Raw genomic sequence first — 40,989 nt, 5'->3', positions numbered from 1 at the left:
CCCCGACGCCCGCGCCGGTTCAGCCCGCGCCGGCCGCTGTCGAGAAGCCTGCCGCTCCGGTGGCTGCCGCTCCGGCTCCGACCCCGCAGGCAGAAGCACCGGCCCCGCGTCCCGCGGCTCAGGCTCCGGCTGCAGCGCCCCCGGCGGCTCCTCGCCCCGCGGCTCCCGCCGCTGCCGCTCCCCCGGCATCGCGTCCGGCCGCTCCCGCCCCGGGACGTTCCGGTGGGCCCCAGCAGGGTGGACGGCCCGGACAGCCGATGGGAGGCCGCCCCCAGGGGCAGCGTCCGAACCGTCCGGGTGCCGGCATGGTTCTGCGCACGCTCTCCAGCGAGGAAATGGATGCCCGCACCCGCGTGCTGGCAGAAGCCCGTGTCCGCGAAGCCGAGGAGCGTAAGCGCGCGGCCGAGGAAGCGGTGCGCCGCGCGGCCGAGGAAGCTCGCCGTGAGGAAGAGCGCAAGGCCGCCGAAATCCGCAAGCGCGAAGAAGAAGAGCGTCATCGCCGCGAGGAAGAAACCCGCCGTCATGGCGAGGCCGAGGCACGACGCCATCTTGGCGAAGCCACACCTGCGCCCCGCGAAGGAGCCGCACCGGCCCGGCCGAGCGGCTATGGCGACCGGCGCGAAGGCTCCGGCGATCGTTTCGGTGACCGGCGCCCGCCGCGCGAAGGCGGTTCCGGCTTCGGTGACAGGCGTCCCCGTGAAGGCGGCGCAGGGCCGGCCGGTGAACGCCGCGGTCCGCCGCGTGAAGGCGGTTCGGGCTTTGGCGAGCGCCGTGGTCCGCCGCGTGAGGGTGGTGGCTTCGGCGAACGCCGTGGTCCGCCGCGCGAGGGCGGCACCGGTTTCGGTGAACGTCGTGGTCCGCCGCGCGAAGGCGGTGGCGGCTTCGGTGACCGCCGTCCCGGCGGCTTCGGTGCCAATCGCGGCGCCACGGCCTTCACCCCTTCGGAGCCGGCCATCACGCCGCCCGCCGGCCGCAATGTCGGTGGACCGGTTCGTGCTCGCGCCGTTGCGGATGACGATGACGGCAACCGTGGCGTTCGTCGCGGCCCCAGCGGCGCCGGGCGTGGCAATGCCGCCGCGCCGCGTCGCGAGGCGACCCCGCGCACGACCGAACAGAAGGGCCGCGGCCGCCTGACCGTCACCAGTGCGACCGGGGACGAGGACGAGCGTACGCGCTCCGTCGCCTCCTTCCGCCGCCGCACCCAGCGCATGACCGGCCATCGCCATGTCGAGGCCAAGGAAAAGATCATGCGCGAGGTGGTGATTCCGGAAGCGATCACCATTCAGGAACTCGCCAACCGCATGTCGGAACGCGCGGTCGACGTCATTCGCCTGCTGATGAAGCAGGGCGAAATGAAGAAGATCAACGACGTCATCGACGCGGATACGGCGCAGCTGATCGTTGAAGAGCTTGGCCACACCGCCAAGCGCGTCTCGGAAGCGGACGTCGAGGAAGGCCTGTTCGACGAGGCCGACATCGACGATCATCTGGAGCCGCGCCCGCCGGTCGTGACCATCATGGGCCATGTCGACCACGGCAAGACCTCGCTGCTGGATGCCATCCGCTCGGCCAATGTCGTCTCCGGCGAAGCCGGCGGCATCACCCAGCATATCGGCGCCTATCAGGTGACGTCGCCGCTCGGCGGCAAGGTGACCTTCATCGACACGCCCGGCCACGCCGCCTTCACCGCCATGCGCGCCCGCGGCGCCAAGGTGACGGATATCGTGGTGCTGGTGGTGGCAGCCGATGACGGCGTCATGCCGCAGACGGTGGAAGCCATCAATCACGCGGCTGCCGCCAAGGTGCCGATGATCGTGGCGGTCAACAAGATCGACAAGCCCGATGCCAAGCCCGAGCGCGTGCGCACCGAGCTTCTCCAGCACAACGTCCAGGTCGAAAGCATGGGCGGCGAGACCCTCGAAGTCGAGGTTTCCGCCAAGCAGCGCACCAATCTCGACAAGCTGCTGGAAGCCATCCAGCTGCAGGCCGAGATCCTCAACCTGCAGGCCAATCCCGATCGTGCGGCCGAAGGCACCGTGATCGAAGCCAAGCTCGATCGCGGCCGGGGTCCGGTGGCGACCGTGCTGGTCCAGCGCGGCACGCTCAAGGTCGGCGACATCGTCGTCGCCGGCGCCGAATGGGGCCGCGTGCGCGCCCTGGTCAGCGATATCGGCGCCACCATGCCGGCCGCCGGCCCGTCGGTGCCGGTCGAGGTGCTCGGCTTCAACGGCACGCCGGAAGCGGGTGACCGCGTCGCGGTGGTCGAGAACGAGGCTCGTGCCCGCGAGATCACCGAATATCGCGAGCGCCAGAAGCGCGAGAACGCCGCCGTGCGCCTGTCGACCGGCCGTGGCTCGCTCGCCGACATGATGGCGGCCGTCAAGGCCGGCACCGGTGCCCGCGAATTGCCGCTGGTCGTCAAGGCCGACGTGCAGGGTTCGGTGGAAGCCATCATCGGTGCCCTCGACAAGGTGGGCAATGACGAAGTGAAGGCACGTGTCATCCATTCGGGTGTCGGCGGCATCACCGAGTCGGACATCACCTTGGCCGAGGCCTCGGGCGCTGCCGTTATCGGCTTCAACGTGCGTGCGCATAAGGAAGCCCGCGAGGCGGCCGAGCGTACCGGTACCGAGATCCGCTACTACAACATCATCTACAACCTCGTGGATGACGTGAAGGGCGTGCTCTCCGGCCTGCTGGCACCGACCCTGCGCGAGGAATTCCTCGGCAACGCCCAGATCCTTGAAGTGTTCAACATTTCGAAGGTCGGCAAGGTCGCCGGCTGCCGCGTTACCGACGGCCATGTCGAGCGTGGTGCCAATGTCCGCCTCATCCGCGACAACGTCGTCATCCACGAAGGCAAGCTGTCCACGCTCAAGCGCTTCAAGGACGAGGTCAAGGAAGTCCAGGTCGGCCAGGAATGCGGCATGGCCTTCGAGAACTACCAGGACATGCGCTCGGGCGACGTCATCGAGTGCTATCGCGTCGAGGAAATCAAGCGTACGCTCTGATCGGTCTCGGCAGAAAATCAAGCAATGGCCGGGTTTCGCCCGGCCATTGCTGTTTTATGGAGCGCGGACATCCTGTCCGCTCTTGTTTCGGACAGCGCTCCAGCCCATGAAAAGAAAAGAGCGGACAGGATGTCCGCGCTCCCAGAAGAACACCATGCCCCGTCTTACCCCCTCCTCCTCCAAGGCCCCTTCGCAGCGTCAGCTCCGCGTCGCGGAACTGATCCGCCATGCCATTGCGGACATCCTGCAGCGCGGCGAAATCATGGATCCCGTGCTCGAAGGCAAGGTCATCACCGTGCCCGAGGTCAGGATGTCGCCCGATCTCAAGGTCGCCACCGTCTATGTGATGCCGCTGGGCGGCGGGGACGGCGAGGCCGTGATCAAGGCGCTGGCCTCCCATGCCAAATATCTGCGCGGCCTGATCGCCCGCCGGGTGACCATGAAATACGCCCCCAATTTCCGCTTCCTCATCGATACGACCTTCGACTACGCCTCCAAGGTCGATACGCTCCTGCGCCAGCCGGACGTCAGCCGCGATCTCGAGCAAAAGCTGCCGGGCCAGGAGGAGGACGAGGAATGAGCGCTCCCCGTTCTACCCGTGTCGAGGTCAATGGCTGGATCATCCTCGACAAGCCCGTCGGCATGACCTCGACCCAGGGCGTCTCGGTGGTCAAGCGCGTGTTCAACGCCAAGAAGGCGGGCCATGCCGGCACGCTGGATCCCCTGGCCTCCGGCATCCTGCCCATCGCGCTGGGCGAAGCGACCAAGACGGTCCCCTATGTCATGGACGGCCGCAAGGTCTATCGCTTCACCGTGGCCTGGGGCGTGGAGACCAATACCGACGACACCGAGGGCGGCCCGGTGGCAACCTCCGACGCCAGGCCTGAAAGGGCCGAGGTCGAGGCTCTGCTGCCGCGCTATACCGGCGTGATCAGCCAGGTCCCTCCGCGTTTTTCCGCCATCAAGATCGATGGCGAGCGCGCCTATGACCTGGCGCGTGACGGCGAGGAGGTCGAGCTCGAGGCCCGCAACATCGAGGTGCACGCCCTGCGCATCGTGGAATACTCCCGCGAGGCCACCACCTTCGAGGCGGAGTGCGGCAAGGGCACCTATGTCCGGGCACTCGCCCGCGACATGGGCCGGGATCTCGGCTGCTACGGCCATGTCACCGCCCTGCGCCGGGCAGTGGTCGGCACCTTCGACGAGCAGGACGCGGTGACGCCGGACGAACTGCGCGCCATGAAGGAAGGTGCCACCGATCTGCCGCCGCTGGCGGAAGCCTTGCTGCCGGTCGAAACCGCCCTCGAGGCCTTGCCGACCCTGGTGGTTTCCCAGAATGACGCCGGCCGCCTCGCCCGCGGCCAGGGCGTGATCCTGCGCGGACGCGACGCGCCGGTCTTCGAAGGCGTGGCGGCGGTGATGTCCGGCGGCACGCTGGTCGCCCTCGCCGAACTCGATAGCGGCGAATTGCTGCCCAAGCGCATCTTCAGACTATAGGGCGTCGTGCCAAAAGGCAGACACCGTTTTTTGGCAAAGACGACGATGCGACAGTCCCTACGGCATCGGACCTGGCCCCTGAACCGAGTCCGATGCCTTCATGTCTCGCAGGCCGATGCATTTACGATAGACAGCGGACATTCAGACTTCCTGAAACCACTCCGCTCTTCGCAGGGGCAGGATCGATGGACCATGAATGCGCCGGGTTGCCACGGTCTGGAACACATTGATACCGCCGCGCTGGAAACTGATGCAGCACATCGACAAATAGAGCAGCCATGGCCTCGTGCGTTCCCAGCCGACCATGGCGCTGGCCCTCTCCCGGTTCGCCCAGAGATTGTCGACCCAGCGCTTGAGGGTCAGGTAAAAATGCATGCGCATCGGCTCGATGTCGTGGATTTCGAAGCCATGCCGCTCCAGATTGGTCGCGGTCATGCCGATATGGTCCATCTCGCCCCCCGGGAAAATATAGCGACGGATGACCCTCATATAGGCCGTTTCCCGGCCGAACTTGGACATGTCGAACAAGGCACGCCGCACGCTGGCCTGATGGAGATAGCGGCCGTCGGGGGTCATCAGGTCACGCATGTGGATGAAATGGCGGTCGTGATTCTTCAGCCCCACATGCTCGAACATCTCGATCTGCGCGACCGCATCGAACTGCCCCGATGGCTCGATGTTGCGATAATCGCGCAATTCCACCTTGACCTTGTCTCCCAGCCCCTCCCGTTCGATTTTCGCCTGGCAGAATTCCAGCTGGCGCTGCGCCAGCGTCACGCCATAGGCCGTGACGCCGTAGTGCCTGGCGGCGTGGCAGACCAGCCCGCCCCAGCCGCAACCGATGTCGAGCAATCGGTCACCGGGTTTCAGCTGAAGCTTCTGGCAGATACGGTCGAGCTTGGTCCGCTGCGCATCTTCGAGCGAGGCTTCCGGGCTGGGGAAATAGGCCGCTGAATAGACCATCTCGGGATCGAGGAACAATTGATAGAACTCGTTCGAGACGTCGTAGTGGAACTGGATCAGTTCCTTGTCGTCCCGCCCCTTGGCATAGTGCATCGGGACGGAGCCATCGAAGCTGGGCAGCGGGGCTGCCTTGGCCATGCGGCCGAACAGGAAGGGCGTGGCAAACCCCAACAACTTCATTTTGGGGAATGACCGCCCCGTGGCGAGTGCCTTGCTGTGATTCCAGCGTGCCGCTGCCTGGAGGGGACTTCCGCCGACGATATCGACTTCCTGTTCGGCGTATAGCTCGAACAGCGTCATCAGCCTCGGGCGCGTCAACATCCGGCGTATCGCCTCGGGCGAGCGCAACACGAAGCGGATATCGTCTCTGGCATGAGGTCCGAGCGGCAGAACTTCGCCGTTCCACAATTCGAGGCTGAGATCCGCCCCAAGCTTGTCGGCGACCTCCCCGACGAGCCTACGCGTAACTGCAAGACGCTTTTCTTCCAGATTCATGGGCGCCGCTTCATGGGTTCGGAGGCCTGGCTGCGCTCACCCCACCCAGCGTGAAGGCAATGCAGCAACGCGTCCCGAATCGATTGGCTCGGGCAAACGTCTCTCCATCCCTCTTTTGACAGGTTTGATATTACCTGCAACCCAGAGGTGCATTATCTCGCCATCGCAAGGAACCGGAACGATGTGCGGCTGAGGCGCACGGCCATAGCGTTAGGGCGACAGCCCTCAGGGGGCCTTGGCATCGATGCCCGGCAGGCGGGCAATCGCGCCGACGAGAAATTCGATCAACAGCCTGACACGCGCAATGCCGGCGCGTTCGGGCACGATGAGCATGTTCAAAGGTGTCGGCAGCGGCGCATAGTCAGGCAGGATCGGCTCCAGCCGCCCTTGCTCCAGGAGATCGTCGACCAGCCAGACATGGGTCGGGCCGAAACCGCGGCCGGCAGCAAACGCTTCGCGCGCCGCAAGTCCGTGGTCGACCTGCAGGCGACCGCCGAAGGGCACGGCATGGCGGCTTCCGTCCGGCCCCTCGAGAACGAGCGTCTCGCTGCCCGCGATGTTCGACATGCGTATGCCCTCGAGGCCCGCCAGGTCCTCCGGAGTCTCGGGCCGGCCGTGCCGGGCCAGAAAGTCCGGCGCTGCCACGAGGACCCGCCGGCTTCGGCCCAGCGACCGCCTCTTCATCGAACTCTCGCTCAGCGGTCCGAGCCGCAGCGCCAGGTCGACACCTTCTCGGACGAGATCGATTCGCTCGTCCGTGAGACTGAATTCAACCCTGATGTCGGGATGACGATCCTGGAAGGCGAAGAGCAGGCGGGCAATATGCCGAACCCCGAGAGCCGCCGTGCAGGACAGGCGCACCGTGCCGGCATGCTCGCCATGCCCCTGTCGTGCCTCGTCGCTGGCCTGCTCGACGAGACGCAGGATCTGGACGGCATGGGCATAGTAACGGCTGCCCTCCTCGGTGAGAGAGACACGCCGGGTCGTGCGGCTGAGAAGAGCCACGCCCAGCGCATCCTCGAGCTCGCTCAGGTGCCGCGTGACACTGGACTGGCCGATATTCAGTTCGCGCGCGACCGCCGAGAAGTTTCCACGCTCGGCGACACGGACAAAGCTGCGCATGCGCTCCAGAGTGACGTCTGATTTATCCATAATCCGGCACAATATTATGCATTCTCTCGATGTAGCGGATTATAGGAACCTTCCCTAGCTTTGAGGAATGATTTCTCATTCCTGGAAACACCCATGAAAGTCCTGCTCGTCTTCGCACACCCCGAACCCCGCTCGCTCAACGGAAGGCTCCGCGACGTCGCCATCGCCGAACTCGAGGCCCAGGGCCACGAAGTTCGCCTCTCCGACCTCTATGCCGACAACTGGAAATCCGAGGTCGACCAGGCCGATTTTCCGGCTCAGGAAGCCGAAGCCAGGCTGATGCCGGTGCAAGCCTCCAAGAAAGCCTTCGAGGCCGGCACGTTGACCGACGACGTCAAGGCCGAGATCGAGAAATTGCTCTGGGCCGATGTCCTCATCCTGCAATTTCCCCTCTGGTGGTTCACCATGCCGGCCATCCTCAAGGGCTGGGTCGACCGCGTCTTCGCCTATGGTTTCGCCTATGGCGTGGGTGAGCACAGCGAGCAGCGCTGGGGGGACCGGTATGGCGAGGGAAGCCTGGCCGGCAAGCGCGCGATGCTGATCGTGACGGCCGGAGGCTGGGAAGAGCATTACACGCCGCGCGGCATCAATGGCCCGATCGACGACCTCCTGTTCCCGATCCATCACGGCATTCTCTATTATCCCGGCTATGACGTGCTGCCGCCCTTCGTGGCCTATCGCGCCGATGGCCTCAAGGAAGCGGGTTTCGAGCCCCTGGCCGAACGCCTGCGCGACAGGATGCGAACGCTGCAATCGACATCGCCCATCCCCTACCGGCGCCAGAATGCCGGCGACTATCTGATCCCGACCATGCAGCTGCGGGCCGGGCTCGAGACGCCAGGCGAAACCGGCTTCTCGCTGCATCGGCGCGCGGCCGTCGATTGAGCCTGCCGGATCCGGATAGCCGTTACAGCCTGGTTTCGCCTTCGGCCTCACGCAATGCCTGATCCTCGGTCTGGATCGTGACATGGCCGATGCCGAACTCATGCCCGACCAGCTCACGCGCCGCCGCCAGCACCTCGCGCGCCCTCGCCATGTCGGCCAGCACCAGATGGCCGCTCATGGCATCGAGCCCCGAGGTGATCGTCCACACATGCAAATCATGCACGGCGACCACGCCGGGAATTTCGGCCAGCTTCTTCTCGAGCAGCGCGAGATCGACCTCGGGCGGCGTGCCTTCCATCAGGATGTGCACCGCCTGCTTCAGCAGGATCCAGGTGCGTGGCACGATGAACAGGCCGATCCCCGCGCCGATGATGGGGTCGACCAGCGTCCAGCCCGTCAGCATCACCACGAGGGCGGCCAGGATGACGCCGAGGGAGCCGAGCATGTCCGACAGCACCTCGAAATAGGCACCCTTGACGTTGATGCTCTCCGAGGAACCGCCGGACAGGAGCTTCATGCTGATCAGGTTGACCACCAGCCCTGTCGCGGCAACGGCCAGCATCGGGCCGCCAAGGATCTCGGGCGGATTGCGGAAGCGCTCATAGGCCTCATAGAGAATGTAGACGGTCAGCAGCAGCAGCACGACGGCATTGGTCAGCGCCGACAAGACCTCCGTCCGGACATAGCCATAGGTCTTCTGCGGCGTGGCGGGCCGTTCGGCGAAACGGATGGCGATCAGGGCCAGGGCCAGGCCGCCGGCATCGGTCAGCATATGCGCGGCATCCGCCAGCAAAGCGAGGCTGCCGGTCCACAAGCCACCGACCACCTCGGCCACCATGAAGGCCGCGGTCAAGGCAAGGGCAGCCAGCAAACTGCCCTTGTGGCGGCCAGCGGTCGTCTCTCCGCGCGAGACCGCCCCGTGCGCGTGCCCGTGTCCCATCCTAACCCCTCGCCACTGCCGCAACTCCAATGCCGCGGCACAGGAGGGACCCTAACTCCTCTAGCCGCTAGAGAAGCAAGGCCCAAAGGCGATGGACAATGCGAATGTCCGGCAAGCCGCCGACACGGCTCAATGTTGGCGGGTCTTGGGCTTGGCAACAGCAGGGACAGCCTTTTCCTCCGGCTCCCCCTTCTCATTCAGCTCGTGCACGTCATAGAAACGGGAGGTCAGCGTCGATTTTGCCTCCTCGCCGACAATGAACTTCTTGGCCATCTCCCAGTGGCGAAGATCGCTGCCTTCCGGACAGCCTTCGCGCAGCCAGATCTCGTAGGCCTTCATTCGAATACGCTGTTCGGTCGTGTGTGGCATTGCTGCGCTCCCTCGTCGCGTTGTACGGGGCGGCACGGGTCGGGCACCGGGCAAAGTCATGGCACGACATTCGCCCAAACCGCGATCGGCCGGCCGCCACGATGAAAACGTGCGGGCGGGCGCCTGGTTCCCCAAGCGGGCAGGATTGGTGTGCCGGTCTCCTGCACTCCCTCACGAGGTGGAGATGATCGGCATCCGAGGATAGAGCCGGTCATCGGCGGACCCGCGTTGCAGGCGTCTCAGACCTCCCCGCCATTGGCGAGAAAACGCTCCGCGCTCAGAACGATCTTGCTGTCTTGCCCACCCACCAGCTTCTCGTCCTTGTCGGGATAGGGCAGATCCGTCAGCACGGCGCGGATGGCGGCAAGGCGGGTGCGCAGCTTGTCATTGGCCTTGATGATGGTCCAGGGCGTGTCGACGGTATCGGTCGCCGCCAGCATGCGGTCATAGGCCTGGGAATAGTCGTCCCATTTGCCCACCGCCTGGTGGTCGATCGGCGAGAGCTTCCACTGCTTGAGGGGGTCCGCATAGCGCGCATGCAGGCGCTTGAGCTGCATGGCCTGGCCGATGGTGAGGAAGAGCTTGAACAGCCGGATGCCGTCACGCACCAGCATCGCCTCGAATTGCGGCGCCTCGTGCAGGAACTTGTCGGTCTGTTCCGGCGTACAGAACCCCATCACCGGCTCGACGCCACCGCGATTGTACCAGGAGCGGTCGAAGATCGCGATCTCGCCCTTGGTCGGCAATTGGCCGACATAGCGCTGGAAATACCACTGTCCCTGCTCGGTGGGCGTGGGTTTCGACAATGCGACCACGCGCGCATCTCGAGGACTCAGATGCTGGGTAAAGCGATGGATGGCACCGCCCTTGCCGGCCGTGTCCCGCCCCTCGAACACCACCACCACGCGCTCGCCCTGCTCCTTGACCCAGGTCTGCGCCTTGAGGAGCTCGATCTGCAAGGCGCGAAGATCCCGTTCATAGGTCTTGGACTTCAGCTTTTCCTTGTGCGGGTAGTTGCCCGACCGGAAAGCTGCCTCGTCGATCTCCGGAGGCAGGTCGAGATCATCGAGACGAAACCCGGCAATCGCCTTCTTGAGCGCTTCATCCGTCTGCTTGCCCGCCTTCTTTGTCATGGAACCTCTCCAAATCCGCGCGATCGTCGTGAAACTGTCATCGCTCTGTCTACATTGCCAGCATGAACGATTTCCACAACGCCTGGAGCAAAGCGCATTCTGGTAGAAACGCCCTTTGCCCTGGCTCTCTGGTTGGACGCGTCCTTGCGATTCGAGACCAATCCGTCAAATCGCAAAACGCTTTGGATGGAAAGCCGCAATGTCGATGGTGATGGAACGCTCCTGGCTCTTGACGAAATTGGCCTGGAGCGGTGTAGCTGGTCCGGTGAGTTCGAACAGAAACATCCTGAACCGCATCTGGGGTCGCCGTTGGCTCGTGCTCTCGATCGCGGTTCTGCTGGCCGCTCTCGTGCTGTGGGACGGCGCCAATCCCTGGCATGGATTGCTCATCTTCGCCATGATCGTCGCCGCGACGGGCACCATTCCCTCAACCGGCGGGCATGACGGCAGCATCCAGCCCACTCTTCCCAAGGGTGGCGGCAAGCCTTCCTTCGACGATCTGGTGATGGCCATTCCGGATCCGGTCATCGTGCTCGATTCGGAGCTTGCCGTTCGTTATTTCAACCGCCGCGCCCGCGACATCGTGCCGAATCTGCGCATTTCGGAAGCCCTGACCTATGCACTGCGCGTGCCGGAACTGATCGATGCCATCCGCTCGGCCCTCGACACCGGGGCCAGCCGGCAGATCGAATATTCCGAACGCGTACCGATCGATCGCGTCATCGAGGCGCAGATCTCCACCATTGCCGGCGAGAACGGCCGCACGGCCTTCGTGGTGATCGTGCTGCGCGACGTCACCCAGCGCCACCGTGTCGAACAGATGCGGGTCGATTTCGTCGCCAATGCCAGCCACGAACTGCGCACGCCACTCGCCTCCCTGCTCGGCTTCGTCGAAACCCTGCAGGGACCGGCCCGCAACGACGCGGCTGCACGCGAAAAATTTCTCGACATCATGCGGTCCCAGGCCAATCGCATGTCCCGGCTGATCGACGATCTCCTGTCGCTCTCGCGCATCGAGCTCAATGCCCATGTCCAGCCCGACAAGCCGGTCGAGCTCGGTGCGGTGGTCGGCCATGTCGCCGATACGCTCGGGCCCCTCGCCCAGGACCGCAGCGTCACGCTCAGCGTCGACAAGCGCGTCCCGATGCTGGAAGTGCGGGGCGAGCGGGACGAGTTGATCCGTGTCTTCGAGAATCTGGTGGAAAATGCCATCAAATATGGCGCGTCCGGCGGCAAGGTCGAGGTTACCCTCGATTCGCAACCCAAGCCGCAGGGCAAGGGCCGCGAGGCGGTGGTGACGGTGCGCGATTACGGCCCGGGCATCGAGGCGGAGCATGTACCGCGCCTCACCGAACGCTTCTACCGGGTGGATGCTGCGAAATCCCGCGAGAAGGGCGGCACGGGCCTCGGGCTCGCCATCGTCAAGCACATCGTGGCGCGCCACCGCGGCCGCCTGGGCATTGAGAGCGTACCGGGTGAAAGCACGGTTTTCTCGGTCCGGATCGACCAGATCGACTGACACAGCGAGGCATTTTCAGGAACTGCCGGCTCCTTCGGCGATTTTCACCAAATCTTTGATTTGGCCTCGAAAATCGCCGGGCACGCGAACAAGGACAGGCCGGTATCCCCGAATCCGGCATGACGATCGAGGCTGCAGCCATCGTCATAGGGTTTCGACGGGTTTTAACAATCGCGTCACCACCGTTGCGACGCGGTTGACAGAATACCATCAACCAATTGAATTATAACGGTTTTATTTGTCATAAAACGATAGCCTAACTGTCATAGAACCGTTGCTGCCGGCTTGTTAGGAGTCGCGCCGTAGACAGGGTTGCCGACCGGTAAACGATCGTAGCGCCTGTCCAGAGAACAACGGAGATAGACCGTGAAGCTTTCCTTCCTCGCGCTCGCCGCTTCGGTAGCCCTGTCCAGCACGATCGCCGCGACCGCCGCCTTCGCTGCCGACATCACCGGCGCCGGTGGCACCTTCCCCGCCCCGGTCTACAATGCCTGGGGTAGCGATTTCAAAGCCAAGACCGGCACCGCGCTGAACTACCAGGCGATCGGTTCGGGCGGCGGCCAGACCCAGATCACCAACCGCACTGTCGATTTCGGCGCTTCCGATGCTCCGATGGCCACCGACAAGCTGACCGCTGCCAAGCTGCTGCAGTTCCCGACCGTCATCGGCGCCATCGTGCCGATCGTGAACATCGAGGGTGTGTCCGCCGACCAGCTCACGCTGACCGGCGCGATCATCGCCGACATCTACCAGGGCAAGATCACCAAGTGGAACGATCCGAAGATCGCCGAGCTCAACAAGGATGTGAAGCTCCCCGATCTCGACATCGCCCCGGTCTACCGCGCCGACGGCTCGGGCACGACCTATGTCTTCACGTCCTATCTTTCGGCCGTGAGCCCCGACTGGAAGAGCAATATCGGCGCCGCCACCTCGGTGCAGTGGTCGACCGGTTCGGGTGCCAAGGGCAATGACGGCGTCGCCGGCGCCGTGAAGAACACCCAGGGCGCCATCGGCTATGTCGAATATGTCTATGCCGCCAACAACAGCCTGACCACCACGCAGCTGCAGAACAAGGACGGCAAGGTCGTCAAGCCGACCGTTCCTGCGTTCCAGGCCGCAGCCGCCAAGGCCGATTGGAAGGGTGCCAAGGACTTCGCCGTCTCGATGATCGACGTCGGCGGAGAAACCTCCTGGCCGATCGTTTCCACCACTTTCATCCTGCTGCCGAAGGATCCCAAGGACGCCAAGCAGTCGGCCGAAGTCATGAAGTTCTTCGACTGGGCCTACAAGGATGGCGGCGCGACGGCCGAGAAGCTGCACTACATCCCGCTGCCCAAGGAGGTGATCGATACCGTTCGCACCGCCTGGAAGAGCGAAGTGAAGGCTGCCGACGGCAAGGCCGTCTACGAATAAGCTGAAACCCCGACCCGGCGCAGTTCTGCGCCGGGTCGTCGTCCCTGATCGAATCACAGGCTGGAACATCGCCATGAGCGCCGTAGCCGACTCCTCGCTGGACGCATCCAACTCGGCCGCAAAGGTCGCGCAGGGTTCTCCCTCGCCCGGGGCCAAGACGGTTCCGGGCGCCAACCTGGATCCCATCTTCAAGGCCGCCCTCTATGGCTGCGGCTCCCTCGTGCTGATCCTGCTCTGCTCGATCGTCGTGCTGCTCTTCTATGGCGGCTGGCCGGCGCTGGCCCATTTCGGGCCGAGCTTCTACTGGTCCACCGCCTGGAACCCCGTCACCGAGAAATTCGGCGCCGGCGTCATGATCTACGGCACGCTGTTCACCGGCATTCTCGCTTTGATCATTGCCTTGCCGATGTCCTTCGGCATCGCCTTCTTCCTCACGGAGATCGCGCCCCAGAGCGTGCGGCGGCCGATCGGCATCGCCATCCAGCTCCTGGCGGCCGTGCCGTCGATCATCTTCGGCATGTGGGGGTCGCTGATCGTGGCGCCGATCCTGGCCCAGACGATCTACCCGCCGATCATCTCCGTCCTCTCGCACGTGCCGGTGCTCGGCTATCTGTTCAAGGGCCCCACCAACGGCGCCGGCATGCTCACGGCCGGCATCATCCTGGCCCTGATGATCATTCCCTTCATCACCGCGATGTTCGTCGAGATCCTCGAATCGGTGCCCGCCATGCTGAAGGAATCGGCCTATGGCGTCGGTGCCACCACCTATGAAGTCTTCCGCAACGTCTCGGTGCCCTATGGCCGCACGGCGCTGGTCGGCGCCGTCATGCTCGGCTTCGGCCGCGCTTTGGGCGAGACGATGGCGGTGACCTTCGTGATCGGCAACGCCAACCGAATATCGGCCTCGCTGTTCTCCTCGGGCGCGACCATCGCCTCCACCATCGCCAACGAATTCCCGGACGCGCCGGCCGGCTCGCTGCGCAGCCAGTCGCTGCTGGAGCTGGGCTTCGTGCTCTTCGTGATTTCCTTCATCGTGCTTGCGATCTCCCGCATGCTCGTGCGCACCAACGCCAAGTAAGGGAGAGCATCATGGCCCATCTCGCCCAAAGCAGCGCCCGTCTCGCCCGCCGCCGCGCCCTCGACTATGCCTACAAGGTCGTCTCGATCAGCTTTGCCGCGATCTCCCTGCTGGCGCTGGCCTGGATCCTGTTCACGCTGCTGCGCGAGGGTCTGCCCTCGCTGACCATGGACCTCTTCACCAAGGACATGGCCGATGGCGGCCTGCGCAATGCCATCGTCGGCTCTCTCGTCATGGTACTGCTCGCCCTCCTGATCGGTGCGCCGATCGGCATCATGGCCGGCACCTTCCTGGCCGAGGCCGGCCGCGGCAGCAAATTCGCCGATGCGGTGCGCTTCATCAACGACATCCTGCTCTCGGCGCCGTCCATCCTGATCGGCCTGTTCGTCTACCAGATGATCGTGGTGGCGACGGGCGGGTTCTCCGGCTGGGCCGGTGTGGTGGCGCTGGCCATCATCATCCTGCCGGTGGTCGTGCGCACCACCGAGGACATGCTGGCGCTGGTGCCGATCAGCCTGCGTGAAGCCGCCTTTGCCCTGGGATCGCCGATGTGGAAGGTCATCACCTTCGTGACCTGGCGCTCGGCTCGCACCGGTATCGTTACCGGCATCCTGCTGGCCCTGGCCCGCGCCGCCGGCGAGACCGCACCGCTGCTGCTCACGGCCTTCGGCAATTCCAACTGGTCGCTCAATCTCGGCAATGCCTTTGCCAGCTTGCCGGCTGCCATCTACCAGCTCGCGCCCTACCCCGATCCCAAGGCCGTCTCGGTGGCCTGGAGCGGCGCCCTCCTCATCACCGCCGGCGTGTTGGCGCTCAATATCCTGACCCGCTTCGTGCTCGCTCCCAAGAAATGAGTGCTCCCATGTCCGCTACCCCCCAAGCCTCCATCGCGGTTGCCGAACGCCCCCTCGCCGATCCAGCCGCCGCCGTGAAGCTCAAGGTCGAGAATCTCGACTTCTATTATGGCGAGAAGCATGCGCTCAAGGCCATCAATCTCGACATGATCGACCGGCAGGTCACCGCCATGATCGGTCCCTCCGGCTGCGGCAAGTCGACTCTGCTGCGCGTGCTCAACCGCATGTACGACCTCTATCCGGGGCAGACCGCCAAGGGCCGCGTGCTGCTCGACGGCCAGAACGTCATCGGCAAGGAGATCGACCCGGCGGTGCTGCGCGCCCGCATCGGCATGGTGTTCCAGAAGCCCACGCCCTTCCCGATGTCGATCTACGACAACATCGCCTTCGGCGTGCGGCTGCATGAATCCATCTCCAAGGCGGAGATGGACCAGCGTGTCGAATGGTGCCTGACCAAGGCCGCCTTGTGGAACGAGGTCAAGGACCGCCTGCACGCTTCAGCCCTAGGCATGTCCGGCGGCCAGCAGCAGCGCCTGTGCATCGCCCGTACCATCGCGGTGAAGCCCGAAGTCGTCCTGCTGGACGAGCCGACCTCCGCGCTCGATCCGATCTCGACCGCCAAGATCGAGGAATTGATCGACGAATTGAAGCGAGACTTCACCATCGTGATCGTCACGCACAATATGCAGCAAGCGGCGCGCTGCGCGGATGTGACGGCCTTCTTCTATCTGGGCGACCTCATCGAAGTCGGCCAGACCAACAAGATGTTCACCACCCCGAACGACAGCCGTACGCAGGATTACATCACCGGCCGCTTCGGCTGATCCCTCGGCCAGCGTCGAATTCATTTGGAGGCGGCATGTCCGACCATATCGTTACATCCTTCGACCAGGAACTGCGCGAGCTGCGCAACATGATCGCCGAAATGGGTGGCTATGCCGAGAAGAGCGTAGCCGACAGCGTCGAAGCCCTGCTCAAGCGCGACACCCAGCGCGCCAAGGCGGTGATCGATCTCGACGCCGCGATCGACAAGTTGCAGCGCCAGGTCGAGGACAGGGCCATCCTGATCATCGCCAAGCGCCAGCCGCTGGCTCTCGACCTGCGCGAGATCGTCTCGGCCCTGCGGGTGGCCAATGACCTCGAGCGGATCGGCGACCTCGGCAAGAATGTCGCCAAGCGCGTGGTGGCCATCCACAGTCACGCCCAGCCGGCCCAGCTCTTCGGCGGTTTCGACCACATGGCCGACCTGGTACTCGAGCAGCTCAAGCAGGTGCTCGACGCCTTCGCCCAACGCAATGTCGAGGAAGCCCTCTCGGTCTGGCGCTCGGACGGCGAGATCGATGCGATGTATACCTCGCTGTTCCGCGAATTGCTGACCTACATGATGGAAGATCCGCGCAATATCGGCTTCTGCACCCATCTGCTGTTCTGCGCCAAGAACATCGAGCGCATCGGTGACCACGCCACCAACATCGCCGAGACGGTCCACTATCTCGTGACCGGTGAATCGCCGGCCGGAGAGCGGCCCAAGGCGGACAACAGCACCGATCTCGTCGACCTTCCTGTGCCGGCTAAATAACAAGGGATAGGCCATGCCTCCCAAGGTTCTGATCGTCGAGGACGAAGAAGCGCTGACCCTGCTGCTGCGCTACAATCTCGAAGCCGAAGGCTATGAGGTGGATAGCGTCGCACGCGGAGACGACGCCGAGATCCGCCTGCGCGAAAGCGTGCCGGACCTGGTTCTGCTCGACTGGATGTTGCCGGGCCTGTCCGGCATCGAATTGTGCCGGCGCATTCGCATGCGGCCGGAAACCGAGCGCCTGCCGGTAATCATGCTCACGGCGCGCGGCGAGGAAACCGAGCGCGTGCGGGGTCTGGCCACCGGCGCCGACGACTATGTCGTCAAGCCCTTCTCCGTGCCCGAGCTCTCGGCGCGCGTGCGTGCCCTGCTGCGCCGGGCCAAGCCCGATCACGTCGCCTCCCTTCTCAAGGCCGGCGACATCTCCCTCGACCGCGAGACCAAGCGCGTCCATCGCGGCAATCGCGAGATCCGCCTCGGCCCGACCGAATTTCGCCTGCTCGAATTCCTGATGCAGGCACCGGGACGCGTCTTCGCGCGCGAGCAGTTGCTCGACAGCGTCTGGGGCCGCGACGTCTATATCGACGAGCGCACGGTCGACGTGCATGTCGGCCGCCTGCGCAAGGCGATGAACCGCACGCGCGAGATCGATCCGATCCGCACCGTGCGCGGTGCCGGCTATTCCTTCGACGAGACCTTCGCCAAGCAATCCTGAGCGCGTTTCGCGGGCATTGCCCGCTCGCTCCGCTTCGCCAAGGCTGCGTTGCGCCCTCACCACGCTCCTACGGGGAGAGGGTTAGGGGGTGCGCGACGTAGAGAGCAAGAGCGGGCGACGATATCCGCCCTCCTCCCTCGCTGCGCAGTCACGCCGCCAAATCCGCCAGGCGTGCCTGCAGATAGCGGCGGATGGCCGGATCGCTCTCCAGGCCGATCGCCCGCAAATAGGCATTGCGGGCCTCCTCCGGTCTGGCGGCCCGCACCAGCAAGTCCGCACGCGCGGCCCAATAGGGCTGGTAATCGACGATGCGTCCGTCACCGGCGACCTCGTCAAGTGCAGCCAGACCAGCCTGCGGCCCCATGAGGCGGGCGAGCGCCACGGCCCGGTTGATGGCGGCCACTGGAGAAGCTGTCAGTAGAACCAGGGCTTCATACAATGTGACGATCGCGGCCCAGTCCGTCGTCGCGCAGATGCGTCGATGGGCATGGGCCGATTGCAGCGCGGCTTCCAGCTGATAGCGGCCGATCTGGCGGACCTGGCCGGCCCGGGCAAGCAAGGCCTCGGCCTCCTCGATCAGCCCCGCATCCCAGAGCGCGGTGTCCTGCTGCTCCAGCGGAATATAATCGCCATCCTGGCCGCGGCGCGCCGCCCGCCGCGCTTCGGCGTGCAGCATCAGGGCCAGCAGTCCGAGCACTTCGGGCTCGCCGGGCAGGAGCGAGGCCAGCAGCCGGCCGAGCCAGATCCCCTCCGTCGACAGATTGCGCTCGCGGGCATGAGCCCCTTCCGGATCGGCCCAGCCTTCGGCATAGACGGCATAAACGGCCTCCAGCACCGCGTCGAGACGGCCGGGCAACTCGTCGGGCTCCGGGATGCGGAAAGGGATGCCGGCTTGCTTGATCTTGGCCTTGGCCCGTACCAGTCTCTGGCTCATCGCCACGGGCGAGACCAGGAAGGCGCTGGCGATCGCGCCGGCATCGAACCCCAATATCACCTGCAGGATCAGGGGAGCACGTACGGTGGCATCGAGGGAGGGATGGGCGCAGGCGAACATCAGGCGCAGGCGCTCATCGGGCACGGCATGCCGCTCGCCCTGCTCCGAGGCGAGGGCCTCGACATGGCGGCTGACCTCGTCCGCCTTTTCGCCGCGCAGCCTGGCGCGGCGGGCCGCATCGATCTGGCGGCGCCGGGCCGCGGTCAGCAGCCAGGCTTCGGGATTGGCGGGCACGCCGCCCGCCGGCCAATGTTCCATGGCCGCAGCAAAGGCGTCGGCCAGGGCATCCTCGGCCCCCGCAATGTCGCCGGAGCGCGCCGCGAGAAGAGCGACGAGCCGGCCATAGCTGCGTCGCGCCACGATTTCGGCAAGCTCGGCCGCGGGGGCTGAAGACACCGGCTCGGGCCGTTCGCTCAATAGTCCTTCGGGTCCCATATCGGCCGGACCTCGATGGTCCCGATGGCGGCGCTCGGGCAGCGCGCCGCCCAGCCGATCGCGGCATCCAGGTCCGGCACGTCGATGATATAGAAGCCGCCGAGCTGCTCGCGTGTGTCGGCGAAGGGCCCGTTGAGCACCTGGGTCTTGCCGTCGGCGATGCGCACGGTGGTGGCCGAAGCCGTCGGGCGCAGGCGACTCCAGGGGCCGAGGGCACCGGCCGACTGGAGCGCCTGCGTATAGGCCTGATAGGCCGCCAGGATCTGCTGCTTGTTGGCGGGATCCGCCTTCAGCATGGCTTCTTCGCTGCTGTAGATCAGAATTGCGAACTGCATGGGTTCCTCCTGTCTCCGCCGGCGCATGATGCGCCGGCATGACAATGACGCGCCATCCCGTTCGCTTTCGACAGCGACAGGAAAATTATGCGCTCGCCTTGGTGAGCTGCTCGATCTCGGCCGAACCAAGATTGAGCTCGGTCGCCTTGATCAGGTCGGAGAGCTGCTCGACGCTGGTGGCGCTGGCGATCGGAGCGACGATACCGGGCCTTGCAATCAGCCAGGCAATGGCGACTTGGGCGGGCGTGGCGTTCTTGGCCTCGGCCACCGCGTCCAGGGCGGCGAGGATGCGCAGGCCACGCTCGTTGAGGTAGGTGCCCATGTCGCCGCCACGCGCATTGCTCTTGGCGAAATCGGCTTCGCTGCGATATTTGCCGGACAGGAAGCCCTTGGCCAGCGAGAAATAGCTGGTCACGCCAATCTCGTTCTTGAGACAGAAAGCCTCGAGCTCGCGCTCATAACCGGAGCGATCATAGAGATTATATTGCGTCTGCAGGTTCTCGAAACGCGGCCACATCTCCTTGGTGCTGATCGCCAGCGCCTTGAACATGGTATTGGCGCTATGATTGGAATTACCGATCACCCGCACCTTGCCGTCCTTGACCAGCTCGGCATAGATGCCCAGCGTTTCCTCGAGTTCGACCTCCGGATCCTCCCAATGGGAGAGATAGAGGTCGATATAGTCGGTCTGCAGGCGCTTGAGCGAGTCCTCCACCGCCTGGACGATGTAGTCGCGCGACAGGCCCTTCTTGCCCGGCCCCATTTCCGAGCCGACCTTGGTGGTGAGCACGATGTCGGCGCGATTGCCGCGAGCCTTCATCCACTTGCCGATGATGACCTCGGATTCGCCGCCCTGATTGCCGGGAACCCAGGATGAATAGACATCGGCAGTGTCGATCAGGTTGAAACCACCCCCGACGAAAGCATCGAGGACGGCGAAGGAGGCTTTCTCATCCGCGCTCCAGCCAAAGACATTGCCACCCAGGCCAAGCGGAGCAACCGACAGATCCGACCGTCCAATCGCACGTTTTTCCATGAATGCTCTCCATATTCATGACAACAAATGGACCCGTCCGGCACTTGGCCGTGCCGGTTCGGGCTCAAGGGCCGCAGGGAGTTCAAATCGAATAGGTCAGCTCTTGTTCCCCGCCCCCTGCCTGACGCATCTCTTCCACCGACATGTTGTCGAGCAGGTTGGAAGAGAGGTCCCGCACACGCCGCATCAAAAGGCGTACGGTGCAACCTGGAACATCCGGGCAGTCGAGGCAAGGCTGATAAGCGGTGTGGCTGGCGCAGGCGATCGGCGCGAGCGGGCCGTCGAGAACCCGGATGGCATTGCCGACGCTGATCTGGCTGGCTTCGCGCGCCAGCATGTAGCCGCCGCCCTTGCCTTTCTTGGAGCGTACGATGCCGGCCACGCGCAACTCGCCCAGGATCGCATCGAGAAACTTCTTGGGAATGCGGTTGGCTTCGGCGATTTCCTGGCTTTGCGCCGTCTCGCCGGCCGGCAGGCTGGCGAGGTGCGCCAGCGCCTTGAGACCATATTTGCCCTTGTTCGTCAGCATTGCCCGATTCGCTCCACGCAGGACAAAGTCCATCCTGTCTATCACGAATATAGGGATTATGGACCGAATCGATAAGGCCCCGGACTAGTGTGTCGATCTCCAGACCGACACACCAATTCTGCTTCAACCGCGCAAAGGCCGCCTATACCGGGATTGCCGATGGCCTCAGGTCACCGCCAGCCGGCCCGGCGGCTCGGGTGACAGGTCCTCGTAGAGCGTCTGGGCCTCGCTCGCCGGGCCGCGTCGATCGCCCAAGGCGAGAACGCGATAGACCCGGACGGTACGCTCCAGGGCGATGGTGAGCACATCGCCCACCTTGACGGCCTTGGCCGGGCTATCCGTGCGCGTGCCGTTGAGGCGGACATGACCGTCCGTCACCAGTTTCGCGGCCAAGGAGCGTGTCTTCACCACGCGTGCGTGCCAGAGCCATTTGTCGATCCGAAGACGATCCTGGCTTCCGGCCTGGCTCATAAGTCGGTTCCCTAGAGCAAAACGCGTTCAGACGCGTCTTTGCGATTCGGGGTGACTCCGTCAAATCGCAAAACGCTGTGGATCAGGTCTTGTCCGGCTTGCCGCCCTGCATCTGCTCCTTGAGGGCGAGCAGCTTGGCGAAAGGCGAATTGGGATCCGGCGCGCGATTGGATTCGCGTCCTCCCTGCGGCTTGGAGTCGCTCGACCAGTTGCGCGGGCGGTCGCCGCCCCGCTCCTGCCGATCGGGCCGCGGGCCACGATCGGGACGCGGTCCGCGGTCGGGACGGGCATCCCCCCGGGGCCGCCCGCCTTCGCTACCCTGCTTGCGCTCGCCGAAGCCCCTGTCCTCCCGCGGCCGGCCATTGCCGCGATCATCGCGGCGCGGCCGGTCGAAGCGGTTGGGCCGGTCACCTTGCCGGGCCTCCGTACCTTCGGCAGGAGCTGCGCCTTCCGCTGGCGCCGGACGACCACGGCGGAAGCCGCCGCCTGCCTCCGGCTTGCGCTCGGCGCCGGGCTGGCGGTTGCCATGCTGGGGACGGCCATGGTGATGCGGACGCTGGTGCCGCTCGAAGCGTGCCGGTCGCCAGACCTCGATCTCAGGTACTTCCTCGACCGCCGCCTCGGCGGCGGGCGTCTCGGAGGAGGTTTCGGCCGTGGTCGCAGCCTCTGCACCTTCGATGCCTTCGCTTGCCTCAGCGGGCTCCTCAGGAGCCGCAGTCTCGGCTCCGGCCGTTTCCTCGACCGGGGCTTCGGAGACCTGAGCCTGCTCGGCTTGAACTTGCTCGATTTGGACCTGCTCGCCTTGGATCTGCTCGGCTTGAGCTTCCTTGCCTTGGGCTTCCTCGGCCAGGGCCTCCGCGATCTGCACTTCCTCGGTCGGAGCCTCGGCGCTGGGCGTGTCGTCGGCCGGCGCGTCGCTCACCGCCTCTCCGGCAGCCTCGGCGACTTCCTGGAAGCTGTGCTCATGCGGCGGCGAGCCGATCGCCTCCATGGCATCGATCTCGGCGGGCGTCGGAGCGGCTTCCTGGCTCGATTCGGCAGCCTCAGCACCGTCCGCAGCCTCAGCCGCGGCAGCCTCGACGGGCGCGGCAGGCTCGGTCGGCGCCGGCAGCCGGATTTCCTGGGTGATCGCCGGGCCCTTGCGCTTGTCGGAGCGATAGCCCAGGCCCCGCAGGATCGAGGCGAAATCCTCGCCCGAGCAGCCGACCAGCGAGGTCATCTGCACGGTGGCGACGAAACCATCCCCATCGGCGGTACCGGCCGGCGGCTGGCCCACCGTGGTGCCGGGGCGATAGGCGATCGCCGGGCGAATGAGGTCGGCGAGGCGCTCGAGAATGTCGACGCGCACCGCCCGCTCGCCGCAGACGCGATAGCCGACCAGGCGATAGAGCCCCTTGTCGATGGTCTTGTCGGCCGGCATGGAGGTCCGGCCCGAGGCCGCCAGATGCGGGATCTCGTCGAGCCCCTTCTGGTCGAGGCCGCCATGGGTGAGAGCCCACAACTGCGCGGCGAGCGCGCGGGGCGCCGGCTTCATCAGCATCGGCAGATAGATGTGATAGGCGCCGAAGCGCACGCCATGCTTGCGCAGCGAAGCGCGCTGATTCTGATCGAGTTGCTTGAGGTCCTCGGCCACCTTGGAGCGATCGAGCACGCCCAGTGCCTCGACGAGCTGGAAGGCGATGCCCTTGGCCAAGCCTTGCAGGTCCTCGGCCTTGTCGAGCAGCAGCAGCGGCCCGAGTAAGCGGGTGATGTGGTTGCCGATCCAGATATCGAGCCGCGTCTGCACGGAATCGCGGGCCGGGCCCGTCAGCTGCTCATCCGCCAGCAAACGGATGCGCGGCGTCAGCGGCTTCTCCCCGCCGATGAGCTTGGCCACGGGCTCGCCGATCCAGCGCACCGTGCCATCCGCCGCCAGGGCGAATTCGGTATCGGGCGCCTGCGCGAATTTCTGGCTGCGCGCGTCGATCTCGCCTGCCAGAGCCTTGGCCGCCGCGGCCCGCAAGGCGCGGCCGCTCTCACCGTCGCCGGCACTCGGGTCGGGCGCGAACTGGAAACCCTGCAGCGTTCCGACATGTTGTCCCTCGACAATCACATCGCCGGTTTTGGTAATTTCAGTCTCAAGCATGGCGTTTTCTCTAAGGCGCCGCATCAGCACGCTGGTGCGACGGTCGACAAAGCGTTGGGCAAGCCGTTCATGCAATGCGTCGGAGAGCTTGTCCTCCACACTGCGTGTCACACCTTGCCAATGAGCGGGGTCTTTCAGCCAGTCAAGCCGATTTGCCGCAAAAGTCCAGGTTCGGATATGGGCGATACGCGTCGAGAGCGTATCGATGTCGCCGTCGGTCCGATCCGACATGGCAACTTGACGGGCGAACCAGTCGTCCGGGACCTTACCCTCCCGCATCAAAAATCCATAGAGATTCGTGATGATGTCGGCATGGGAATGAGGGGAAATCTTGCGATAGTCGGGCAAGCCGGCCACTTCCCACAGCCGCGCCACCGCCTGGCTGCCCTTGGCGAGGCGCCTCACCTCCTCGTCACGGGCGAGGATGGACAGGGCCCGGATGTCGTCGGCGTCGGGAGCCCGGGTCAGTCCTTGCTCCTCGGGCGTTGCCGACAGCGAGGCCTGCAGCGCTTCCAGCGAAGAGAAATTGAGGGCGGGATTGCGCCATTGCAGCACTTTAACGCTGTCGAAGGAATGCCCCTCGATGGCCTCCACCAGTTCAGGCTCGAACGGATCGCAGCGCCCGGTCGAGCCGAAGGTGCCGTCGCGGACATGGCGCCCGGCGCGGCCGGCGATCTGGCCGAACTCGGCGGGCGTCAGGCGGCGGAACTGGTAGCCGTCGAATTTGCGGTCGCCGGCAAAGGCGACATGGTCAACGTCGAGATTGAGGCCCATGCCGATGGCGTCGGTGGCGACCAGGAAGTCGACATCGCCGTTCTGATACATCGCCACCTGGGCATTGCGGGTGCGCGGCGACAGGGCACCCAGCACCACGGCGGCGCCGCCGCGCTGGCGGCGGATCAGTTCGGCGATGGCATAGACCTCGTCGGCCGAGAAGGCCACGATGGCGGTGCGCCGTGGCAGGCGCGTCAGCTTTCGGTCGCCGGCGAACAGGAGATGGGACAGGCGCGGCCGCGTCACCACATTCACGCCCGGGATCAGCTTCTCGACGATCGGCTTCATCGTCGCCGAGCCGAGCAGCAGCGTCTCATGCGTGCCGCGCCGGTTGAGCAGCCGGTCGGTGAAGACATGCCCGCGCTCGAGATCGGCGGCGATCTGGATCTCGTCGAGCGCCACGAACGGCACTTCGAGGTCCCGCGGCATGGCCTCCGCCGTCGCCACCCAATAGCGGGCCTTGTCGGGCTTGATCTTCTCCTCGCCGGTCACGAGCGCCACGAACTCGGCGCCCACACGCTCCACCAGCTTGTTGTAGACCTCGCGCGCCAGCAGCCGCAGCGGCAGGCCGATGATACCGGCGCCATGGCCGAGCAGGCGCTCGATGGCCAGATAGGTCTTGCCGGTATTGGTCGGCCCCAGCACCGCTGTAACACCGCGGGCGCGCACGGATGGGGGCAGGATGGGAGGCAGCATCAAGGTCGGCGGTCTTTCGGGCGTCATTTCGCAGAGCAAAGCGCGTTTCGGCGGCAACGCTTCCTGGCTCTAACTCGTTGTTTCCAAGCCAATCCAATCGATTGGCCAGAGCGTCTTTGAGATTTGGCCTGCTTTGGTCAAATCTCAAGACGCCTTGAGGGAAGCCGGAGCACCCCGTTTTCAGGATTCGCCAGACACCCAATGCCCCGCGACGTCAAGGAAATACGGCTTTTGTGCGCATTTCCTGCATTCTGGTACCAGACACATATCATTCTGTCTCGCCATGAAACGCAAATATGGGCGTGAATGGCCGAAATTTAACCCCCCGAACGAGACTGGAACGGAAGGCGCCCGAATCGCTGCCCGGGCGAAATTCCCGCTTCACTCGTCTGTCGTCGGCAGGCATGCACGATTGGTGCGCCATGTCTGAACAGGGTTAAGGACGGGCCTGGCCAATGCCGGCAATGCGAGGAACTCGTTCCCATTTTGGGTCGAGCTTTCGGCATTTCGTGGTGGGTCGTTAATGTTGGGAACGGCCTTTGAACGAAGCGGGAGCGAATCACCGACCGTCCCGCCGGGCCGCGTTCCGCAATCCCCGAAAGCCTCGCGCCGAGCAATGCAGCTTCGCACCTGCCTCCCTTCGTCCATGGAGAAAGCGTTGCAGCCACTTCCTTCCGGCCGGCATGGATTAATTCCCGGAATGGGCCACCCGGCCTGGTTTTCGGCAGCGCAGCTTAAGGCCTGGTACGGGCATGGAACAAAGGGCGCCCGAATCACCGACTTCGTCCGGCAAAAAACGGGCCGGTCGTGAGACCGGCCCGCGAACCACGTCGTCTTTAGGTGACGAAGCGCGCTCCTACCAGCGATGCCAACGGCGATGGCCCCATCCCCAGCCCCGATGGTGATAGTAGCGGGGGCGATAATAGGGACGGTAATAGGGCCGATAATAATGACGCCGGTAGTAGGGGCGATAATAGGGGCGGTAGTAATGGCGCCTGTAATAGGGACGGTAATGGTAGCGGTAATAGGGACGCCAATGGCGGCGATGGCGGATAGTCTGGACCAAGCCGTTATTCAGCGCCTGACCGTCGGCTCTGGTTTGGCCGGCGGGGGCGATGGGCATGGCCGATGAACTCTGGGCGGTCGCAAAGAAACCAATCGCAGCAAAGCAAGCTGCGAAGATCAACCCGATAGGCGTTCTCATCCTGCACTCTCCTTGACCGTTTTACGGCTCGGTAATAACGCCAGGCACCGTAAAGACGCGTCGAAACAATGAGGGTTTCTGGGTATCGAATTTAGCAGGCAGCGGCTGAACCGTAGCTGAACGACACAGGTGCATGTCCCGCAGTGGAACAACTTGAGCCTATTGCAGCCAACACTTTAGGAAAGCGAACAGCACTGGAACGAAAAGCGAGCGAATCAGCTTTCCTCGTCATGATGGTCGATGCCGATACGGCGCAGGCGGTCCTTCACCCCGGCCAGCTCGCTCGACATGTCCTGCACGCGGCGGCGAACCTCGTCGGCGATGCGGGCCGCCGTCGCCGGATATTCCTCCAACGTGCGCCTGAACATCTGGCGCGACACGCGCAGCACCACGCTGGCCTCCCGCGCGATCGCCGTGGTGGGACGGCGGGTTTCCGACAGCAGGGCCATTTCGCCGATCAGGGTGCCGGGTCCGACGATGGCAGTGGCGACGTCGTCGTCGATCAGCGTGATCGCGCCCGAGGCGACGACGAAGCCATATTCGGAGATGTCGTCCTTGCGAAACAGCGTGTCGCCGGCACGCAGCCGTCTGGTCTCGGACGAGAAGGCGAGCAGGCGCAGGGCATCACGGTCCATGGAGCGGAACAGCGCCACTCTTTCCAGCAATGCCATATCGTCTTCGAGCGCCATCTGCGGCCTTGGGTTCGGAAGGAAACGTCCTACGCGCAAACAATAATTCACACCATCATTGCGAGCGTAACGAAGCAATCCAGGCAAAGGGCTGGGACCCTGCCCCCTTGATTGCTTCACTGCGTTCGCAATGACGAGATTCCAGCCACACGATCACGTGCAGTGACGATCTCACGGCACGAGCTTGTAGCCGCCGCCCTCGGTCACCAGCAAGGCCGCGTTGGAGGGATCTTTCTCGATCTTCTGCCGCAGGCGGTAGATATGGGTTTCGAGCGTATGGGTGGTCACGCCCGAATTATAGCCCCAGACCTCCTGCAGCAGCACATCGCGCTGCACCGCCTTCTGGCCAGAACGATAGAGATAGCGCAGGATCGAGGTTTCCTTCTCGGTCAGCCGGACCTTGGAACCCTTGTCGGTCAACAGGAGCTTGGAGGCCGGCTTGAAGGTGAAGGGGCCGATGTTGAACACGGCATCCTCGCTCGTCTCGTGCTGGCGCAGATGGGCGCGCACACGCGCCAGCAGCACGGCAAAGCGAAAGGGCTTGACGACATAGTCGTTCGCGCCGGCTTCGAGGCCAAGAATGGTATCGGCATCGGAATCATGGCCGGTCAGCATGATGATCGGTGACTTGAAGCCGTTCTTGCGCAGCAGCTTGACCGCTTCCCGCCCATCCATATCAGGCAGGCCGACATCCATGATCACCAGATCGAGATGGTCTGTCTTGGCGATCTGGACCGCGCGGCTGGCGGATTCGGCCTGATCGATCTCGAATTCGTCATAAAGCGCCAATTGCTCGGCCAGCGCCTGGCGCAGTTCATTATCATCGTCGACGATCAGAATTTTGCGGCTGCCGGACATGACATTCCCCAGAAGGCGAAAGCGATCGATCAGGAGGAATCTGCCAGGGCGCTCGGCGTGCGCGGCAGGAAACCCGGTATGCTTTCGCGCTTTGAATACCAAAGCAGAGCGCGTTTTAGCGAAAACGCCCTTTTGCTCCGGCTCTTTGTCTTGACGCGTCTTTACGATTCTTGGTGATTCCGACAAATCGCAAAACGCTTTAGCGCTCTATCGCATTATGACGGCGTGCGCCATGATTTGTGAATCGCATGACGGCACTTTCGACAGGGATTTGCGGTGAAAAATTTGGAAGTCGGCCCTTGAAGCACAAGATCGATCTCATTCGCGTGCAGGCATCCCCGCTTTCGCGCAGCCGTGGCCGCCTGACGGTGGGCGGGGTTTCCTATCCCTGCGTGCTGGGCCGCAGCGGCATTGCCGTCACCAAACGGGAGGGAGATGGCGTCACCCCCCGGGCCGTGCTGCCGCTCCGCGGTCTGTTCCAGCGGCTGGACCGCGCCCCCCGCATTCCCAGCCAATTGCCCTTCCGCGCCATTCGCCCGCAGGATGCCTGGTGCGACGACGCCTGCGACCGACGCTACAACACGCTGATCCAGCGCCCCCTCGACCAGAACGCCGAGGAAAGGCTGGCCCGCGGAGACCGGCTCTACGACGTCATCGTGCCGCTCGGCTGGAACGATGCACCGATCGTCAGGGGGCGGGGCAGCGCCATTTTCTGGCATGTTTCCCGTGAGAACAACGCGCCGACCGCCGGCTGCGTCGCCGTGGCACCGGAGGTGTTCCGCAAGGTGCTGCCGAGACTGTCGCGCCGTGCCGTGATGGTCATCGACTGACGGAGGCGTCCGCTCCGCGACGTCGGCAGGATATTTCATAGCAAGGATTATTGATGAAACAGATCATTTTCGCAGCAGCCGGCTGTGCGATTGCCGCCCTGGCTTTCGCCGATGCGACGGCGGCCATGAGCATGCAGGATACCGCTGCCGGCACCTATGTCCGCCGGGAAAACGGCGAAGCCACGCTCATCGTCAAGCGCACCGGCGAGCATTGGCGGGTAAGTGCCGCCGTCGGCGGCGTTCCGAACGGCGCGGCAACGGTTGCCGATTGCGGCTTCATTGCCGAAGGCTCGATCACGGGCCACGCCTTCGAAGGCAAGGTCACCCGCGTCAACATCGTGGCCGGCCTCGATGAACAGGGTGATGCGGCCAAGCCCGGTCTCGGCTTCTCCTTCTCCATCGACAAGGGCGCGATCACGGTTCGTGGCGCCGATGCCGCTGCCATCTGCGGCGGCGAGGGCAGCCTGATAGACGGCACCTACCCGCGCAGAAGCCGCTGACGCCTGAACTTTCCCGCTCGCCTTGCCCCCGACTCCGCTGCCGCTCCTCCTTCGCCCTTTCCTTGGAACATCCGCAATGAAACGCCTGGCTTTCAGCATCGCTGCCCTGACCGTGCTCCACACCCTGCCCGCCCACGCTATCGACTGCAAGAAGGCCTCGACCTCGATCGAACGCCGCATCTGCGCCGACAAATCGTTGCGGCAGGCGGATGCCGCCATGGGCGTGGCCTATGCCAGGATCCTCAAGGCCAGCCAGGATCCCGAGATCCGCGCCATGCTGATCGAAAGCCAGAAACACTGGCTGGCACGGCGGGATCTTCGTCTCGATCAGGAGGACGGAGCGGAAGGTGCCGAAGATAGCGGCGAGGAAGCACCCAAAAACAATCTCCTCAAGGCAATCCAGGCGCGCACCGCGGATTTGGCCGAATTCTCCAAGACCGATGCCAAGCTGCCGCGGCTGATCGAGATCGCCCTCAAGCAACGCCGGTTCAACGCCCAATTCACCGGAGGCCCCTTCGCGGGCTACAGCGCGGATTGCGACTTTCTGCCGAGTGGCAGTGATCAGATCTATACCTGCCTGGGAACGCGCACCTACCAGAACGAGGACCGGGTCTGCTCCGTGACGACGGACTTCGCCACCAACGCGCTCTACATCACCCAGACCGTGGCCGAGGTCTCCGATGGCAAGCTCAAGACGATCGCGACCTGCGGCGACGAGAACGGCAGCAGCCCCTGCCCCGACGGCCAGCCTTCTGCCGACCGGCACTGGACCCTCCAGCCGGCTGCAACCGCCAATGCCAGCGGCACGAACACACCGTCGCCCAAGATCAGCGCCGATCTCGGCGAGGATGAGGACAGCCCCTGGTTGCGCGCCTGCCTGACCGACAAGAGCTATCCTCTTGCCGATCCCGCCAGCGACGGCAGCAAGAAATAGCGGTCCCACACCTCCCAACGGAGCATTATCGCAATAAGATCAACGGACTATGTCGGGCCTGTCATTCCCGGCGCCGCTGCAAGCGGCGGAAAGGGAATCCAGGGGCTAAAGGGATATATGCGTGGCCCCTGGATCCCCTTCCCGGAGCCAAAGGCACCGCCGGGGATGACATGCGCGATTTCTCGAAAAGCCCGGAAAAGGGCTCAGCGCGTCCCGAAGATGGCGCTGCCCACACGCACATGGGTGGCGCCAACCTCGATGGCCGTCTCGAAATCGCTCGACATGCCCATGGACAGCATCGAAAGCCCGTTGCGGGCAGCGATCTTGGCGAGCAGGGCGAAATGCGGTCCGGGCGACTGCTCGAACGGGGGGATGCACATCAGCCCGTCGATGACGAGACCATAGTCATCCCGGCAGGCCGCAATGAAGGCATCGGCCTCCTGGGGCGCGACACCGGCCTTCTGGGCTTCCTCGCCGGTATTGACCTGCACCAGCAGGCGCGGCGCCTTGCCTTGCCTGGCGATTTCCTTGGCGAGCGCCTGGGCCACGGAAGAGCGATCGACCGTGTGGATCACATCGAACAGGGCCACCGCTTCCTTGGCCTTGTTGGACTGCAGCGGACCAATGAGGTGAAGCTCGATATCGGGATAGACAGCCTTGAGAGCAGGCCATTTGCCCTGCGCCTCCTGCACGCGATTCTCGCCGAAGACCCGCTGGCCCGCGGCAAGCACCGGCTCGATCGCTTCCGGCCCGAACGTCTTGGAAACGGCGATCAGGGTCACCGCGCCTGCAGGGCGCAGCGCGTCGGCCTCAGCGCGGGCGATGGCAAGGCGAACCTCCGCAAGGCGGGCCGGAGCGTCGGACATGGCATGATTTCCAGAAAGTGGCGAAAGGACGAAACAGGCCTCCGACATAATAGGACGGACGGGCTATTGCTACCGGAACCTAGCCGGACCATGCTAAAAGCCCCGCATGGACAAGGGTTGCCTAGAGCAAAGCGCGTTTGGACGAAAACGCTATTTTGCTCTAGCTCTTTGATTCGACGCGTCTTTGCGATTCTTGGTGAAACGACCAAATCACAAAACGCTTTGCGGAGGGCAGGCCGATGATGCAATTCAAGGTGGCCAAATCGATCTTGGCAAGAAGCACCCTGGCAGCGCTCCTGATCTGCGGACTTGGACGGGCAGCCTTCTCCCTCGACATCGGCCCGACCACGATTTCCGTGCCGGTCTTCGGCATTCCCCTCGACATTCCGATCCAGGCTTCCCTCGACAGCAAGAGCGAGGCGGACGGCGTCCAGCTCGATCTCGCCGTTACCGGCGACCTGAAATCGCTGCAGGACAATGCCCTGGCGATCGCGCGCAAATTGCCGTTTCCCGCGGATGCCTGTGCCCGCAAGGGCCCCAATCTCGTGGTCAACAGCATCGATAGCGCCCATATTCGGGCCGAAGGCGATACGGCGGTGATCGACGTTGCCGGCAAGGTGACGGCCTGGGGCTGCGCCAAGGTGCTGGGACAGAAGATCAAGACCAAGATCGCCACCGACCGGATTGCCATCACCATCCCGGTCGAGCTCTACATCCCGACGCCGCGCCAGGTCGCCTTGCGGGTGAAGGGAGAAGCCTCGATCAAGACGGGCGATCCGCAAATCACCGAAATCGCGACCGCCCTACTCGGCAATCTCAACCAGCGCTTCACCGTTGCCGTGGCCAAGGCCCTCGACGAGGACAAGGCCCGGGCCTCCGTGCCGGCGATACCGGGCCTCGACGTCAAGATCGAGCGGGCCGTCTTTGCCCAGGATCAGGACAAGCTGCTGGTCAAGGCCAAGGCCGACGGTCACGCTACGTCAGCCGCTTTCGAGAGCCTGATCGGGCTGACGGGCAAGAAAGCGCCGTAATACGATTGTTGCGCCTCCCGTTTGAACGGTAGCAGGCGTGTCCGCCTCTCTTACCCCCTTCCATACCAGCATGGCTTGGTGGCAGATCGCCTGAAAGCCGTTGCCCGAGCGCTTCCGGCACGCCCTAATCGAGGGAATCGACTTTCTTCGCCGGGCAGGCTTGGCGCATGCCGGCTTGCCATCCCCTGTTACAGGCTCGAATGTGGCGTTGCCGCCACTCGAGCGGCATGGCCCGCCATTCTTCAGGCGCGGCCAGACAATTGGATCAGGAGGAAATTTTCGATGAAGCGATTAATGGCCGCTCTTGTACTGGCCGCGGGTGCATTTCTGGCCTCGCCCGCCCAGGCGGCTCCCGAAAAGATCATTCTCGACACGGATTTCTCGACGATCGGCGATGACGGCCAAGTGCTGATCATGGCGGCCCAGTTGCAGAAGGACAAGGCGATAGACCTTCTGGGCGTCACCGTGGTCACCGGCAATGATTGGCTGAAGCAAGAAGTCGCCGATGCCCTGCGCGCCATCGAACGCCTCGGCATCGAGGACAGGGTCGGCGTCTATGCCGGCGCGAACCTGCCCCTCGTTCACGATCCCAGGAGCTTCGAGCACGAGCGTGCGCTGTTCGGCTTCGGGGAGAGCTACAAGACCTCGTTCCATCGCCCGCAGCCCAAGGAGGCCGACCTGATCGCCCCGCCGGACGGCTTCGCCAAGAAGGCGAAGCCGCGCAAGGAGGATGCTGTCGACTTCATCGTGGAGACGATCAAGGCCAATCCGCACGAAGTCTCACTGCTGGTGATCGGGCCGGCCACCAACATCGCCCTGGCGATCCGCAAGAATCCGGAAATCGTGCCGCTGATCAAGCGTATCGTCTACATGGCCGGCGCGGTCGACGTGAAGGGCAATACCACGCCCGCCGCCGAAATGAATGTCTGGATCGATCCGGAGGCCGCCCGTATCGTCATGCGCGAGCCGATCGAACAGGCCCTCATTCCCCTTGATGTCACCGACATCACCCAGATCGGCAAGCCCGAATTCGACCGCCTCACCGCCGGCGAAGGCCCGGTTCAGAAGCTCTTCCGGGACAGCTGGATGGCCAAGAAGTTCGCCAAGGACGACAAGGCCAAGGCCAGCGTGTTCGATACGCTCGCCCTCGCCTATCTGGTCGATCCGAGCTACGCGACCAAGGTCGACGATCTCTATATCGACGTCGATGTGGCGTTCGGGCCGGGCTATGGCCGCACGCTCGGCTATTGGCAGAAGCAGCCGACGGACCTCCTGCAGAAGGTGAAGGTGGTCAAGCAGTTCGACAACAAGCGCTTCTTCGACTTCTACGTCGATCTCCTGACCCGTCCGGTGCCGGTCAAGCTCGCCGAGTAGGCAGGGTCTGTCCGACGTTCGGCCGTCGACGTCGGCTCAACCCTTGTCATTGCCGGGCTCGACCCGGCTATCCAGCTCTCGTTTCCAGCGCGGAAATCCGTCGGCGCTGGATGCCCGGGTCAAGCCTGGGCATGACAAAACCGTGCCTGTGCCGACCCTGTCGGGTGATTTCCCGCAGATTCTTCAGGCCTTCGAAAGGAGACGAGGCTAGCTTTGCACCGCCGCGCCCGCTAAAAGCGGCGTTTCAAAATCAACTTTCAGTTGACATTCAACCTCCGAGTTCCCTTCCCCATGACCACCGAGCGCTATAACGCCCGCGACGCCGAGCCCAGATGGCAGAAGACCTGGGCCGACCAGGCGATCTTCGAAACCAGGAATGAGGATCCGCGTCCGCGCTACTACGTGCTCGAGATGTTCCCCTATCCCTCCGGGCGCATCCATATGGGTCATGTGCGCAACTACACCATGGGCGATGTGGTGGCGCGCTATCGCCGGGCCAAGGGCTTCAACGTGCTGCACCCGATGGGTTGGGACGCCTTCGGCATGCCGGCCGAGAATGCTGCGATGCAGAACAAGACGCATCCGGCCAAATGGACCTATGCCAATATCGACACCATGCGCGGCCAGCTCAAATCGATGGGCCTGTCGCTGGACTGGAGCCGCGAGATCGCGACCTGCGATCCTTCCTATTATCGCCACCAGCAGGCGATGTTCCTGGATTTCCTGCAGGCAGGCCTGGTGGAGCGCAAGATCTCCAAGGTCAATTGGGATCCTGTCGACCACACCGTGCTGGCCAATGAGCAGGTGATCGACGGCCGCGGCTGGCGCTCGGGCGCCCTGGTCGAGCAGCGCGAGCTGACCCAGTGGTTCTTCAAGATCACCGATTACTCGCAGGACCTGCTCTCGGCCCTGGACACGCTGGATCGCTGGCCGGAGAAGGTCCGGCTGATGCAGAAGAACTGGATCGGCAAGTCGGAAGGCTTGCAGGTGCGCTTCGAGCTCGACGCGGCCACCGCGCCTGCGGGCGAGAACGAACTGCTGATCTACACCACGCGCCCCGACACGCTGTTCGGCGCCAAGTTCATGGCGATCGCGGCCGATCATCCGCTCGCCAAGGCCGCTGCGGCGAACAATCCGGAACTGGCTGCGTTCATCGAGGAGATCCAGCGCACGGGCACCTCGGCAGCCGTGATCGAAACGGCCGAGAAGAAGGGCTTCGACACCGGCATCCGCGCCGTGCATCCCTTCGATCCGGACTGGAAGCTGCCGGTCTACGTCGCCAATTTCGTGCTGATGGAATACGGCACGGGCGCCATCTTCGGCTGCCCGGCGCATGACCAGCGCGACCTCGACTTCGTCAATGCCTATGGCCTGGGCAACACGCCGGTGGTGTGCCCGCCCGACCAGGACCCGGCCAGCTTCGTGATCACCGACGTCGCCTATGACGGCGACGGGTTGATGATCAATTCGCGTTTCCTCGACGGCATGACCATCGAGCAAGCCAAGGAAGAGGTCGCCCGTCGCCTGGAAAGCCGGACGCATGGCAATGCACCCGTGGCCGAGCGCAAGGTCAATTTCCGCCTGCGCGACTGGGGCATTTCGCGCCAGCGCTACTGGGGTTGCCCGATCCCGGTGATCCATTGCGAGGTCTGCGGCGTGGTGCCGGTGCCCAAGAAGGATCTGCCGGTCAAGCTGCCCGACGACGTCACCTTCGATCGGCCCGGCAATCCGCTCGACCATCATCCGACCTGGCGCCATGTCGACTGCCCGCAATGCGGCAAGCCGGCCCGTCGCGAGACGGACACGATGGACACCTTCGTCGACTCCTCCTGGTATTTCGCCCGGTTCACCGATCCGTGGATCGAGACGGCGCCGACGGTGCGCAAGGAAGCCGATGCCTGGCTGCCGGTCGACCAATATATCGGCGGCATCGAGCACGCCATCCTGCATCTGCTCTATAGCCGCTTCTTCGTGCGCGCCATGAAGAAGACCGGCCATGTCGGCCTGGACGAGCCCTTCAAGGGCCTGTTCACCCAGGGCATGGTGGTGCACGAGACCTACCGCGCTGAAAATGGCGAATGGGTGGTGCCGGCCGACGTGCGCATCGAGGGCGACGGTGCCGAGCGCCGCGCCTTCAACAACCGCACCGGCGAGCCGGTCGAGATCGGCTCGATCGAGAAGATGTCGAAGTCGAAGAAGAATGTCGTCGACCCCGACGACATCATCGCCGACTACGGCGCCGATACTGCGCGCTGGTTCATGCTGTCGGATTCGCCGCCCGAGCGCGACGTCATCTGGACCGAGGACGGCGTCCAGGGCGCCGGCCGCTTCGTGCAGCGCATCTGGCGCATCGTCAACGAGATCGCCGCCCATTCGGCCTCACCGGCTAGCCCTGCCGCAAGCGAGGATGACATCCTCGCCGTGCGCAAGGCGGCGCACCGCGCCCTGGCAGCCGTCGAAGGCGATATCGAACGTCTCGGCTTTAACCGCTGCGTGGCGCATATCTACACGCTGGTGAACAGCCTCGGCCGCACGCTGGACGGCACCAAGAACGGCGAGGCCGTGCCTGCCAATCTGGCCGCTGCGCTGAAGGAAGCCGGCGTCATGTTGGTGCAGTTGATCGCGCCGATGATGCCCCATCTGGCCGAGGAATGCTGGAGCGTGCTCGGCGGTCAGGGCCTGGTGGCGCAGGCCTCCTGGCCGGTGGCCGATCCTGCGCTGCTGGAGGACGATACCGTCACCCTGCCAGTGCAGTTCAACGGCAAGAAGCGGGCCGATCTGACGGTGCCGAAATCGGCATCGCCAAAGGAAGTCGAAGCTGCCACATTGGCGAACGAAACCGTCCAGCGCGTGCTGGAAGGGCGCGCTCCCAAGAAGATCATCGTGGTGCCGGGAAGGATTGTGAATGTCGTCGTCTAGTCAGACCTCGCGCCGCGGCGCGCTGTTGGCCCTCGCCCTCCTGCCGGCGGTGATGCTGGGTGGCTGCTTCCGTCCGATGCTGGCCGAGCCCGGCAACGGTTCGCCTGGGCTGAAGGGGAGGCTTGCCGCCATCGCCATCGACCCGGTCGAGGATCGTGTCGGCCAGCAGGTGCGCAACCGGCTGTCGTTCAATCTCACGGGCGGCGCCGAGGCTCCGCCGGCGCGCTACCGGCTGGTGCTTGTAACCTCCTCCAGCTCCGATTCGGCGCTGGTCGACGCGCTGAACGCCACGCCGCAAATCGACACGGTGACACTGACGACCGACTACACGCTGCTCGACCCGGCCACGGACAAGATCCTGCTCAAGGCGAAGAACTTCACGCGCAAGTCCTATAATTCCGGCCTGCAGCGTTTCGCCACCGTGCGTGCCCGACGCGATGCGGAGAACGATGCGGCCGACGTGATGGCTGACCAGATCCGCCTGAGGTTGGCGACCTGGCTCGCCGACCATCCCTGATGGCTGATTGAGACATGGCCTCCATCGAACGGCGCGCCGTCGATGCCTTCATCAAGAAGCCGGACGCCCATTTCGCGGTGATCATGGTCTATGGGCCGGATACCGGCCTGGTGAGCGAGCGGGTGCGTGCCCTGGTCGCGGCCTCGGTCGACGATGTCGAGGATCCCTTCCAGCTCGTTCGCCTTGACGGCGACGAGATCAGCAGTGATCCGGCGCGGCTCGCCGACGAGGTCTTCACCATTCCCCTCTTCGGCGGACGCCGCGCCGTACGCCTGCGCGCCGGCAGCCGCAACATCGTGCCGGCGGTCGAGCCCGTGCTCGCCAACCCGCCGACAGCCTGCCGGGTGGTGATCGAGGCGGGCGACCTCAAGAAGAACCATGCCCTGGTCTCCTTGGTGGAGAAGTCCCGCGCCGGGGCGGTGATCGCCTGTTTCGGCGACGAGAATGCCAATATCGGCCAGATCATTGCCGAGGAAGTCGCCATTTCAGGCCTCACCATCGCGCCCGAAGCCCGGGAGACGCTGATCGGGCTTCTCGGCGGCGATCGCCTGGCGACCCGCAGCGAATTGAAGAAACTCACGCTCTACGCCCATGGCGCCGGGCGCATCGAGCTCAGCGACGTCGAGGCCGTGGTGGGCGATGCCAGTGCGCTCGCCACCGACGAGATCATCGATGCCGCCTTTTCCGGCCGGGCGGATCTGCTCGATTCCACCCTCGCCAAGGCCTGGAACGAAGGCGTCAACACCTCGCAGCTGGCGGGTACGGCCCTGCGTCACGCACTCCTGCTTCACCGCCTGCGCGGGGAGGTCGAGAAGGGCCGCCCGGCCGCCAATGTGGTCGATTCGATGGGCATGCAGGTACATTTCCGCCGCAAGGCCGGCGTCTCGGCTCAGCTCTCTGCCCTGACCATGGCTCGGCTCGACCGCATCGTAGCCGATCTGTCGGAAGCCGTGCTCGATGCCCGCCGCAACGCCGTTCTGGGGCAGGCCATCGTCTCGCGCGCCTTGATGCGGATCGCCCTGATGGCGAAACCTCGGAGGTAACCCGGGCGCGCGCTGTACGAATTCGCATTGAGACGCCTGTGATGGGGCGCCCTGCTCCCGCCCGGCTACTTCAGGATCTTGGTCTGGTCGATATAGAAGATCTTGTCCGGCAGCTGCAGCTTGCGGTCGATGCCGGAGATCGTCACCGTGGTGTCGTAGCCCTGCGGATCGGTGACGGTCCACTGCTTCAGCTCGTAATTCGGTGCCGGAAAGGTCAGCTGGATGCGCGACTTGCCGCCGCTGGCAGCCGAGCCCTCCTCCAGGATGACGCTGATTCCGGCCGGCTCGCGGCCGACCGCCAGCACTCTGGAATCCTCGATCAGGTCGAGCCTGTCGGCCAAAAGGAAGCGCAGCGGCGTCTGCTTGATGAAATAGAGATCCTGGGTGTTGAGCTTGCGGTTGCGCACGGCCACGGAGGTGCCGTCGGCCAGGAGTTGCAGCGAGGACGGCGGGTCGTAGTCGAAGCGCATGCGGCCGGGCTTGGAGACCCAGAACTTGCCGTTGATGCGCTTGCCGTCCGAACCGACCTGCACGAAATTGCCGGAGAAGAATTTGATATTGTTGAAATAGCTGTCGATCTGGTCGAGCGTCGCCTTGTCGGCCGCACTCAGCGCCTTGGGATTGATGCGATGGGTGTCGATCTCGAGCGGCTGATTGGCGGCGACCAGGTCGGCCGGCGGCAACGCATCCGCGGGAGCAGGCGCCGTTTCGGCAGGCGGCGTGCCTGACTCGTTCTGCGCATAGGCTGTGCCGGCCAGCAAGGACAGGCTAAGAGCGACGAGAACGGTACGGGCAAAAGGCATTGCAAACTCCGGGACGGCCGGCCTGAGGGACCGGAACCGGCGACAGAAACAGTGTGGGCACACTTCATAGCGTTTTGCGATTCGACGGTCTCACCAAGAATCGCAAAGACGCGTCAAAGCGAAGAACTAGAGCAAAGCGGCGTTTTCACCAAACGCGCTTTGCTCTGGGAAGTGTGCCCTAAAGCGTGTCTATGGCCTTTTAGCGGCTTTGTGACAACAAAGCGGTGCAGAAGCCGCGATCAAATATGGATCGCGCGCCCCTCGACGGCCAGCGCCGCCTCCTTGACGGCTTCCGACATGGTCGGATGCGCGTGGCAGGAACGGGCGAGATCCTCGGAGGAGCCGGTGAACTCCATCAGCACCACGCCCTCATGGATCATCTCGCCGGCGCCGGCGCCGAGGATATGCACGCCGAGCACGCGGTCGGTGGTCGCATCCGCAATCACCTTGACGAAGCCTTCGGTGGTGCGGTTGGCGCGGGCACGGCCATTGGCGGTGAAGGGGAACTTGCCGACCTTGTAGGCGATGCCGGCCGATTTGAGCTCTTCCTCGGTCTTCCCCACCGAAGCGATCTCGGGATAGGTGTAGACCACCGCCGGAATGACGTCGTAATTCACATGGCCGTGCTGGCCCGCCAGGATCTCGGCGACGGCGATGCCCTCGTCCTCGCCCTTATGCGCCAGCATCGGCCCGCGCACCACGTCGCCGATGGCGTAGATGCCGGGGACATTGGTGGCGAAATGATCGTCGATGATCACGCGTCCGCGCTCGGTGACGACGCCGGCTTCCTCCAGGCCGAGGCCGTCCGTATAGGGGCGGCGGCCGGTGGCGACGAGGACGATGTCGGCCGCGATGGTCTGCTTGTCACCGCCGGCGACCGGCTCCACGGAAACGACGGCACCCGAGGCGCTGGTCTCGACGCCGGTCACCTTGGTGGCAAGCTTGAATTCGATGCCCTGGCGGCCGAGCAAGCGCTGGGCCTGCTTGGCGACTTCCAGATCCATGCCCGGCAGGATGCGATCGAGGAACTCCACCACGGTGACCTCGGCGCCGAGGCGGCGCCAGACCGAGCCGAGCTCGAGGCCGATGACGCCGGCGCCGATGACGACCAGCTTCTTGGGCACGGCAGCCAGTTCGAGTGCGCCCGTGGAGGAGACCACGGTCTTCTCATCGATGGTGACGCCGGGGAGCTGCGCAACGTCCGAGCCCGTGGCGATCACGATCGACTTGGTGTCCAGCGTCTGTTTCGAACCGTCTTCGGCCGTCACTTCGACCTTGCCGGCAGCCAGGATCTTGCCGGTGCCGCGATAAGCCGTGATCTTGTTCTTCTTGAACAGGAAGGCAACGCCCTGGACGTTGGCGTCCACGGTCTCCTGCTTGTGCTTCAGCATCTGGGGCAGATTGAGCACCGGCGCGGGGACTTCGATACCGAAGGCCTTGAAACCATGCCCGGCCTCGTCGAACAATTCGGAGGCGTGCAGCAGCGCCTTGGACGGGATGCAGCCGACATTGAGGCAGGTGCCGCCATAGGTGGCGCGCTTCTCGACCACGGCGACATTCATGCCGAGCTGGGCGGCGCGGATGGCGCAGACATAGCCGCCGGGGCCAGTGCCGATAACGACGAGATCATGAGAGGGCATGGGGGCTCGCTTTCACTTCACCCTCCCCTGTAGGGGGAGGGTCGGCCGAAGGCCGGGGTGGGGTGACTTCCGCGCGCACCAACTGGATAAGGCGCGGCGGTTCTCCGCAACATCGAACCACCACCCCACCCCGACGCTGCGCGTCGACCCTCCCCCTTCCAGGGGAGGGTGAAGATTTACAGGTCCAGCACGAGGCGAGCCGGATCCTCCAGGCTCTCCTTCACGCGCACCAGGAAGGTGACCGCTTCCTTGCCGTCGATGATGCGGTGATCATAGGACAGCGCCAGATACATCATCGGGCGTGCCACGATCTGGCCACCGACCACCATCGGGCGCTCCTGAATCTTGTGCATGCCGAGAATGGCCGACTGGGGCGCATTGAGGATCGGCGTCGACATCAGTGAACCATAGACGCCGCCATTGGAGATGGTGAAGGTGCCGCCCTGCATCTCCTCGATCTTGAGCTGGCCGTCACGGGCCCGCTTGCCGAAATCGGCAATGGTCTTTTCGATGCCGGCCAGGCCGAGCGTCTCGGCATCTCGGATCACCGGCACGACGAGGCCCTTGTCGGTGCCGACGGCGACGCCGACATGGCAATAGTTCTTGTAGATGATGTCCTGCCCGTCGATCTCGGCATTGACCGCCGGCATCTCCTTGAGGGCCTGGGTGCAAGCCCGCACGAAGAAGGACATGAAGCCGAGCTTCACGCCATGCTTCTTCTCGAACAGGTCCTTGTACTGGTTGCGCAGCGCCATGACGTTGGTCATGTCGACCTCGTTGAAG

The 40,989-nt window shown here is 64.3% G+C and carries 37 protein-coding genes; 19 read left to right on the top strand and 18 right to left on the bottom strand.

What is annotated here, in order from left to right:
• Positions 1 to 257: 257 nt before the first annotated feature.
• The 3 genes from infB to truB all read left to right on the top strand — a co-directional run bounded on the left by infB (position 258) and on the right by truB (position 4,508).
• Positions 258 to 3,011, top strand: coding sequence for a translation initiation factor IF-2 (gene infB / locus QM672_RS29935; protein WP_376717779.1), 2,754 nt, complete (start codon positions 258 to 260; stop codon positions 3,009 to 3,011).
• 154 nt (positions 3,012 to 3,165) lie between these two features.
• Complete coding sequence (gene rbfA / locus QM672_RS29930; protein ID WP_311944238.1) at positions 3,166 to 3,591, top strand: 30S ribosome-binding factor RbfA; 426 nt, start codon at positions 3,166 to 3,168, stop codon at positions 3,589 to 3,591.
• Positions 3,588 to 4,508, top strand: coding sequence for a tRNA pseudouridine(55) synthase TruB (gene truB, locus QM672_RS29925; protein WP_415086971.1), 921 nt, complete (start codon positions 3,588 to 3,590; stop codon positions 4,506 to 4,508). The genes rbfA and truB overlap by 4 nt, the downstream gene beginning before the upstream one ends.
• Positions 4,509 to 4,649: 141 nt before the next feature.
• Here truB and QM672_RS29920 read toward each other — a convergent pair whose 3' ends face one another.
• On the bottom strand, positions 4,650 to 5,966 hold the full coding sequence (locus tag QM672_RS29920) for a class I SAM-dependent methyltransferase (protein ID WP_415086969.1): 1,317 nt from the start codon (positions 5,964 to 5,966) through the stop codon (positions 4,650 to 4,652).
• A gap of 225 nt (positions 5,967 to 6,191) precedes the next feature.
• The gene (locus QM672_RS29915) at positions 6,192 to 7,118 is read right to left on the bottom strand and encodes a LysR family transcriptional regulator (protein WP_415086967.1); all 927 of its coding nucleotides are present in this window, start codon (positions 7,116 to 7,118) and stop codon (positions 6,192 to 6,194) included.
• 93 nt (positions 7,119 to 7,211) lie between these two features.
• On the opposite strand from QM672_RS29915, the gene QM672_RS29910 reads away from it, so the two are divergent.
• Complete coding sequence (locus tag QM672_RS29910; protein ID WP_415086965.1) at positions 7,212 to 8,003, top strand: NAD(P)H-dependent oxidoreductase; 792 nt, start codon at positions 7,212 to 7,214, stop codon at positions 8,001 to 8,003.
• 22 nt (positions 8,004 to 8,025) lie between these two features.
• Here the strand turns inward: QM672_RS29910 and QM672_RS29905 are convergent, their stop codons facing one another.
• The 3 genes from QM672_RS29905 to ppk2 all read right to left on the bottom strand — a co-directional run bounded on the left by QM672_RS29905 (position 8,026) and on the right by ppk2 (position 10,445).
• Positions 8,026 to 8,943, bottom strand: a complete 918-nt coding sequence (locus tag QM672_RS29905) for a cation diffusion facilitator family transporter (RefSeq protein WP_415086963.1) — start codon at positions 8,941 to 8,943, stop codon at positions 8,026 to 8,028.
• Positions 8,944 to 9,072: 129 nt separating this feature from the next.
• A complete protein-coding gene (locus QM672_RS29900; RefSeq protein WP_415086961.1) occupies positions 9,073 to 9,312 on the bottom strand; it encodes a DUF2934 domain-containing protein in 240 nt (79 codons plus the stop codon).
• Between the two features lie 239 nt (positions 9,313 to 9,551).
• Positions 9,552 to 10,445, bottom strand: a complete 894-nt coding sequence (ppk2, locus tag QM672_RS29895; protein ID WP_367625303.1) for a polyphosphate kinase 2 — start codon at positions 10,443 to 10,445, stop codon at positions 9,552 to 9,554.
• 199 nt (positions 10,446 to 10,644) lie between these two features.
• On the opposite strand from ppk2, the gene QM672_RS29890 reads away from it, so the two are divergent.
• The 7 genes from QM672_RS29890 to phoB all read left to right on the top strand — a co-directional run bounded on the left by QM672_RS29890 (position 10,645) and on the right by phoB (position 17,603).
• Positions 10,645 to 11,964, top strand: a complete 1,320-nt coding sequence (locus QM672_RS29890) for an ATP-binding protein (RefSeq protein ID WP_415086959.1) — start codon at positions 10,645 to 10,647, stop codon at positions 11,962 to 11,964.
• Between the two features lie 366 nt (positions 11,965 to 12,330).
• Entirely contained in the window at positions 12,331 to 13,377 is a 1,047-nt protein-coding gene (gene pstS / locus QM672_RS29885) for a phosphate ABC transporter substrate-binding protein PstS (RefSeq protein ID WP_311944226.1), read from the top strand.
• Between the two features lie 73 nt (positions 13,378 to 13,450).
• Positions 13,451 to 14,455, top strand: a complete 1,005-nt coding sequence (pstC, locus tag QM672_RS29880) for a phosphate ABC transporter permease subunit PstC (protein WP_311944225.1) — start codon at positions 13,451 to 13,453, stop codon at positions 14,453 to 14,455.
• A gap of 11 nt (positions 14,456 to 14,466) precedes the next feature.
• The gene (gene pstA / locus QM672_RS29875) at positions 14,467 to 15,309 is read left to right on the top strand and encodes a phosphate ABC transporter permease PstA (protein WP_311944224.1); all 843 of its coding nucleotides are present in this window, start codon (positions 14,467 to 14,469) and stop codon (positions 15,307 to 15,309) included.
• Complete coding sequence (pstB, locus tag QM672_RS29870) at positions 15,306 to 16,133, top strand: phosphate ABC transporter ATP-binding protein PstB (protein WP_311944223.1); 828 nt, start codon at positions 15,306 to 15,308, stop codon at positions 16,131 to 16,133. Before pstA ends, pstB begins: the two co-directional genes overlap by 4 nt.
• 35 nt (positions 16,134 to 16,168) lie before the next feature.
• On the top strand, positions 16,169 to 16,888 hold the full coding sequence (gene phoU, locus QM672_RS29865) for a phosphate signaling complex protein PhoU (protein WP_068299159.1): 720 nt from the start codon (positions 16,169 to 16,171) through the stop codon (positions 16,886 to 16,888).
• A 13-nt stretch (positions 16,889 to 16,901) separates the two neighbouring features.
• Positions 16,902 to 17,603 carry a phosphate regulon transcriptional regulator PhoB gene (phoB, locus tag QM672_RS29860; protein WP_068299173.1) on the top strand — a complete coding sequence of 234 codons (702 nt, stop codon included), beginning with the start codon at positions 16,902 to 16,904 and terminating at the stop codon, positions 17,601 to 17,603.
• Between the two features lie 148 nt (positions 17,604 to 17,751).
• Here phoB and QM672_RS29855 read toward each other — a convergent pair whose 3' ends face one another.
• The 9 genes from QM672_RS29855 to QM672_RS29815 form a co-directional block, all read right to left on the bottom strand.
• Positions 17,752 to 19,014, bottom strand: a complete 1,263-nt coding sequence (locus tag QM672_RS29855) for an RNA polymerase sigma factor (RefSeq protein WP_415086955.1) — start codon at positions 19,012 to 19,014, stop codon at positions 17,752 to 17,754.
• Positions 19,011 to 19,367 (bottom strand): YciI family protein, encoded by a 357-nt coding sequence (locus tag QM672_RS29850; RefSeq protein ID WP_311944220.1) that lies wholly within the window; start codon positions 19,365 to 19,367, stop codon positions 19,011 to 19,013. Before QM672_RS29850 ends, QM672_RS29855 begins: the two co-directional genes overlap by 4 nt.
• An 85-nt stretch (positions 19,368 to 19,452) precedes the next feature.
• Entirely contained in the window at positions 19,453 to 20,403 is a 951-nt protein-coding gene (locus QM672_RS29845; RefSeq protein ID WP_311944219.1) for an aldo/keto reductase, read from the bottom strand.
• A gap of 82 nt (positions 20,404 to 20,485) precedes the next feature.
• Positions 20,486 to 20,932 (bottom strand): RrF2 family transcriptional regulator, encoded by a 447-nt coding sequence (locus tag QM672_RS29840; protein WP_068299180.1) that lies wholly within the window; start codon positions 20,930 to 20,932, stop codon positions 20,486 to 20,488.
• Positions 20,933 to 21,097: 165 nt separating this feature from the next.
• Complete coding sequence (locus tag QM672_RS29835; RefSeq protein ID WP_394313816.1) at positions 21,098 to 21,403, bottom strand: RNA-binding S4 domain-containing protein; 306 nt, start codon at positions 21,401 to 21,403, stop codon at positions 21,098 to 21,100.
• Positions 21,404 to 21,485: 82 nt separating this feature from the next.
• A complete protein-coding gene (locus QM672_RS29830) occupies positions 21,486 to 24,998 on the bottom strand; it encodes a helicase-related protein (RefSeq protein ID WP_415086974.1) in 3,513 nt (1,170 codons plus the stop codon).
• Positions 24,999 to 25,854: 856 nt separating this feature from the next.
• A complete protein-coding gene (locus QM672_RS29825) occupies positions 25,855 to 26,202 on the bottom strand; it encodes a hypothetical protein (RefSeq protein WP_415086952.1) in 348 nt (115 codons plus the stop codon).
• A 215-nt stretch (positions 26,203 to 26,417) separates the two neighbouring features.
• Positions 26,418 to 26,891 carry a cyclic nucleotide-binding domain-containing protein gene (locus QM672_RS29820; protein WP_367625307.1) on the bottom strand — a complete coding sequence of 158 codons (474 nt, stop codon included), beginning with the start codon at positions 26,889 to 26,891 and terminating at the stop codon, positions 26,418 to 26,420.
• A gap of 171 nt (positions 26,892 to 27,062) precedes the next feature.
• Positions 27,063 to 27,749 carry a response regulator transcription factor gene (locus QM672_RS29815; protein WP_105864259.1) on the bottom strand — a complete coding sequence of 229 codons (687 nt, stop codon included), beginning with the start codon at positions 27,747 to 27,749 and terminating at the stop codon, positions 27,063 to 27,065.
• Positions 27,750 to 28,048: 299 nt separating this feature from the next.
• Here QM672_RS29815 and QM672_RS29810 point away from each other — a divergent pair, with 299 nt between their 5' ends.
• The 3 genes from QM672_RS29810 (at position 28,049) to QM672_RS29800 (ending at position 30,013) form a co-directional block, all read left to right on the top strand.
• Positions 28,049 to 28,579, top strand: a complete 531-nt coding sequence (locus tag QM672_RS29810) for a L,D-transpeptidase family protein (protein WP_415086949.1) — start codon at positions 28,049 to 28,051, stop codon at positions 28,577 to 28,579.
• A 53-nt stretch (positions 28,580 to 28,632) separates the two neighbouring features.
• Positions 28,633 to 29,079: a hypothetical protein gene (locus QM672_RS29805; RefSeq protein ID WP_415086947.1), complete on the top strand. Its 447-nt coding sequence runs from the start codon at positions 28,633 to 28,635 to the stop codon at positions 29,077 to 29,079.
• A 76-nt stretch (positions 29,080 to 29,155) separates the two neighbouring features.
• Positions 29,156 to 30,013, top strand: coding sequence for a lysozyme inhibitor LprI family protein (locus QM672_RS29800; protein ID WP_415086945.1), 858 nt, complete (start codon positions 29,156 to 29,158; stop codon positions 30,011 to 30,013).
• 203 nt (positions 30,014 to 30,216) lie between these two features.
• Here the strand turns inward: QM672_RS29800 and QM672_RS29795 are convergent, their stop codons facing one another.
• Positions 30,217 to 30,879 (bottom strand): YggS family pyridoxal phosphate-dependent enzyme, encoded by a 663-nt coding sequence (locus QM672_RS29795; RefSeq protein ID WP_415086943.1) that lies wholly within the window; start codon positions 30,877 to 30,879, stop codon positions 30,217 to 30,219.
• Positions 30,880 to 31,118: 239 nt separating this feature from the next.
• Between QM672_RS29795 and QM672_RS29790 the strand changes: the two genes are divergently transcribed.
• From QM672_RS29790 to holA, 5 genes are all read left to right on the top strand, one after another.
• Complete coding sequence (locus QM672_RS29790) at positions 31,119 to 31,910, top strand: hypothetical protein (RefSeq protein ID WP_415086941.1); 792 nt, start codon at positions 31,119 to 31,121, stop codon at positions 31,908 to 31,910.
• Positions 31,911 to 32,204: 294 nt separating this feature from the next.
• A complete protein-coding gene (locus tag QM672_RS29785) occupies positions 32,205 to 33,284 on the top strand; it encodes a nucleoside hydrolase (RefSeq protein WP_415086939.1) in 1,080 nt (359 codons plus the stop codon).
• A 291-nt stretch (positions 33,285 to 33,575) separates the two neighbouring features.
• A complete protein-coding gene (gene leuS, locus QM672_RS29780; RefSeq protein ID WP_415086937.1) occupies positions 33,576 to 36,203 on the top strand; it encodes a leucine--tRNA ligase in 2,628 nt (875 codons plus the stop codon).
• Positions 36,190 to 36,720, top strand: a complete 531-nt coding sequence (gene lptE, locus QM672_RS29775) for an LPS assembly lipoprotein LptE (RefSeq protein ID WP_311944200.1) — start codon at positions 36,190 to 36,192, stop codon at positions 36,718 to 36,720. The genes leuS and lptE overlap by 14 nt, the downstream gene beginning before the upstream one ends.
• Positions 36,721 to 36,734: 14 nt before the next feature.
• Positions 36,735 to 37,763 (top strand): DNA polymerase III subunit delta, encoded by a 1,029-nt coding sequence (gene holA, locus QM672_RS29770; protein WP_311944199.1) that lies wholly within the window; start codon positions 36,735 to 36,737, stop codon positions 37,761 to 37,763.
• 65 nt (positions 37,764 to 37,828) lie between these two features.
• Here the strand turns inward: holA and QM672_RS29765 are convergent, their stop codons facing one another.
• The 3 genes from QM672_RS29765 to sucB form a co-directional block, all read right to left on the bottom strand.
• Entirely contained in the window at positions 37,829 to 38,566 is a 738-nt protein-coding gene (locus QM672_RS29765) for an outer-membrane lipoprotein carrier protein LolA (RefSeq protein WP_311944197.1), read from the bottom strand.
• Positions 38,567 to 38,805: 239 nt separating this feature from the next.
• Positions 38,806 to 40,206: a dihydrolipoyl dehydrogenase gene (gene lpdA / locus QM672_RS29760; protein ID WP_415086934.1), complete on the bottom strand. Its 1,401-nt coding sequence runs from the start codon at positions 40,204 to 40,206 to the stop codon at positions 38,806 to 38,808.
• A 176-nt stretch (positions 40,207 to 40,382) separates the two neighbouring features.
• Positions 40,383 to 40,989: dihydrolipoyllysine-residue succinyltransferase (gene sucB, locus QM672_RS29755; protein ID WP_415086932.1), on the bottom strand; the 607-nt coding region annotated here is incomplete at its 5' end.

The organism is Labrys sp. (in: a-proteobacteria) (assembly GCF_047605565.1).
Taxonomy (GTDB): Bacteria; Pseudomonadota; Alphaproteobacteria; order Rhizobiales; family Labraceae; genus Labrys; species Labrys neptuniae.
This window is presented reverse-complemented; position numbering and strand designations above follow the sequence as displayed.

Excerpts from the sequence above, each read along its gene's own strand:
- pstC (WP_311944225.1), top strand. The coding sequence starts at position 13,451 with ATGAGCGCCGTAGCCGACTCCTCGCTGGACGCATCCAACTCGGCCGCA.
- phoU (WP_068299159.1), top strand. The coding sequence starts at position 16,169 with ATGTCCGACCATATCGTTACATCCTTCGACCAGGAACTGCGCGAGCTG.
- QM672_RS29905 (WP_415086963.1), bottom strand. The coding sequence starts at position 8,943 with ATGGGACACGGGCACGCGCACGGGGCGGTCTCGCGCGGAGAGACGACC.
- QM672_RS29795 (WP_415086943.1), bottom strand. The coding sequence starts at position 30,879 with ATGTCCGACGCTCCGGCCCGCCTTGCGGAGGTTCGCCTTGCCATCGCC.
- leuS (WP_415086937.1), top strand. The coding sequence starts at position 33,576 with ATGACCACCGAGCGCTATAACGCCCGCGACGCCGAGCCCAGATGGCAG.
- QM672_RS29790 (WP_415086941.1), top strand. The coding sequence starts at position 31,119 with ATGATGCAATTCAAGGTGGCCAAATCGATCTTGGCAAGAAGCACCCTG.
- QM672_RS29920 (WP_415086969.1), bottom strand. The coding sequence starts at position 5,966 with ATGAATCTGGAAGAAAAGCGTCTTGCAGTTACGCGTAGGCTCGTCGGG.
- QM672_RS29830 (WP_415086974.1), bottom strand. The coding sequence starts at position 24,998 with ATGCTGCCTCCCATCCTGCCCCCATCCGTGCGCGCCCGCGGTGTTACA.
- ppk2 (WP_367625303.1), bottom strand. The coding sequence starts at position 10,445 with ATGACAAAGAAGGCGGGCAAGCAGACGGATGAAGCGCTCAAGAAGGCG.
- QM672_RS29805 (WP_415086947.1), top strand. The coding sequence starts at position 28,633 with ATGAAACAGATCATTTTCGCAGCAGCCGGCTGTGCGATTGCCGCCCTG.
- QM672_RS29845 (WP_311944219.1), bottom strand. The coding sequence starts at position 20,403 with ATGGAAAAACGTGCGATTGGACGGTCGGATCTGTCGGTTGCTCCGCTT.
- pstB (WP_311944223.1), top strand. The coding sequence starts at position 15,306 with ATGAGTGCTCCCATGTCCGCTACCCCCCAAGCCTCCATCGCGGTTGCC.
- infB (WP_376717779.1), top strand. The coding sequence starts at position 258 with ATGGGAGGCCGCCCCCAGGGGCAGCGTCCGAACCGTCCGGGTGCCGGC.
- lptE (WP_311944200.1), top strand. The coding sequence starts at position 36,190 with ATGTCGTCGTCTAGTCAGACCTCGCGCCGCGGCGCGCTGTTGGCCCTC.
- pstA (WP_311944224.1), top strand. The coding sequence starts at position 14,467 with ATGGCCCATCTCGCCCAAAGCAGCGCCCGTCTCGCCCGCCGCCGCGCC.
- QM672_RS29900 (WP_415086961.1), bottom strand. The coding sequence starts at position 9,312 with ATGCCACACACGACCGAACAGCGTATTCGAATGAAGGCCTACGAGATC.
- QM672_RS29800 (WP_415086945.1), top strand. The coding sequence starts at position 29,156 with ATGAAACGCCTGGCTTTCAGCATCGCTGCCCTGACCGTGCTCCACACC.
- QM672_RS29765 (WP_311944197.1), bottom strand. The coding sequence starts at position 38,566 with ATGCCTTTTGCCCGTACCGTTCTCGTCGCTCTTAGCCTGTCCTTGCTG.
- QM672_RS29850 (WP_311944220.1), bottom strand. The coding sequence starts at position 19,367 with ATGCAGTTCGCAATTCTGATCTACAGCAGCGAAGAAGCCATGCTGAAG.
- QM672_RS29815 (WP_105864259.1), bottom strand. The coding sequence starts at position 27,749 with ATGTCCGGCAGCCGCAAAATTCTGATCGTCGACGATGATAATGAACTG.
- QM672_RS29825 (WP_415086952.1), bottom strand. The coding sequence starts at position 26,202 with ATGAGAACGCCTATCGGGTTGATCTTCGCAGCTTGCTTTGCTGCGATT.
- QM672_RS29915 (WP_415086967.1), bottom strand. The coding sequence starts at position 7,118 with ATGGATAAATCAGACGTCACTCTGGAGCGCATGCGCAGCTTTGTCCGT.
- QM672_RS29835 (WP_394313816.1), bottom strand. The coding sequence starts at position 21,403 with ATGAGCCAGGCCGGAAGCCAGGATCGTCTTCGGATCGACAAATGGCTC.
- rbfA (WP_311944238.1), top strand. The coding sequence starts at position 3,166 with ATGCCCCGTCTTACCCCCTCCTCCTCCAAGGCCCCTTCGCAGCGTCAG.
- lpdA (WP_415086934.1), bottom strand. The coding sequence starts at position 40,206 with ATGCCCTCTCATGATCTCGTCGTTATCGGCACTGGCCCCGGCGGCTAT.
- QM672_RS29785 (WP_415086939.1), top strand. The coding sequence starts at position 32,205 with ATGGCCGCTCTTGTACTGGCCGCGGGTGCATTTCTGGCCTCGCCCGCC.
- phoB (WP_068299173.1), top strand. The coding sequence starts at position 16,902 with ATGCCTCCCAAGGTTCTGATCGTCGAGGACGAAGAAGCGCTGACCCTG.
- QM672_RS29910 (WP_415086965.1), top strand. The coding sequence starts at position 7,212 with ATGAAAGTCCTGCTCGTCTTCGCACACCCCGAACCCCGCTCGCTCAAC.
- QM672_RS29890 (WP_415086959.1), top strand. The coding sequence starts at position 10,645 with ATGTCGATGGTGATGGAACGCTCCTGGCTCTTGACGAAATTGGCCTGG.
- QM672_RS29840 (WP_068299180.1), bottom strand. The coding sequence starts at position 20,932 with ATGCTGACGAACAAGGGCAAATATGGTCTCAAGGCGCTGGCGCACCTC.
- QM672_RS29820 (WP_367625307.1), bottom strand. The coding sequence starts at position 26,891 with ATGGCGCTCGAAGACGATATGGCATTGCTGGAAAGAGTGGCGCTGTTC.
- truB (WP_415086971.1), top strand. The coding sequence starts at position 3,588 with ATGAGCGCTCCCCGTTCTACCCGTGTCGAGGTCAATGGCTGGATCATC.
- holA (WP_311944199.1), top strand. The coding sequence starts at position 36,735 with ATGGCCTCCATCGAACGGCGCGCCGTCGATGCCTTCATCAAGAAGCCG.